This is a genomic window from Pseudomonas sp. NFPP25, from assembly GCF_900116505.1.
GTDB lineage: Bacteria > Pseudomonadota > Gammaproteobacteria > Pseudomonadales > Pseudomonadaceae > Aquipseudomonas > Aquipseudomonas protegens.
In genome coordinates, this window is record NZ_FPBG01000009.1 from 157,234 (window position 1) to 212,835 (window position 55,602).

Annotated in this window: 53 protein-coding genes and 1 pseudogene (2 of these 54 cut by a window edge); 31 read left to right on the plus strand and 23 right to left on the minus strand. The window is 63.5% G+C overall.

Going from position 1 to position 55,602, the window contains the following annotated elements:
- The 4 genes from BM382_RS29710 to BM382_RS29725 all read left to right on the plus strand — a co-directional run.
- A protein-coding gene (locus BM382_RS29710) for a hybrid sensor histidine kinase/response regulator (protein WP_053160197.1) crosses the window boundary here: on the plus strand, positions 1-354 show its final stretch. 2,013 nt of this gene lie to the left of the window's left edge; 354 of the gene's 2,367 nt are visible here — the last part of the coding sequence; its start codon lies beyond the left edge, outside the window; its stop codon occupies positions 352-354.
- Between the two features lie 74 nt (positions 355-428).
- Complete coding sequence (locus BM382_RS29715; protein WP_072444935.1) at positions 429-2,081, plus strand: acyl-CoA dehydrogenase family protein; 1,653 nt, start codon at positions 429-431, stop codon at positions 2,079-2,081.
- Positions 2,082-2,180: 99 nt separating this feature from the next.
- Positions 2,181-3,653 (plus strand): AMP nucleosidase, encoded by a 1,473-nt coding sequence (gene amn, locus BM382_RS29720; RefSeq protein ID WP_015637154.1) that lies wholly within the window; start codon positions 2,181-2,183, stop codon positions 3,651-3,653.
- 146 nt (positions 3,654-3,799) lie between these two features.
- Positions 3,800-4,366 carry a pseudouridine synthase gene (locus BM382_RS29725; RefSeq protein WP_161466734.1) on the plus strand — a complete coding sequence of 189 codons (567 nt, stop codon included), beginning with the start codon at positions 3,800-3,802 and terminating at the stop codon, positions 4,364-4,366.
- Here BM382_RS29725 and BM382_RS29730 read toward each other — a convergent pair.
- The gene (locus BM382_RS29730) at positions 4,361-4,570 is read right to left on the minus strand and encodes a DUF2788 domain-containing protein (protein ID WP_003228500.1); all 210 of its coding nucleotides are present in this window, start codon (positions 4,568-4,570) and stop codon (positions 4,361-4,363) included. The two genes, BM382_RS29725 and BM382_RS29730, sit on opposite strands and share 6 nt — an antisense overlap.
- Positions 4,571-4,680: 110 nt before the next feature.
- Positions 4,681-5,160 (minus strand): Lrp/AsnC family transcriptional regulator, encoded by a 480-nt coding sequence (locus BM382_RS29735; RefSeq protein WP_011063640.1) that lies wholly within the window; start codon positions 5,158-5,160, stop codon positions 4,681-4,683.
- Between the two features lie 416 nt (positions 5,161-5,576).
- Here BM382_RS29735 and BM382_RS29740 point away from each other — a divergent pair, with 416 nt between their 5' ends.
- On the plus strand, positions 5,577-6,677 hold the full coding sequence (locus tag BM382_RS29740) for a DUF6515 family protein (RefSeq protein ID WP_011063639.1): 1,101 nt from the start codon (positions 5,577-5,579) through the stop codon (positions 6,675-6,677).
- Here BM382_RS29740 and BM382_RS29745 read toward each other — a convergent pair.
- Positions 6,671-7,567 carry a cation diffusion facilitator family transporter gene (locus BM382_RS29745; RefSeq protein ID WP_072444937.1) on the minus strand — a complete coding sequence of 299 codons (897 nt, stop codon included), beginning with the start codon at positions 7,565-7,567 and terminating at the stop codon, positions 6,671-6,673. The genes BM382_RS29740 and BM382_RS29745 overlap by 7 nt on opposite strands.
- Before the next feature lie 27 nt (positions 7,568-7,594).
- On the minus strand, positions 7,595-8,014 hold the full coding sequence (locus tag BM382_RS29750) for a hypothetical protein (RefSeq protein WP_011063637.1): 420 nt from the start codon (positions 8,012-8,014) through the stop codon (positions 7,595-7,597).
- Between the two features lie 130 nt (positions 8,015-8,144).
- Here BM382_RS29750 and hrpB point away from each other — a divergent pair, with 130 nt between their 5' ends.
- Positions 8,145-10,664, plus strand: coding sequence for an ATP-dependent helicase HrpB (gene hrpB / locus BM382_RS29755; RefSeq protein WP_019093825.1), 2,520 nt, complete (start codon positions 8,145-8,147; stop codon positions 10,662-10,664).
- 37 nt (positions 10,665-10,701) lie between these two features.
- On the opposite strand, the gene BM382_RS29760 is transcribed toward hrpB, so the two are convergent.
- On the minus strand, positions 10,702-11,778 hold the full coding sequence (locus tag BM382_RS29760) for an endonuclease/exonuclease/phosphatase family protein (RefSeq protein ID WP_072444939.1): 1,077 nt from the start codon (positions 11,776-11,778) through the stop codon (positions 10,702-10,704).
- An 88-nt stretch (positions 11,779-11,866) separates the two neighbouring features.
- Positions 11,867-12,529 (minus strand): YciC family protein, encoded by a 663-nt coding sequence (locus BM382_RS29765; protein WP_011063634.1) that lies wholly within the window; start codon positions 12,527-12,529, stop codon positions 11,867-11,869.
- Between the two features lie 181 nt (positions 12,530-12,710).
- On the opposite strand from BM382_RS29765, the gene BM382_RS29770 reads away from it, so the two are divergent.
- The 3 genes from BM382_RS29770 (at position 12,711) to BM382_RS29780 (ending at position 14,748) form a co-directional block, all read left to right on the plus strand.
- Positions 12,711-13,493: a DUF2076 domain-containing protein gene (locus BM382_RS29770; protein ID WP_053154073.1), complete on the plus strand. Its 783-nt coding sequence runs from the start codon at positions 12,711-12,713 to the stop codon at positions 13,491-13,493.
- A 136-nt stretch (positions 13,494-13,629) separates the two neighbouring features.
- On the plus strand, positions 13,630-14,109 hold the full coding sequence (locus tag BM382_RS29775) for an NYN domain-containing protein (protein WP_011063632.1): 480 nt from the start codon (positions 13,630-13,632) through the stop codon (positions 14,107-14,109).
- 27 nt (positions 14,110-14,136) lie between these two features.
- Positions 14,137-14,748 carry a 3'-5' exonuclease gene (locus BM382_RS29780; RefSeq protein WP_011063631.1) on the plus strand — a complete coding sequence of 204 codons (612 nt, stop codon included), beginning with the start codon at positions 14,137-14,139 and terminating at the stop codon, positions 14,746-14,748.
- A gap of 10 nt (positions 14,749-14,758) precedes the next feature.
- Here the strand turns inward: BM382_RS29780 and BM382_RS29785 are convergent, their stop codons facing one another.
- A complete protein-coding gene (locus BM382_RS29785) occupies positions 14,759-15,205 on the minus strand; it encodes an Lrp/AsnC family transcriptional regulator (protein ID WP_011063630.1) in 447 nt (148 codons plus the stop codon).
- Positions 15,206-15,366: 161 nt separating this feature from the next.
- Between BM382_RS29785 and yedA the strand changes: the two genes are divergently transcribed.
- Positions 15,367-16,275 (plus strand): drug/metabolite exporter YedA, encoded by a 909-nt coding sequence (gene yedA / locus BM382_RS29790; protein WP_011063629.1) that lies wholly within the window; start codon positions 15,367-15,369, stop codon positions 16,273-16,275.
- On the opposite strand, the gene BM382_RS29795 is transcribed toward yedA, so the two are convergent.
- The gene (locus tag BM382_RS29795) at positions 16,276-17,325 is read right to left on the minus strand and encodes an alpha/beta hydrolase family protein (RefSeq protein WP_072444941.1); all 1,050 of its coding nucleotides are present in this window, start codon (positions 17,323-17,325) and stop codon (positions 16,276-16,278) included.
- A gap of 77 nt (positions 17,326-17,402) precedes the next feature.
- Entirely contained in the window at positions 17,403-17,861 is a 459-nt protein-coding gene (locus BM382_RS29800; protein WP_072444943.1) for a hypothetical protein, read from the minus strand.
- A 215-nt stretch (positions 17,862-18,076) separates the two neighbouring features.
- Between BM382_RS29800 and BM382_RS29805 the strand changes: the two genes are divergently transcribed.
- Positions 18,077-19,411 carry an RNA helicase RhlE1 gene (locus BM382_RS29805; protein WP_011063626.1) on the plus strand — a complete coding sequence of 445 codons (1,335 nt, stop codon included), beginning with the start codon at positions 18,077-18,079 and terminating at the stop codon, positions 19,409-19,411.
- 77 nt (positions 19,412-19,488) lie between these two features.
- Here the strand turns inward: BM382_RS29805 and BM382_RS29810 are convergent, their stop codons facing one another.
- The 5 genes and pseudogenes from BM382_RS29810 to BM382_RS29820 form a co-directional block, all read right to left on the minus strand.
- The gene (locus BM382_RS29810; RefSeq protein ID WP_170866363.1) at positions 19,489-20,721 is read right to left on the minus strand and encodes a TIGR03862 family flavoprotein; all 1,233 of its coding nucleotides are present in this window, start codon (positions 20,719-20,721) and stop codon (positions 19,489-19,491) included.
- A gap of 88 nt (positions 20,722-20,809) precedes the next feature.
- Positions 20,810-21,832, minus strand: a complete 1,023-nt coding sequence (galE, locus tag BM382_RS29815; RefSeq protein ID WP_072444947.1) for a UDP-glucose 4-epimerase GalE — start codon at positions 21,830-21,832, stop codon at positions 20,810-20,812.
- A gap of 15 nt (positions 21,833-21,847) precedes the next feature.
- Positions 21,848-21,982 carry a hypothetical protein gene (locus BM382_RS32220; protein WP_275656343.1) on the minus strand — a complete coding sequence of 45 codons (135 nt, stop codon included), beginning with the start codon at positions 21,980-21,982 and terminating at the stop codon, positions 21,848-21,850.
- A gap of 122 nt (positions 21,983-22,104) precedes the next feature.
- Positions 22,105-22,254, minus strand: a pseudogene (locus BM382_RS32140) (IS630 family transposase); the annotation flags it as partial.
- A gap of 297 nt (positions 22,255-22,551) precedes the next feature.
- Complete coding sequence (locus BM382_RS29820) at positions 22,552-23,472, minus strand: histone deacetylase family protein (RefSeq protein ID WP_011063623.1); 921 nt, start codon at positions 23,470-23,472, stop codon at positions 22,552-22,554.
- A 75-nt stretch (positions 23,473-23,547) separates the two neighbouring features.
- Here BM382_RS29820 and BM382_RS29825 point away from each other — a divergent pair, with 75 nt between their 5' ends.
- The 3 genes from BM382_RS29825 to BM382_RS29835 all read left to right on the plus strand — a co-directional run bounded on the left by BM382_RS29825 (position 23,548) and on the right by BM382_RS29835 (position 25,678).
- Positions 23,548-24,117, plus strand: a complete 570-nt coding sequence (locus BM382_RS29825) for a GNAT family N-acetyltransferase (RefSeq protein WP_011063622.1) — start codon at positions 23,548-23,550, stop codon at positions 24,115-24,117.
- A gap of 101 nt (positions 24,118-24,218) precedes the next feature.
- A complete protein-coding gene (gene tesB, locus BM382_RS29830; protein WP_011063621.1) occupies positions 24,219-25,088 on the plus strand; it encodes an acyl-CoA thioesterase II in 870 nt (289 codons plus the stop codon).
- The gene (locus tag BM382_RS29835) at positions 25,085-25,678 is read left to right on the plus strand and encodes an HAD family hydrolase (RefSeq protein WP_019093834.1); all 594 of its coding nucleotides are present in this window, start codon (positions 25,085-25,087) and stop codon (positions 25,676-25,678) included. The genes tesB and BM382_RS29835 overlap by 4 nt, the downstream gene beginning before the upstream one ends.
- A gap of 72 nt (positions 25,679-25,750) precedes the next feature.
- Here the strand turns inward: BM382_RS29835 and BM382_RS29840 are convergent, their stop codons facing one another.
- On the minus strand, positions 25,751-26,722 hold the full coding sequence (locus BM382_RS29840; protein ID WP_072444949.1) for a hypothetical protein: 972 nt from the start codon (positions 26,720-26,722) through the stop codon (positions 25,751-25,753).
- The gene (locus tag BM382_RS29845; protein ID WP_011063618.1) at positions 26,723-27,619 is read right to left on the minus strand and encodes a KPN_02809 family neutral zinc metallopeptidase; all 897 of its coding nucleotides are present in this window, start codon (positions 27,617-27,619) and stop codon (positions 26,723-26,725) included.
- A gap of 139 nt (positions 27,620-27,758) precedes the next feature.
- Between BM382_RS29845 and pcaQ the strand changes: the two genes are divergently transcribed.
- The 3 genes from pcaQ (at position 27,759) to pcaG (ending at position 30,127) form a co-directional block, all read left to right on the plus strand.
- Positions 27,759-28,688, plus strand: a complete 930-nt coding sequence (gene pcaQ, locus BM382_RS29850; RefSeq protein ID WP_019093836.1) for a pca operon transcription factor PcaQ — start codon at positions 27,759-27,761, stop codon at positions 28,686-28,688.
- A 103-nt stretch (positions 28,689-28,791) separates the two neighbouring features.
- Positions 28,792-29,511 carry a protocatechuate 3,4-dioxygenase subunit beta gene (gene pcaH, locus BM382_RS29855; protein ID WP_072444951.1) on the plus strand — a complete coding sequence of 240 codons (720 nt, stop codon included), beginning with the start codon at positions 28,792-28,794 and terminating at the stop codon, positions 29,509-29,511.
- A 10-nt stretch (positions 29,512-29,521) separates the two neighbouring features.
- On the plus strand, positions 29,522-30,127 hold the full coding sequence (gene pcaG, locus BM382_RS29860; protein ID WP_072444953.1) for a protocatechuate 3,4-dioxygenase subunit alpha: 606 nt from the start codon (positions 29,522-29,524) through the stop codon (positions 30,125-30,127).
- An 80-nt stretch (positions 30,128-30,207) separates the two neighbouring features.
- Here the strand turns inward: pcaG and BM382_RS29865 are convergent, their stop codons facing one another.
- Complete coding sequence (locus BM382_RS29865; RefSeq protein ID WP_072444955.1) at positions 30,208-31,056, minus strand: aldo/keto reductase; 849 nt, start codon at positions 31,054-31,056, stop codon at positions 30,208-30,210.
- A 320-nt stretch (positions 31,057-31,376) separates the two neighbouring features.
- Between BM382_RS29865 and BM382_RS29870 the strand changes: the two genes are divergently transcribed.
- The 4 genes from BM382_RS29870 to BM382_RS29885 all read left to right on the plus strand — a co-directional run bounded on the left by BM382_RS29870 (position 31,377) and on the right by BM382_RS29885 (position 35,236).
- Positions 31,377-32,153 (plus strand): IclR family transcriptional regulator, encoded by a 777-nt coding sequence (locus BM382_RS29870; protein ID WP_011063613.1) that lies wholly within the window; start codon positions 31,377-31,379, stop codon positions 32,151-32,153.
- A gap of 228 nt (positions 32,154-32,381) precedes the next feature.
- On the plus strand, positions 32,382-33,434 hold the full coding sequence (locus BM382_RS29875; protein ID WP_072444957.1) for a Gfo/Idh/MocA family protein: 1,053 nt from the start codon (positions 32,382-32,384) through the stop codon (positions 33,432-33,434).
- Between the two features lie 7 nt (positions 33,435-33,441).
- Complete coding sequence (locus BM382_RS29880; RefSeq protein ID WP_072444959.1) at positions 33,442-34,257, plus strand: sugar phosphate isomerase/epimerase family protein; 816 nt, start codon at positions 33,442-33,444, stop codon at positions 34,255-34,257.
- Positions 34,258-34,357: 100 nt separating this feature from the next.
- Entirely contained in the window at positions 34,358-35,236 is an 879-nt protein-coding gene (locus BM382_RS29885; RefSeq protein WP_072444961.1) for a DMT family transporter, read from the plus strand.
- Positions 35,237-35,242: 6 nt separating this feature from the next.
- On the opposite strand, the gene BM382_RS29890 is transcribed toward BM382_RS29885, so the two are convergent.
- Both BM382_RS29890 and BM382_RS29895 read right to left on the minus strand, forming a co-directional pair.
- Positions 35,243-36,865 (minus strand): methyl-accepting chemotaxis protein, encoded by a 1,623-nt coding sequence (locus BM382_RS29890; protein ID WP_072444963.1) that lies wholly within the window; start codon positions 36,863-36,865, stop codon positions 35,243-35,245.
- Positions 36,866-36,956: 91 nt separating this feature from the next.
- Entirely contained in the window at positions 36,957-38,291 is a 1,335-nt protein-coding gene (locus BM382_RS29895; protein ID WP_011063608.1) for an MFS transporter, read from the minus strand.
- 537 nt (positions 38,292-38,828) lie between these two features.
- On the opposite strand from BM382_RS29895, the gene quiC reads away from it, so the two are divergent.
- The 3 genes from quiC (at position 38,829) to BM382_RS29910 (ending at position 41,858) form a co-directional block, all read left to right on the plus strand.
- A complete protein-coding gene (quiC, locus tag BM382_RS29900) occupies positions 38,829-40,739 on the plus strand; it encodes a 3-dehydroshikimate dehydratase QuiC (protein WP_011063607.1) in 1,911 nt (636 codons plus the stop codon).
- 102 nt (positions 40,740-40,841) lie between these two features.
- Positions 40,842-41,519: a TetR/AcrR family transcriptional regulator gene (locus BM382_RS29905; RefSeq protein ID WP_011063606.1), complete on the plus strand. Its 678-nt coding sequence runs from the start codon at positions 40,842-40,844 to the stop codon at positions 41,517-41,519.
- A 114-nt stretch (positions 41,520-41,633) separates the two neighbouring features.
- Positions 41,634-41,858 carry a hypothetical protein gene (locus BM382_RS29910; protein WP_015637127.1) on the plus strand — a complete coding sequence of 75 codons (225 nt, stop codon included), beginning with the start codon at positions 41,634-41,636 and terminating at the stop codon, positions 41,856-41,858.
- Between the two features lie 67 nt (positions 41,859-41,925).
- Here the strand turns inward: BM382_RS29910 and BM382_RS29915 are convergent, their stop codons facing one another.
- Both BM382_RS29915 and aroQ read right to left on the minus strand, forming a co-directional pair.
- Positions 41,926-42,780: a shikimate dehydrogenase gene (locus BM382_RS29915; RefSeq protein WP_011063605.1), complete on the minus strand. Its 855-nt coding sequence runs from the start codon at positions 42,778-42,780 to the stop codon at positions 41,926-41,928.
- A complete protein-coding gene (aroQ, locus tag BM382_RS29920; RefSeq protein ID WP_011063604.1) occupies positions 42,777-43,226 on the minus strand; it encodes a type II 3-dehydroquinate dehydratase in 450 nt (149 codons plus the stop codon). Before aroQ ends, BM382_RS29915 begins: the two co-directional genes overlap by 4 nt.
- 259 nt (positions 43,227-43,485) lie before the next feature.
- On the opposite strand from aroQ, the gene BM382_RS29925 reads away from it, so the two are divergent.
- The 7 genes from BM382_RS29925 (at position 43,486) to BM382_RS29955 (ending at position 53,320) form a co-directional block, all read left to right on the plus strand.
- The gene (locus tag BM382_RS29925; RefSeq protein WP_011063603.1) at positions 43,486-44,007 is read left to right on the plus strand and encodes an RNA polymerase sigma factor; all 522 of its coding nucleotides are present in this window, start codon (positions 43,486-43,488) and stop codon (positions 44,005-44,007) included.
- Between the two features lie 63 nt (positions 44,008-44,070).
- The gene (locus tag BM382_RS29930; protein ID WP_072444965.1) at positions 44,071-45,084 is read left to right on the plus strand and encodes a FecR family protein; all 1,014 of its coding nucleotides are present in this window, start codon (positions 44,071-44,073) and stop codon (positions 45,082-45,084) included.
- A 131-nt stretch (positions 45,085-45,215) separates the two neighbouring features.
- A complete protein-coding gene (locus tag BM382_RS29935) occupies positions 45,216-47,921 on the plus strand; it encodes a TonB-dependent receptor (RefSeq protein WP_072444967.1) in 2,706 nt (901 codons plus the stop codon).
- Between the two features lie 83 nt (positions 47,922-48,004).
- Positions 48,005-48,622 carry a heme acquisition protein HasA gene (locus BM382_RS29940; RefSeq protein WP_011063600.1) on the plus strand — a complete coding sequence of 206 codons (618 nt, stop codon included), beginning with the start codon at positions 48,005-48,007 and terminating at the stop codon, positions 48,620-48,622.
- 218 nt (positions 48,623-48,840) lie between these two features.
- On the plus strand, positions 48,841-50,637 hold the full coding sequence (locus BM382_RS29945; RefSeq protein WP_072444969.1) for a type I secretion system permease/ATPase: 1,797 nt from the start codon (positions 48,841-48,843) through the stop codon (positions 50,635-50,637).
- Positions 50,634-51,983, plus strand: coding sequence for an HlyD family type I secretion periplasmic adaptor subunit (locus BM382_RS29950; RefSeq protein WP_072444971.1), 1,350 nt, complete (start codon positions 50,634-50,636; stop codon positions 51,981-51,983). Before BM382_RS29945 ends, BM382_RS29950 begins: the two co-directional genes overlap by 4 nt.
- Positions 51,980-53,320, plus strand: coding sequence for a TolC family outer membrane protein (locus BM382_RS29955; RefSeq protein WP_072444973.1), 1,341 nt, complete (start codon positions 51,980-51,982; stop codon positions 53,318-53,320). The genes BM382_RS29950 and BM382_RS29955 overlap by 4 nt, the downstream gene beginning before the upstream one ends.
- A gap of 197 nt (positions 53,321-53,517) precedes the next feature.
- Here BM382_RS29955 and BM382_RS29960 read toward each other — a convergent pair whose 3' ends face one another.
- Together BM382_RS29960 and BM382_RS29965 are read right to left on the minus strand one after the other, a co-directional pair.
- Positions 53,518-55,497: a hypothetical protein gene (locus BM382_RS29960; protein WP_072444975.1), complete on the minus strand. Its 1,980-nt coding sequence runs from the start codon at positions 55,495-55,497 to the stop codon at positions 53,518-53,520.
- Position 55,498: 1 nt separating this feature from the next.
- Positions 55,499-55,602, minus strand: partial view of a glycosyltransferase family 2 protein gene (locus BM382_RS29965; RefSeq protein ID WP_072444977.1) — the 3' end only. The gene runs 721 nt beyond the window's last position; 104 of the gene's 825 nt are visible here — the last part of the coding sequence; its start codon lies off the right edge, out of view — the gene reads right to left on this strand; the stop codon is at positions 55,499-55,501.

A 55,602-nucleotide genomic window follows, 5' to 3' on the forward strand; every position in this document is an offset into this window, starting at 1 on the left:
AACGACGTCAATCAGTTGGTGGTCAGGGGCATGCTGCTCAAGCTGGGCTACCAGGTGCGCACCGCCGGTAGCCCTACTGATGCCCTGCAATTGCTCGGGCGTGAGCTGGTCAGTGCGGTGTTGATCGATGGCGAGATGTCCACGGCGCAACTGGGGGCGTTTCGCTTGCAGGCCCAGGCGCTGCCCGGCTATTCCCAATTGCCCATCCTGCTGGCCTGCGTGCCCGGCAAAGAGGGCTGCCCGGCGGGGGCTGGCTCCGACTATCTGGCTAAACCGGTGAAGTTCGAGGCCTTGCAAACGGCATTGTCGAGATATGTGCTCTCTGTGGAACAGGGCGAAAGCGCCGACATTTAGGCAGGTATGCCACTTTGTTCGGGGTGGGGGCGGTGCTTAACTGGGGTCTTGGCACACCCTGAAGGAGCCCCGCGATGAACCTCCACCAGTTCGCTGAAACCCACGAAGTCACCAACCAGCCGCCAGCTTTGGACGGCGCCAATCTCTATCGGATCGACCTGCCGCTGCAGCAATGGATGCGCCGTTTCGATGCCGGTTGGGCCGAGTCGCGGGTCGACGCCTATGGCGCCCTGGCCGGTGGTCCGTTGATGGAGGCGGGGTTCCTGGCCAATCAGAACAAACCGGTATTTTCCAGCCACGACCGCTTTGGCCACCGGATCGATCTGGTGGAGTTTCATCCCGCCTACCACCAATTGATGCAGGCGGCGATCGAAGCCGGCCTGACCTCACTGCCCTGGACCGATCCGCAAGCGGGGGCCCACGTTGCCCGCGCCTCCATGACCTATCTGCACAGCCAGGCCGAGGCCGGCAGCGGCTGTCCGCTGACCATGACCTTCGCCTGTGTACCGGCCTTGAAGCTGCAACCGGATATCGCCGACCAGTGGCTGCCCAAGATCCTTGCCACCCGGTACGACCCGCGCAATGTCGGCATGCAACACAAGGCCGGGCTGACCATCGGCATGGCCATGACCGAGAAACAGGGCGGCACCGATGTGCGTGCCAACACCACCCGGGCCTACCCGGTGGGGGCTGGCGGCCCCGGGCAGGTGTACGAGCTGGTGGGCCACAAATGGTTCTGTTCGGCGCCGATGTGCGATGCCTTCCTGACCCTGGCCCAAACCGACAAGGGCCTGACCTGCTTCCTCCTGCCCCGGCACCGTCCCGATGACACGCGCAACCAGTTCTATATCCAGCGCCTGAAGAACAAGCTCGGCAACCTTTCCAACGCTTCCAGCGAAGTGGAGTTCCGCGGTGCCCTGGCCTGGATGATCGGCGAGGAAGGCCGCGGCGTGCCGACCATTATCGAGATGGTGGCCATGACCCGTTTCGATTGCATGGTCGGCTCCAGCTCCCTGATGCGCCAGGCTCTGACCCAGGCCAGCCATCACTGTGCCCATCGCACCGTGGGCGGGCGGGTGCTCAGCGAGCAGCCCCTGATGCAGAACGTGCTGGCCGACCTGGCCCTGGAAAGCGAAGCGGCCCTGGCCCTGAGCATGCGCATGGGGCGGGCCCTGGATCATCTGGACGATGCCCAGGAGGCGAAGTTTTCCCGGCTGGTGACGGCGGTGGGCAAGTACTGGATCTGCAAGCGGGCCCCGGCGATGATCAACGAGGCGGCGGAGTGCATGGGCGGTGCCGGTTACGTCGAGGACAGCATCCTGCCACGGCTGTACCGCGAGGCGCCGGTGAACTCCACCTGGGAAGGCTCCGGCAACGTGCAATGCCTGGATGTGCTGCGAGCCTTGTCGAAGGAGCCGGGCGTGCTGGACGCCTTGTTCGCCGAATTGGGCGATGGCCATGGCGACAAGCGCCTGGCCGCCCATATCAACGGGCTGAAGGAGAGCTTCAAGGACACCGGCGACATTCAATACCGTGCTCGTCAACTCACCGAGGACATTGCCCTGGGCCTGCAGGCCAAGCTCTTGCTGGAAGCCGGCAACCAGGTGGTCAGCGACGCCTTTATCGCCAGCCGCCTGGGCGGCCAGGGCGGGCGGGTCTACGGCACCTTGCCGCGTGGCCTGGACGTGGCAGCCATTGTCGCCCGCTCCTCCCCTCAGGGCTTCTGACCCTCCCTGGCGCCGGCTTCCCGGCGCCTGCGGTGATTACGCTGTTCCCGTGGGACGGTCTTGCAGGCAAGATGAATGCCTGCAAGTTCAGAACACAGGATGCTTATCGTGACCGAAGCTTTTATTGTCGTTCAAACCGCCGAGCAAGCCGTGGACCGGCTTGCCGCCCTGCATGAGCGGGCCACCACGGCGCTGAGCCAGGCGCTCAAGCGTTATCTCAAGGACCGGGTCGAGCCGGATGCCGAGCAAAGAGCACTGTTTCGCTACCCTGAGTTGCGCCTGACCTACCACTGCCATGGCGAAGTCCCACAGACCACAAGGGCCTATGCCAAGGTCCAGTTGCCGGGCACCTACAGTGTCACCGTGACCCATCCTGCAGCCTTCCGTAATTACCTGCTCGAACAATTGGTGCCGTTGATGCACGACTTCACCGTGACGGTGGAAGTGGGCGTCAGTGAGCAGAACATTCCTTATCCCTATGTCGTGGAGCAGGGCGACGAGCTGGCAGGTTCCGGCGTGACCGCTGCGGCGCTGGCGCGGGTGTTCCCGAGTACCGACCTGTCGGCCGCCACCGACGGCATCGCCGATGGCCTCTACGATTGGGAAAATACCCATCCGCTGCCCCTGGCGCTGTTCGATGCCGCGCGAGTGGATTTCTCCCTGCGGCGCCTGGTGCACTACACCGGTAGCGACTGGCGTCATGTGCAGCCGTGGATCCTGCTGACCAACTATCACCGCTATGTGGACCAGTTCATCGTTCATGGCCTGGAGCAGTTGCGCAGCGATCCGCGCTTTGTGCGCATGGTCCTGCCGGGCAACGTGATCATCGAGAAAAGCATGGATCACGGCGAGGCCTCGGCCATCGCCGCCGGTGTGGTCTGGCACCGCTACCAGATGCCGGCCTACCACTTGCAGGCCAGCGATGGCCACGGTGTGACCCTGGTGAATATCGGTGTCGGTCCGTCCAACGCCAAGAACATCACCGACCACCTGGCGGTGCTGCGTCCGCATTGCTGGCTGATGATCGGCCACTGCGGCGGCCTGCGGCAGTCCCAGACCATTGGCGACTACGTGCTGGCCCACGCTTATATGCGGCGCGACGGCATTCTCGACCGCGTGGTGCCGCCGAACATTCCGATTCCGGCCCTGGCCGAAGTCCAGTTGGCGTTGCAGCAGGCGGCGGCCAATGTCACCGGGGAAAAGGGCGAACAACTGAAGAAACGCCTGCGCACCGGCACCGTGCTGACTTACGACGACCGCAACTGGGAGTTGCGTTGGGCCGAGGAACGCCCGCTGATCAACCTGTCCCGGGCCGTGGCGGTGGACATGGAAAGCGGCACCATCGCCGCCCAGGGGTATCGCCTGCGGGTGCCCTACGGCACCTTGTTGTGTGTCTCGGACAAGCCATTGCACAGTGAAATCAAGTTGCCGGGCGCGGCCAACGCCTTTTATGAGCGTGCGGTCAGCCAGCATCTGAAGATCGGTATCGAAGCGGTGGACCTGATGCGCAGCGAGCTCAACTCCCTGCACTCGCGCAAACTGCGCAGCTTCGACGAGCCGCCTTTCCGCTAAGCGTTTAAGCCATGGTCATTTGGCGGTCAGGCCACTAGCATTGTCGGTCCTGATCGCTGAATGTTCCTGCTCCCATGTCCCGTCCGCCCCGTCCCGCTTCCCGCCGCCCTGGCGCCAAACCGTTTTCGTCCTCTCCCGCCAAGCGTGTGGCCAAGGCCGCGCCGGTCGAGCCGAAGCTGATCCTGTTCAACAAGCCTTTCGATGTGCTGACCCAGTTCAGCGATGGCGAGGGGCGGGCCACGCTCAAGGACTTCATTGCGGTCCCCGGGGTCTACCCGGCCGGGCGCCTGGATCGCGACAGTGAAGGGTTGCTGCTGTTGACCAATGACGGGCAGTTGCAGGCGCGCATCGCCGATCCCAAGCACAAGCTGGCCAAGACCTATTGGGTGCAGGTCGAGGGCGAGCCCAGTGCCGAGCAGTTGCAGCGCTTGCGCGAAGGTGTGCAGTTGAATGACGGCATGACCCTGCCGGCCGAGGCGCGCCAGCTCGAAGAACCGACGCTATGGCCGCGCAACCCGCCGGTGCGCTTTCGCAAGAGCGTGCCCACCAGTTGGCTGGAGCTGGTGATACGCGAGGGGCGCAACCGCCAGGTAAGGCGCATGACCGCTGCGGTGGGGCTACCGACCTTGCGCCTGGTGCGGGTCAGGATCGGCGACTGGACCCTGGACGGCCTGGAGCAGGGCCAGTGGAAAGAGGTGGCTGCGCGCTTATAAGGCGCCGGACTCGATCAGGCCGATCACCACGCTCTTGATGATGAAGGCTGCAACGCCCAGGCCCAGCACGAAGAACAGGATGAACGAGCCGAAGCGTCCGGCCTTGGACTTCTTGGCCAGGTCCCAGACGATGAAACCCATGAAAATGATCAGGATACTGACCAGGCCGGTCATCATCCACTCTTCGAATACTGCTGGGTCCATCACTCATCTCCAGTGCAGGCAGGGCAAAAAATGCCGGGCGAGTATACGCCAACGCCCGCGGCCCAAGCATTGATCTGCATGCGTTATGTCGCCACAGCGGGGGCCGGGATTCAGTTGCGCAGGTGGGTCAGCGGCAGTTCGGTGCTGTTGAGCACCTGATTGAGCACGAAGCTCGAACGCACGCTGGTCACGCCCTCGATACGGGTCAGATGGCCGAGCAGCAGCTTCTGGTAATGGTCCATGTCCGGTACCACCACCTTGAGCTGATAGTCGGCATCGACCCCGGTCACCAGGCTGCACTCCAGCACCTGGGGCAGGCTGCGGATCGCGGCTTCGAAATTCTCGAAGCGTTCCGGCGTGTGCCGGTCCATGCCGATCAGGACATAGGCGGTCAGGCTCAGACCGAGCATCTTGCGGTCCAGCAGGGCGACCTGGCGGGAAATGTAGCCATCGTCCTCCAGCTGCTTGACCCGGCGCGAGCAAGGGGAGGGCGACAGGCCGATGCGCTCGGCCAGTTCCTGGTTGGAGATACGGGCGTCGCGTTGCAACTCCGCCAAAATGCTCAGGTCGTAGCGGTCGAGTTTGCTCATCAATCAGGCCTTTGTCGTAACTATTGCGTTGAATTATCTATCTTGAGTTAAAAATTGCGCAAGTGGTGTTTTTACAAGCAATCTTCGCAATCCTCTGTCTTCGCTGCGCGCCTATTCTTATCACCAGAATCACTGCCCGGACATAGAGTCCACTGCGGCCCGCCGAATCAGGCCTGCCGCGGCCGCCAATCCCACAGGGTTGAGCCGGCCCCCGGGCTACACACTGTCCAGAAGACGGAGTGAGGTGAGCCGGCGTCAAAAGCGCCGAGCACGGACAAAATCTCAAAGGGCGGCCGACGGGCCGCCCTTTTTTATTGCCTGCGAAATAAGTCTCGTGACTGATAACCTGATGCAGAACCGCCCAGGGCTTTTTCAGTCTTATGTACAGGCCCCCCCTATCCGCAGTGAGGAATAGCATGAAGTCGCGCATCTGGCGTATGGCAGGTGTTGGTGTGTTGTGCCTGAGCGTCAACGCTCAGTTGCTCGCCGATGAGCGAGACGAGAATCGGCCGCCTGCGCAGCATGGCGCTCCCGGGGGCGAGCAGCGAGAGCATCAAGGCCAGGGCCGCCCGGAAAATGCCCCGCCGCGGCCCGCCAATGTTCCCAACCGTCCACCACCCAGTGCGCAGCCACAGCGGCCGCAGAATGAAATCATTCGCGGCGATAACAGCCGTCAGTTCGAGCACAACGGCCAGAACCCGGGAGGGCAGTGGCAGAACCGGCCTCAGCACGATCCCAATCAGCAGGTTCGCCCGGCCCCTGTGCCACAACCCCAGGTGCAGCAGCCGAACAACCTGCCGATCCAGGGCCGCCCCGACACCGTGCGCCAGACCCAGGAGCCACAGCGTGGCTACTATCAGGACATTCCCCGGCGCAACGACTACAACCAGCATTGGCAGGCTGGCGGCCCGGGCTCTCGGCCAGGTGGCGGCCATCCCAACGACTACCGCTGGCCGGGCCGCCCTGATGGCCATGGCAATGGCTGGGGCCCCGGGCCGCAGTACCGCCCCGGGTATGTGATCGACCGCTTCCCCGGGCGCAATGACCGGGTCGCCTATCGCGGCCAGGATTACTTTTTTTCCGGTGGTTACTGGTACCGCCCGCAAGGCCCGCGCTATGTGGTGGTGCGCCCGCCCTATGGCATTCGCGTGACGTACCTGCCCGACTATGCGCGGGAAGTCTGGATCGGCAGCGCGCTGTTCTTTCTGGCGGCAGGGGCTTACTACACCTACGAAGCCAACACCCAGCAGTACGTGGTGGTCGAGCCACCTGCCGGCGTGCCGGTTGCGGACCCGCAGCAGAGCGGCAATGGCTATGACGTGCTGGCCTACCCGGTCAACGGCCAGTCGCCGCAGCAGATCGACCAGGACCGTTACGACTGCTATCGCTGGGCGGTGCAGCAGAGCGGCTTCGATCCTGCGAGCGTGACCTATCAGCCGGCCCCGCAAGTGGTCCAGGCCTACCGCCAGGCCCAGGGCAACTGCTTGAGCTCACGGGGCTATCAGGTGACCTACTGAGCCCTGGCTGCCTTCACCACTTCCTGCGGGTCGGCGTGCACCAGCACTTCGGCCCGTGGATAGGCCTTCTGGATGGCATCGGCGGCCTGGTCGCTGATGCCATGGGCCACCGAAAGGGTCAGTTCCCCGGGTAATTCCAGGTGCAGTTGGACAAACCAGTGGCTGCCGGAAATCCGTGTGCGCAGGTCATGGGCCCCCAGTACTCCCGGCACACTGCACGCCAGCTCCAGCATGTGCTGGCTGACGTCCGGTGGCAGCTCCTGGTCCATCAGCACCGAGAAGCTCTCCCGGGCGATCTGGATCGCGCTCCAGAGAATGTAGACGGCAATCCCCAGGCCGAACCAGGCGTCCACCTGATGCAGGCCGAACGCCGCCAGCACCAGGGCCAGCAGGATGCTGCCGTTGAGCATCAGGTCGGAGCGGTAGTGCAGGGAGTCGGCGCGTACTGCATTGGAGCCGGTCGCCCGGATCACCCGGTGCTGCAGGAGCAGCAGGGCAATGGTCAGCGCCAGCGACAGGACGATCACCCCGATGCTCAGCCAGGGCGCGCCTACCGGTTCCGGATGTTGCAGGCGTTGCGCCGCCTGGAAGGCAATCAGAACCGCGCTGCCGGCGATGAACAATGCCTGGGCCATGCCCGCCAGGGACTCGGCCTTGCCGTGGCCATAGCGGTGGTCGTCGTCTGCCGGGCGCAGGGCGTAATGCACTGCCAGCAGGTTGAGCAGTGAGGTGAAACCGTCCAGCACCGAGTCGGTGAGCCCGGCGAGCATGCTCACCGAGCTGCTGAGCCACCAGGCGACAGCCTTGGTCACGATCAGTATGCCCGCCACGGTGACCGAGGCGCGGGTGGCCAGGCGCAGGAGGCGGGCGTGTTCCGAGTTGGCGGTCATTGATGGCGGGTTCCTGGGTAAAAGTGATCAGGCAGCAGGTTGCAGGCCGTACAGCGCCAGTTGTTGCACGCTGCCCTTGTGCTGGATCAGGCGTGGGTCATCCAGGGGGAAACTGCCCCCCAGTTCGCTTTCCAGGATGGCCTGCAGCTTGCGGTTGTCGACTTTACCGTCGGCGCCGATGGCCTGTTGCAGTTTTTCCGGCGCGATCTGCGCGGTCTTGCCCGGCTCCAGGTAGATGGCCCCGGTGGCGAAGTCGACGCCGAAGGCGATCAGCCCTGGGATCACGTAGAACAGCAGGCCAACGGCATCCAGCACAGCCACCAGGGGATCGATCTTGCCGTCGATCTGGCCGCGCCGGTCGGGGAAGAAGATCGAGCCGCAGGCGGTGAGTTGGGTCAGCAGGGTGGCCACCAGAACGCCGCCGATGACACGGTGGGAAATACGCATGGAAATCTCCTAGCAAGCACGAAAGCAACGAGGGATGAAGCGGGGTGTTGAGTCTTGTCGATCAGCACTCAGACCATGATTAACCCCAGGCAGTTCGCCGTTATACTCGCGCCTCTGTTTTGGAGCCAGCATGAATTCTTTGCCAATTGATGAAGTTTTGCCTGCACTGCGTACCGCCCTGGCGACACGCCATGAAGCGGTGCTCGAAGCCCCGCCCGGTGCCGGCAAGACGACCCGCGTGCCCCTGGCGCTCCTGGACCAGGACTGGCTGGCCGGACAGACCATCCTCATGCTCGAACCCCGGCGCCTGGCCGCCCGGGCCGCCGCCGAGCGCCTGGCCAGCGAGCTGGGAGAGAAAGTCGGCGAGACCGTGGGTTATCGCATCCGCCTGGACAGCAAGGTCGGCCCGCGTACCCGCATCGAGGTGGTCACCGAAGGCATCCTCACCCGGCGCCTGCAGGATGACCCGGCCCTGGAAGGCGTCGGCCTGCTGATTTTCGATGAATTCCACGAACGCAGCCTGGACGCCGATCTGGCCCTGGCCCTGAGCCTCAATGGCCGCGAGCTGTTTCGTGACGAGCAGCCACTGAAGATCCTGCTGATGTCGGCGACGCTGGAAGGCGAGCGCCTGTCGACCCTGCTCGGCGATGCGCCGATCCTGCGCAGTGAAGGGCGCATGTACCCGGTGACCCAGCGCTGGGGCCGACCCTTCCAGCCCGGTGAATTCATCGAGCCAAGGGTGGTGCAGACCGTGCTCGAGGCCCTCAACGATGAAAGCGGCAGCCTGCTGGTGTTCCTCCCCGGCCAGGCGGAGATCCGCCGGGTGCACCAGCAGTTGGCCGAAGCCCTGGGTGAGCGCAGTGAGATCCTGCTCTGCCCGTTGCATGGCGAGCTGGACCTGGCAGCCCAGCGCGCAGCCATCGACCCGGCGCCGTCGGGCAAGCGCAAAGTGGTGCTGGCCACCAACATTGCCGAAACCAGCCTGACCATCAATGGCGTGCGGGTGGTGGTGGATGCCGGGCTGGCGCGGGTGCCGCGTTTCGATCCCGGCAGCGGCATGACCCGCCTCGATACCCAGCGTATCTCCCGGGCCAGCGCCACCCAGCGCGCCGGGCGTGCCGGGCGTCTGGAGCCCGGCGTGTGCTACCGCTTGTGGTCGGCCGATCAACAGGAGCAACTGGCCGCCTATGCCAGTGCGGAAATCCTCCAGGCGGACCTGGCCGGATTGGCCCTGCAACTGGCGCGCTGGGGCGTGACGCCAAATCAACTGGTATGGCTGGACGCTCCCCCCAGTGCCGCTTATGCCCAGGCCCAGGACTTGCTGGTGCGCCTGGGGGCGTTGAATGACGATGGCAGCCTGACCCGCCACGGCCAGGCCATGGCCGAGTTGCCGGCTCACCCGCGCATTGCCCATCTGCTGCTGCGCGGCCAGTCCCTGGGGTTGGCGCCGATGGCTTGCGATGTCGCGGCGCTGCTGGGGGAGCGGGATATCCTGCGCGGCGCCGGCGCCGACCTGCACAGCCGCCTGGTGCTGCTTGGCGGGGAAGAGCGTGCCGCTCGCGGAGCCCAGGGCGGGGTGCAGCGTGCCCGACAACTGGCGCGCCAGTACCGGGGCTATCTGCGCGGGCAGCCCGAGGCTGCGGTGGCCGACCCCGAGCACCCGCGCTGGCTCGGCGCCCTGTTGGCCCTGGCCTATCCCGATCGGGTGGCCCAGCAGCGGCGCCCCGGCGGTGCCGAATACCGCCTGGCCAACGGTCGCGCGGCGCTGTTCAGCGAAACTGACAGCCTGATGAAGCAACCCTGGCTGGTGATCGCCGACCTGGGCAGCCGCCAGGGGCAGCGCGAGGAGCGCATCTACCTGGCGGCGGATTTCGATCCGGTGTTGTTCGATTCGGTACTGGCGGAGCAGGTGCGGCAAGTCGATCAGCTGGATTGGGACGAGCGCGAAGGCGTGTTGCGGGCCGAACGCCAGCGCAAGGTCGGCGAACTGGTGCTCAGCCGCGAACCGCTAAGCGGGCTGGATGAGTCCGCCCGCACCCAGGCCCTGGTCAATCTGGTCCGGCGCAAAGGCCTGGAGCTGCTGCCCTGGACCCCGGAGCTGCGCCAGTGGCAGGCCCGGGTAGCGTTGCTGCGCCAGCTGGACCTGGAGGCCACGGGCACCAGCCAATGGCCGGATGTCAGTGACGGGGCCTTGCTCAAGGGGCTGGAGCAGTGGTTGCAGCCCTACCTGGGCAAGGTCTCGCGGCTCAGCCACTTCGCCAACCTGGAACTGGCCGGAATTATCCACAACCTGCTGCCCTGGCCACTGCCTCAGCGCCTGGATGAGCTGGCCCCCCATCACCTGACGGTGCCTTCCGGGTCGTCGATTCGCCTGGACTACAGCGAGCATCCACCCATCCTGGCGGTACGCCTGCAGGAGCTGTTCGGCCTGGCGCAAACACCGCGCATTGCCGGTGGCCGCCAGGTGGTCAAGTTGCACCTGCTGTCTCCGGCACGACGTCCGGTACAGGTCACCCAGGATCTGGCGAACTTCTGGCGCAGCACCTACGCCGAGGTGAAAAAGGACCTCAAGGGCCGTTACCCCAAGCACTACTGGCCGGATGACCCGCTGATCGCCGAAGCCACGGCGCGGGTCAAACCGCGCAAATAACCCGAACTCCCGTGCTGCCCTGTAGCCGCTCTGGGGTTTATTGCGCCGGCAAGAGGAAGCGGGCCAGCACCGGCAGGTGGTCGGAGATGCGCAAGGTGTCGTCCTGGCGCACCCGGGATTCGACTCGCTTGAGCCGCGGGCTGTAGAACAGGTAGTCCACCGTGCGATCCGGGCCGTCGAGGCTCGGATCGTTGGGGTAGTGGGTCAGCCAATGTGCGCGGTCGACGCCGCTGGCCTGGGTGTTGCTGGGGATCATCGGGTATTTGTCCCACAGCAGGTGCAGCGGGCTGTCGGCACTGTAGGGCGCCCGTTGCACGTCGCTCAGTCGCTGGTACTGGCCCAGGGGCAACAGGTTGAAATCCCCGCCAATCAGCCAGGGCGTGCCGCGGCCTTCGAGTTTATCCAGGACTTTGCCAATGGCTGCGACCTGCCTTGATTGCGTCTGGCCAGGCGTGCGAGTACGTTCCAGATGGGTATTGAGCACCGCCACCTGGCCGCCGTCGTTCAGGGGCAGGTAGCTCAGCAGCAGGGCCTCCCTGGGCTGGAACTGCCGGCTGATGAAGCCGTGTTCGGCTGTGGGCAGTTGCAGGCGTTCGGCGTGATCGATGCGATAGCGGCTGAGGGTGGCCAGTTGTCGGCCGACACTGCCGAAAATATGCGGCGATGGTACGAAATCGGCTTTCCAGTCGTAAGCCTGGGTTCTGCAGGGGTAGAGATCGGTAAGGCGTTCCTGCAGGAGTTTGAGCTGGTCCTGGTAGGCGCTGGCCTTGGCACCGTTGTCCACTTCCTGCAGCAGCACCAGGTCCGGTTGTTCGTCGCGGATCACGCGAGCCACTTCGTCGAGGCTGAAGGCCATGTCCTCCAGGGTCGGCTGCTCGTCCTCGCCTTGTGCCTGGTCGTTCCAGAACACATAGCGCTTGCCCGCCAGGTACTGCAGGTTCCAGGTCATCACTTTCAGGGCCTGGCCCGGCACCAGCGGCGCGGCCTGGGCGCTGCAACTGACAGCGAGGCTTTCCTTGGCTTCCGGGCGCCAGGTCAGGCTGTAGACCAGCCCGGCCAGCACCAGACCGATCAACAACAGGCTCAACAGGGTGATGCGAAGTAGACGGATCATCGGCTCGGCTTATGGCGTTGCAGGATGGCCCCGGAGCATAACCGAGAGCACGGCCGTCACCCAAGGGGCAGAGCGGCCGGGGGAGGTTTTAGCGCTTGTCCGGCTGCTCGCTGATCAGCATGAACAGGCGGAACAGCACCACGCTGGTGAACAGCTGCAGGAAGCTGTAGGCGCTGTCGATGGCCAGGGACAGCAGCGGGTTCAGCGGTTCGGAATAGGCCGCTTCACTGGCACCCTTGAGCAGCCACAGCGGGGTCATTACCGCCAGGATGCACACCAGGATCCGCAGGAAGTGCCCACGGCTGAGGCGGAAACTTTCACTGATGGCCGCCAGCGGCGCCATGCCCTTGAGCACCAGCAGGTACTCGGCGAAAGCCAGTACCACCATCAGCCACAGCCCCGGCAGGAAATACAGCGACAACCCCAGCAGGATCAGCAGGGTGCTGACCGCCGTCAGCAGGGCAAAACGCGGCCACAGGGCCAGGGCCATGGCCAGCAGGTCCCGGGTACGTGGCGACTCGCCCCGGGTGCGGGCGTCGAGAAACAGGATCAGCGCACCGGTGTACAACGGATACACCAGAAGGCCCACCACCACGCTGTAGCCCGGGAAGGTATCGGGCCCCAGGGCGCTGTTGACCCCTTGTTGCAGCAAGGCTTCGAGAATCACCAGCGGCAGGCACAGCTGGGCGATCTGCCCGAGGTTGCGCTGGAAGAAATACAGAGAGTCACGCAGTACATCTAACGGATTCATTCGATGAGATCGCAGTTGAAGAAGCGGTTGCACACTTTAACCGATGCAGGCCCCGCCCGAGCAAACGTAAACCTTGGGTAAAGACCATTGAAAGTCGTCGCACCAGCCCCATAACTGGTGCGTACCACCGCTCTGTCCGAGCGGCGGACCAGATTTCTACCGGCAATCTAAAGAGGTCGCCATGAACAACCAAGAGCAAACCCTGATCGATGGACTGTTTTCACGGTTGCAGCAAGCCGAAACGGATTCAGCCCCGCGCGACGCCCAGGCAGAGGCGCGGATCAAGGAGCATCTGACCCGCCAGCCTGCGGCCGGGTATTTCATGACCCAGGCGATCCTGGTGCAGGAGGCCGCACTCAAGAGCCTCAACGAGCAGAACCAGCAGCTGACCCAGCAAGTCCAGCAATTGCAGGCTGACCTACAACAGGCCCGGGCCCAGGCCAGTGCTCCGGCACCGGCGGCTGGTGGCGGTTTCCTGTCGAGCATCTTCGGCGGTTCCCGCGAGCCACAGCCGGCACCGAGCCAGAGCGCGCCGCCGCCGTCGTCCGGTGGTGGCTGGCGTGAACCGGCGCGTTCTTCCTTTGGCGCCCCCGCGCAACAGAACTTCGGCGCGCCGCAGCAGAATTACGCCGCACCGCCACAGAACTATGCACCGCAGCAGGCACCGGCGGCGGGTAGCAGTTTCCTGGGCGGCGCCTTGAAAACTGCCGCCGGCGTTGCGGGCGGGGTCATGCTGGCCCAGGGCATCAGCAGCCTGTTCCACAACAACCAGCAGCCCCAGGAAATCGTCGAAGTCATCAAGGAAGAACCGGCGCCGGCCAGCGACAACAGCGGCTGGGGCAATGACGACCAGCGCCTGGCCAACAACGACTCCTGGGGCAACAACGACCAGGGTGGCTTCAGCAACGCCGACTACGACAACGACGACAGCTCGTTCTTCTCCGACGACGACTCCTTCGTCTGACCTGCGTCGGTCCGGGGCAGACACCTGCCCCGGACCGATTATTCGCGGAACAATCCCTGCGACTGGCATACTGGGCGACTTTTCGGGGCCCGAGGCCCGATCCAGCCCTTGCGCTGCTGCGCCATGAGGATTAGCGGTGAAGAAAATCGCTGTGTTCGCCGATGTCCAGAACCTCTACTACACCGTTCGTCAGGCCTATGGTTGCCACTTCAACTATGCGGCGCTGTGGGCGGATATCAGCAAGCAAGGGCAGATAGTCGAAGCCTATGCCTATGCCATCGACCGTGGTGACAGCAAGCAACAGCAGTTCCAGCAGATCCTGCGCAACCTGGGCTTCACGGTAAAACTCAAGCCCTACATCCAGCGCAGCGACGGCTCGGCCAAGGGCGACTGGGACGTGGGCATCACCATCGACATCATGGACGCTGCGGCCCATGTCGACGAAGTGGTGCTGGCTTCCGGCGACGGTGATTTCGACCTGCTGCTGGAGCGCATCATCCACAAGCACGGGGTCAGCGCGGTGGCCTATGGCGTGCCGGGGCTGACCGCCAATTCGCTGATTCGCGCGGCTACGCGCTATGTGCCGATCGAAGGCGCCTTGCTGCTTAAAAGCTGATCAATTTTCATACGGAGCAGGACAGGTTTGGAACGCATTGCCGTCATCGACTTTGAAACCACCGGGATCTCCCCGAGCAGCAGTTGCCGGGCCACGGAAATAGCCGTGGTGATCCTTGAGCAGGGGCGCATCGTCGAGCGTTACCAGAGCCTGATGAACGCCGGCGTGCGGGTGCCGGCCTTTATTGAGCAACTGACCGGCATCAGCAATGCCATGCTGCGCAGCGCGCCGCCGGCGGAGCAGGTGATGAACGAGGTCAACGAGTTCGTCGGCATCACGCCGTTGCTGGCGCACAACGCGGCCTTCGACCAGAAGTTCTGGGATTTCGAGCTGGGCCGGATCAAGCGCACCCGCCTGCAGAACTTCGCCTGTTCCCTGCTGCTGGCGCGGCGCCTGATGCCGGCGGCTCCTAATCACAAGCTGGGCACCCTGACTTCATTCGCCGGCCTGCCGCACACCGGCCAGGCTCACCGGGCCATGGCCGATGCGGAAATGGCAGCCAACCTGGTGGCCCACCTGGCCGGCGAACTGAGGCACAAGCATGGCCTGCGCGAGCTGTCCCATGACTTCCTGTGCAAACTGCAGAAGGTTCCCGCGGCCAAAGTCCCCGAACACCTCAAGCGCCACCGCGGGTTCTGAGCCCCGAGGTTCATTTGCTTTCCAGTTGCCCCAGGGGCACGCGCCGTTCAATGGCGCTGGAGAGCACGATGGAGGTCTTGCTGAAACCGAACTGGGCCACGCGGTTGATCAACTCCTCCAGCTCCGGCATCGATCCCACTGCGGCCTGCATGATCACGCAAGGGTCGCCGGTGACCCGGTGGCACTCGGTGAGCTGGGGAATCTTGATCAGTTCGTCATAGGCCTTCTGGTTGCCGTGCTGGGCCAGGCGCAGTTCGATCACGCACTGGATCGGCAAGCCGACCTTGGCCATGTCGACTTTGGCCTGGTAGCCGGTGATCACTCCGCTGGCCTCCAGCTTGGCCACGCGCTCGGCCACCGCCGGTGCCGAGAGATTCACCTTGCGTGCCAGCTCGGCGTAACTCGCCCGGCCATTTTCAAGCAGGCTGGCCAGGAGCATGCGGTCGTACTTGTCCATGGAAGGCTCTCGATCTATCCAGCTTTCGAAAGCACGGTATATAGCCCTTATCTCCATCTTTTGGAAAGTGTACGGGCGTTATAAACAGGTTTTGTAACTTAAGTTCCCTGGGCCGAGTTTCTAGAATAGACCTCCCCCTGCCTGCCTCAGAGCCGCCTCCCATGCCTGGCCAAAGCCGTTTTCCGCTGCCGTTGATCGCCGCCTTTTTTGCCCTCTATGTAATCTGGGGCTCGACGTACCTGGTGATTCGCATCGGTGTCGAATACTGGCCGCCACTGATGCTCGGCGGCATTCGCTTCATCATCGCCGGTAGCCTGATGTACGCCTTTCTGCGCTGGCGCGGAGTACCGGCGCCGACCTGGGCGCAATGGAAGGCCGCAGGGATCATCGGTGTGCTGCTGTTGAGCTGTGGCAATGGCGCGGTAACGCTGGCCGAACACTCCGGGGTGACCTCCGGCGTCGCGGCGCTGGCGGTGGCCACGGTGCCTTTGTTCACCTTGCTCTGCGGGTATTTCTGGGGCGCACGCAACACGCGCCTGGAGTGGGCCGGGATCGTCCTCGGGATGATTGGCATCGGCATGCTTAACCTGGGGTCCAACCTGCAGTCGAGCCCGATGGGCGCCGCCTTGCTGCTGTTCGCTGCGGCGGCCTGGGCTTTCGGCTCGGTGTGGAGCAAGCATCTGCCGCTGCCCCAGGGCGCCATGGCCAGTGCCGCGGAAATGCTTGTCGGTGGCGTGGTGCTGATGATCGGCAGTGCCCTGAGCGGTGAGCATCTGGACACCCTGCCTCCGATGGAAGGCTGGCTGGCCCTGGCCTACCTGGCCGGTTTCGGTTCGATCATCGCCTTCAACGCCTACATGTACCTGCTCAAGCACGTGCGCCCAGCCGCGGCCACCAGCTACGCCTATGTCAACCCGGCGGTGGCGGTGCTGCTGGGCATCGTCTTCGTCGGCGAAACCATTGGCATCGAGGAGGCCATGGCCATGCTGGTGATCATCAGTGCCGTAGTGCTGATCGGCCTGCCCCAATGGCGCAAGCCCAAGGCCGCGGCCCAGGAAGAGGCGGCCTGATCACTGTCCCGGTGGCAGGCCGGCCAGGCTCCGTTGGAGAAAGTCGCCGATGACCTGGCTCGCTTGCTGGTGAATCGCTTCGCGGCTGCGCTGGCCGCCGTCCCGGCAGATGATTTCATCCTCGGGGTTCTCTTCCCGGAGCAGGGCCGTGGCGCCTGGCTTGCAGATTTGCATGAAGCTGAAATGGCTGGCATCGGCGATCACCAGCAGGCTGGAGGTGGCCGACGGCAGGTGGGTTCCCAGGTAGCCCGACTCCTGCTCCACCGGCATGCTGGCAATATCGACTCCTGCTCCCAGGATCAGGGTCGGCGTCTGCACCGCTGACAAGCTTTGCGGGGTGAACCCACGGACCAGCCCCGGGTCCAGGGAGACGACCGCCTTGACTCGCGGATCCCGCAGGTCGGTGCCCAGAGAGTCCTGGTTTTGCGGCGCGATCCCCAGCTCCGGAGCCAGCCCGCACAGACGCGGGTTGGGATGCAGCCGACATTCCTCAAGGAAGCGTTGCGGGCTATAGCGGGCGCCGGCCAATGCGGTGACCGTCCAGCCGCCCAGCGAATGGCCGATGGCGGCGATGCGCTGCGGGTCGACCGCGCCTGCCAGGGACTGGTCAGCGCTGAGGGCGTCGATGACCCGGCTCAGGTCCCGCGGCCGATCCCAGAGCCTTGCGGCTTGCACCGGGCGCTTGTCGAAGGTGCTGGTGCCCGGATGATCAGGTGCCGCCACGATATAGCCCTGGCTGACCAATGACGGTACCAGCCAACTGAGGTTGCGCCAGTCGCCGCCATAGCCATGGGACAGCACCACCAATGGATGGGCGCGGGAGGTGGGGTGGGCATCCTTGATCGCCGGCACCCCCTGGAAAACCGGATTTTCCGAGGAGTTGGCAGGCGTTGCCCCGTCCTCGGTGGGGTACCAGAGGACGACATGCAGCTCACGGTTGTGGCTGGAATCCCCTAGCTGGATTTCACGAAAGCCGATGGATTCGGCTGCATAGGCGTGTGGCAGGCAAAGCCCCACTAGCATTGAGGTGTACAGGACAAGATTGCGCATCGCTCACTCCATTGAGCCAGGCCGCAAGAGGCTGCCCGGTGGGGGCTTGTGGCGGCCGAAAGGGCCGCCAGGGGGCCTTAATCGAACCCGCTCAGCAGGACGAGGGCGAATAACACTGCCGCCAGGGCCAGGGAAAACAGCAGGCTGATTCCCGCCACTCGCCATAGCGAGAAGAAGCGCCCGTTGCCGGCCTTGTGCTCTATCACCTGGGGGCCGAACAGTTGGCGTGCGTAAGCGTTCATCCCGTAGATCGGCGGCAGGATGAACACCACCGCAGGGATACTTTCCGGAAGAAAAAAGCCTGCCACGCTCATGGCAATGAAAAGGCCGATGCCCATGGCCCAGACTTTGTTCACTTCGCTCTCGCGGCCCATGGCCTTGAGGTTCTGGCTGATGAAATAGGCGCCGGCCACGGAGGTGCCGATGAAGGTGCTCAGGCCAATGGCCGCCACGCTGTAGAGGCACAGGCTCTGATCGGTTGGCTTGCTGGCCAGGAGTTCGGCGGCAGGGGCCTGGAAGGGGTTTTGGTTGTCCATGCGCGGTGAGGCTCCTTGGGAAGGGCAAAGGGGCGGTTGAGTGCCAGCTCGGGTGTTGCGCTGCCCTTGTGCGCGACCCGTGGCAAACAGTGGGGCGAGCATACACTCACCGGGGCGGGCTTGGCAGGCCTGGGGCGGCCCGGGAGCGAGCCCCTGAATTAGGGTAAACTGCCGCCCATTGCGTCCCTGTGCTGACTTTTTCCTACGGTACCCCCATGACATTCGCCACTCTTGGCCTGATCGAACCCCTGCTGCGCGCCCTCGAAACCCTCGGCTACCAGACCCCGACCCCGGTGCAGGCGCAAGCCATTCCGGCAGTGCTGGGCGGGCGTGACCTGATGGCCGCGGCCCAGACCGGCACCGGCAAGACCGCCGGTTTCGCTCTGCCGCTGTTGCAGTTGCTGACCCTGGAAGGGCCGAAAGTCGATAGTAACTCGGTACGCGCGCTGATCCTGGTGCCGACCCGGGAACTGGCCGAGCAGGTCCACGAAAGCGTGCGCCAGTATGCCGAACACCTGCCGCTGCGCACCTATGCGGTGTACGGCGGGGTCAGCATCAACCCGCAAATGATGAAGCTGCGCAAAGGCGTGGACCTGCTGGTGGCGACTCCGGGGCGTCTGCTGGACCTGTTCCGTCAGAATGCGGTGAAGTTCAGCCAGTTGCAGACCCTGGTGCTGGATGAGGCCGATCGCATGCTCGACCTGGGATTCTCCGAAGAGCTCAAGAGCATCTACGCGGCCCTGCCGAAGAAACGCCAGACCCTGTTGTTCTCCGCCACCTTCTCCGACGCCATCCGCCAGCTGGCCGGGCAGATGCTCAACGATCCGCTGAGCATCGAGGTCAGCCCGCGCAACGTGGCTGCCAACACGGTCAAGCAATGGGTGGTGCCGGTGGACAAGAAGCGCAAGCCGGAGCTGTTCAGCCACCTGCTGCGCAAGAACCGCTGGAAGCAGGTGCTGGTGTTCGCCAAGACCCGCAACGGTGTGGATGCGCTGGTGGAGAAACTCCAGGGCCAGGGCGTGAATGCCGACGGCATCCATGGCGACAAGCCACAGGCCACGCGTCAGCGCGCCCTGGACCGGTTCAAGGCCAGTGAGATCCAGATCCTGGTGGCCACCGATGTGGCGGCCCGCGGCCTGGACATCGAAGACCTGCCCCTGGTGGTCAACTTCGACCTGCCGATCGTGGCCGAAGACTACATCCACCGCATCGGGCGTACCGGCCGTGCCGGTTCCACCGGCGAGGCGATTTCCCTGGTATGCGCCGACGAGGTGAACCTGCTCTCGGCGATCGAGATGCTCACCCGCCAGACCCTCAAGCGCCATGAGGAACAGGATTTCGAACCCGAGCACCGGGTGCCGGAAACCGACGCCAGTGGCCAGGTGGTGAAAAAGCCGAAGAAACCCAAGAAGCCGAAAACCTCCGGCGGTGGCGGCAAGCGCAACCTGGGCAAGTGGGTGGACAGTGGCGAAGTGGCTGAAGCTCCGGCGGTGAAACCGGTGCGCAAGGTGCCGGCTTTCAACACCGGGCCGCGCAAGCGCAAGCCTTGATCTGACATCGCGCCGGGCCCTTCGCCGGCAAGCCGGCTCCTACCCTTGCGTAGGCGCCGACTTGCCGGCGAAGCTGTTTATGGCTGGCGCCGCAACCACTTCAGCATCCCCAGCCCCGCCTGGCGCCCGCTGGCAAAGCAGGCGGTCAGCAGGTAGCCGCCGGTCGGCGCTTCCCAGTCGAGCATTTCCCCTGCGCAAAACACTCCAGGCAACTGCCGAAGCATCAGGTCGTCGTCCAGGGCTTCAAACATTACGCCGCCGGCGCTGCTGATGGCTTCGTCCAGTGGGCGAGGCTTGATCAGCGTCAGGGGCAGGGCCTTGATGGCTGCCGCCAGGAGCGCCGGATCGTTGAAGCTCTCTGCCGGGGTCAGCTCCCGCAGCAACGCCGCCTTTACCCCCTCGATTCCCAACTGGCCCTGCAAGTGCTTGGCCATGGACCGCGAGCCGCGTGGCTTGGAAAGGGCGACCTGGACCTTGTCTAGGGGCTTGTTCGGTAGCAGGTCGATATGGATCGTCGCCTGCCCGTGCCGGTTGATGGATTCGCGAATCGGCGCCGACAAGGCATAGATCAGGCTGCCCTCGATGCCGCTGGCGGTGATCACGCATTCACCCAGCCGTGGTGCGTCGTCATCAAGGCCGATGGCCACGTTCTTCAGCGGCGCGCCGGCGAATTTGCTGCGCAGCAGCTCGCTCCAGGCGCTGACCTCAAAACCGCAATTGCTCGGTTGCAAGGGGGCGAGCTGCACACCGCGCTGTTCCAGCAGGGGCAGCCAAGCCCCGTCGGAACCCAGGCGTGCCCAACTGCCGCCGCCCAATGCCAGCAGGACCCCTTCCGCCCGTACCGCACTTTCACCCTCGGCATGCCGGATGCGCAGGCTGCCGTCGGCATTCCAGCCCAGCCAGCGGTGCCGAGTGTGGATAACGACTCCGGCATCGCGCAGGCGCTTGAGCCAGGCGCGCAGCAGCGGCGCAGCCTTCATGTCGGTAGGAAACACCCGGCCGGAGCTGCCGACAAACGTCTGGATACCCAGCTCATGAATCCACTGGCACAGCGCCTCGGCGCCAAATTCCCGCAGCAACGGGGCGATGTGCGGCGCACGCTCGGCGTAGCGCGAGAGGAAGGCCGGATAGGCTTCGGAGTGGGTGATATTCATGCCACCCACCCCGGCCAGGAGGAATTTTCGGCCCACCGATGGCATGCCGTCGTACAGGTCGACCTGAATCCCGGCCTGGCTCAGTACCTCGGCGGCCATCAGGCCGGCGGGGCCGCCGCCGATAATCGCGACGCGGGAAGTAAGGGTGGGGGACATCAAAAAGCCTAGAAAATGGAAGGGGCGGTTATTGTAAGCAATGCTCGGGAACAGCGCCTGCTGGATGAGTTGCCGGCCAGTGCCGTCTTCATTCAAACGACCTGTACCCATCCGGGTTATTCGACTGCCAACGCCACGTATCCTCCATCATCTCCTTCAAACCGCGTTCTGCCTTCCAGCCCAGGTCGTGCAGTGCCTTGGACGGATCCGACCAGCATTGCGCAATGTCGCCCTGACGGCGTGGGGAGAGGGTGTAGGGAATGGTGCAGCCAGAGGCATCCTCGAATGCCCGGATCATTTCCAGTACTGAGTAACCCACCCCAGTCCCGAGGTTCCAGGCATTTATACCGGTGTGCTGGGAAATGTAGTTCACGGCTGCTATGTGCCCTTTGGCAAGATCAACTACATGAATGTAGTCACGAACACCGGTGCCGTCGGGGGTGGGATAGTCGTTGCCATAGATGGAAAGTCTTTCGAGCTTTCCCACAGCGACACGGCTTATGTAGGGCAATAGGTTTTCCGGCAGGCCGTTTGGATCTTCGCCCATCAGTCCACTCTGATGGGCGCCCACCGGATTGAAGTAGCGCAACAGGGCGACTGACCAGCGTGGATCGGCGGCTGCCATATCCTGCAGTATCTTCTCTACCATCAACTTGGAGGTGCCATAGGCGTTGGTAGGTGTTCCCAGCGGGCTGCTTTCGACCAGCGGTATCTGCACCGGGTCGCCGTACACTGTGGCAGAGGAACTGAACACCAGGCGGTAGACGCCTGCGCTGGCCATGGCCTGGCACAAGGTGATGCTGCCACTGACGTTATTCTGATAGTAGGGCAAAGGCTGTTTTACGCTCTCTCCGACGGCTTTCAGGCCCGCGAAGTGCAATACCCCATCGATCTCGTGCTGGCTGAAAATACGGTCAAGGATGGCGCGGTCGCAAACATCACCTTGAACAAATACAGGGGCGACACCGGTTATTTGTTGCACGCGCTGTAGCGAGAGCATGGAACTATTGCACAGGTTATCCAGAACCACCGCCTCATGGCCGGCCTGAAGCAATTCGAGCACCGTGTGTGAGCCGATATACCCTGCACCGCCAGTTATTAAGAACCGCATAGTTATGAGCCTGTTTCAAGTGAGTGCTGACAGTCCGGTCGCAATGTTATCTGGAACTGATGGTGGAAATTGAAAAAATGATACAGCACCACCAACAGTTTTCTGTGTGAGTTCGTTGCGGGCTCTTTGCTTGAGCAGCACTTCATCCATGTTTTCCAGCTAATAACCAACTACTTGAGCTCTACCCGAAGATAGTAATCTCAGGGTTTAAGGCGAGGTTGTATTCGTCGGTTTTGATCATCACTGTTTTCAATAAACTGTGGTGTTATGGAAAGGTAGTTTTTATATCTGGGTAACTTTTCTGTGGGGGCGTGCTTGTCGGCGATCAGGTGCAGTTTGAGATGCTTGGGCGTTTCTCGATTGATCTTCTTGAGAAACTCCAGCCACTGCTGATGTTGTCATTCAATACTCCCCATCCCCCTTGAAGCCAGTCCAGGTTTGCGAAAAACGCCAGGGAGGCGGGTCTGCGCCCTGATCAAAAAACAGGCACCGCTCTGCAGGCCTTGCAGAGCAAGGGGCCTAGCGTGTTTCACGCAGGTTATCCACAGGCGGCTCCACAGGGATTGGGGGTAAGACGCTCACAACTGTATGACCGTCTGATGTCACTGATCAAAAAACAGGCGATGGCCTTGAGGCCCCGTGGAACAAGGGCTGCAGAGGCTTTCTCCCAGCTTATCCACAAGCGGTTCCACAGTGGATGTGGGTAAGGCCTGCGGATGTCAGTAGCACCCTGACGATTCCCAGACCTTTTGGGCACTGTGGTGAAGAATGCCGTGGCGCCGGGCCAGGGCCTGGCGGTCCTTGCTGTAGCCGCCGCCGATCACGCCGACCACCGGGATGTCGCGGCCCAGGCAATGGCGCATGACCCGTTCGTCGCGTTCGGCCACGCCGGCATCGGTGAGTTTGAGGTAGCCCAGGGCGTCGTCCTGATGCACGTCGACCCCAGCGTCGTACAACACCAGGTCCGGCTGGTACAGGGGCAGCAGGTAGTTGAGGGTGTCGTCCACTACGTTCAGGTAGTCGGCGTCGCCCATGCCCATGGGCAGCGGGATATCCCAGTCGCTCTGGGCCTTGCGCGCGGGGAAGTTCTTTTCACAGTGCAACGAGACGGTCACCGCGTCGGCGGTATGTTGCAGGATCCGCGCGGTGCCATCGCCCTGGTGCACATCGCAGTCGAATATCAGCACCCGGCCCACGCGCCCGCTTTCCAGCAGGTAATGGCTGATCACCGCCAGGTCGTTGAAGATGCAGAACCCCGCCGGGTAGTCATAGTGGGCGTGGTGGGTGCCGCCGGCCAGGTGGCAGGCCAGGCCATGTTCCAGTGCCTGTTCGGCGGCCAGCAAGGAGCCGCCGACCGCACGCACCGTGCGCCGGGCCAAGGCTTCGCTCCAGGGCAGGCCAAGGCGCCGCTGGTCCTCCCGGGACAACTCGCCGCTCATGTAGCGTTCGATATAGGCCGGGTCGTGGGCCAGGGCGAGGATTTCTGCCGGGCACAGCTCGGGGCGCAGCAGGTCGGCGTCGCGGGTCAGGCCACTGTCCACCAGGTGATCGCGCAGCAGGCGGAACTTGTCCATGGGGAAGCGGTGCTCCGCCGGGAACTCGGGGCTGTAGTCGTCGTGATAGATCAATGGCAATGGCATGGCATTTTCTTAGAGTAACCCGTGAAGGATCCTACCAGCGATGTAGACTTGCACCCACGGAAACGGAGGGCACTGATGGAGCCGATACTGCAACTCGAAAGCGCGCGCCTGCTGCTGCGTCAATGGCGCGACGATGATTTGCCGGCATTTGCGGCGATGTGTGCCGATCCGCAGGTCATGCGCTACTTTCCGGCGCCCTTGAGCCGTCTGGAAAGCGCGGCGCTGATCGGCCGGGTGCGTGGGCATTTCGCCGAACATGGCTTCGGACTCTGGGCCCTGGAGCGTAAGGATAGCGGTGAGTTCATCGGTTTTACCGGTCTGGGCGTCGTGGGTTTCGAAGCGCCCTTCACGCCGGCGGTGGAAATCGGCTGGCGCCTGGCCCGCGAGCACTGGGGCCTGGGTTACGCCAGTGAGGCCGCCTGGACCGCCCTGCGCTGCGCTTTCGATCGTCTGGCGCTGGAGGAGGTGGTGGCGTTCACGACCCGGACCAATCTGCCGTCGCAGAAGGTCATGCAGGCCATTGGTATGCATCACGCCGTCGAGGATGACTTCGAACACCCGAACCTCGCTGGCGATCACCCGCTGCGCGAGCATGTGCTGTACCGCATTACCCGCGAACAATGGTTGGAAACCTTGCATGGATAGCAAGCGCGCACGTTTAGAATGTGCCGATGAGGTGCGACCCCAATTGATTTGACCGCCGCAGCCGAGATTGCGCGGTTTTGCTCTGTGTGAGGAGAGTCTGAATGAGTCATGTGCTGGATGATCTGGTCGATCTGTTGACCCTGGAAGCCATCGAGGAAAACCTGTTTCGCGGTCGCAGCCAGGACCTCGGTTTTCGCCAGCTGTTTGGCGGCCAGGTGCTCGGCCAGTCGTTGTCCGCGGCCAGTCAGACGGTGGAGGAGGCGCGCCATGTGCACTCCATGCACGGCTATTTCCTGCGCCCCGGGGATGCCGCGCTGCCGGTGGTCTACCAGGTGGACCGGGTGCGCGACGGCGGCAGCTTCAGCACCCGGCGAGTGACGGCGATCCAGAAAGGCAACCCGATCTTCACCTGCAGCGCCTCGTTCCAGTACGACGAGCAGGGTTTCGAGCACCAGAACAGCATGCCCCAGGTGGTCGGGCCGGAAAACCTGCCATCGGAGCTGGAGATCACCACCCAGCGCGCCCACCTGATTCCCGAGCACATGCGCGAGAAGCTGCTGTGCCCCAAGCCCATCGAAGTGCGCCCGGTGACCGAGAAGGACCCCTATAACCCGCAGCCCATGGATCCGGTGAAGTACGTCTGGTTCCGCGCCGACGGCGCCCTGGCCGACAGCCCGGCGCTGCACAAGTACCTGCTGGCCTACGCTTCGGATTTCGGCCTGCTGACCACCTCGATGCTGCCCCACGGCAAGTCGGTGTGGCAGAAGGACATGCAGGTCGCCAGCCTCGACCACGCTCTGTGGTTTCACGCCGACCTGCGTGCTGACGACTGGCTGCTGTATGCCATGGACAGCCCCTGGGCCGGAAACTCCCGGGGCTTCTCCCGGGGCAGCGTGTTCAACCGTGCCGGGCAGTTGGTGGCCTCGGTGACTCAGGAAGGGTTGATCCGCCATCGCAAGGATTGGGCATGAGTCTTTCAGAGATAAAACATTGGGTGTTCGACATGGACGGCACCCTGACCATCGCTGTGCATGATTTCGCGGCGATCCGCGAGGCGCTGTCGATTCCTGCCGAGGATGACATCCTCACACACCTGGCGGCCTTGCCGGCGGACGAATCCGCGGCCAAGCATGCCTGGCTGCTGGAACACGAGCGCGACCTGGCCCAGGGTTCGCGCCCGGCGCCGGGTGCGGTGGAACTGGTGCGGGAACTGGCCGGGCGCGGTTATCGCCTGGGCATCCTCACCCGCAATGCGCGGGAGCTGGCCCATGTGACCCTGGAGGCCATCGGCCTGGCGGACTGCTTTGCCGAGGCCGACGTGCTGGGCCGCGACGAAGCACCGCCCAAGCCCCATCCGGGCGGTTTGCTGAAGCTGGCCGAAGCCTGGGATATCTCGCCGTCACGGATGGTCATGGTGGGGGACTACCGCTTCGACCTGGACTGCGGGCGGGCCGCCGGGACCCATACGGTGCTGGTCAACCTGCCGGACAACCCCTGGCCGGAGCTGACCGACTGGCATGCCCGGGATTGTGCGCAGTTGCGCGACCTGCTGTCGGCCTGAGGGCTCTGTTCGCCGGCAAGGCTCCCGTCGGAGCCTTGCCGGCGAAAGCGTCATTCCAGGCAGCGCCTTTCTTTACTTGAACACTGCCGCCTGCCCCTCGGGCGAGGTGAACATCCGGTCACCGTCATGCCCGACCCCGGGCACCTCCACCAGCCGTTGCAGCAAGCCTTGCGGATGACGCCGCACCAGGTAGTCGAAGTAGTTGTGTCCGCGAATCAACCGGTACGCGCCCTGGGTCTCGGCGGCGCAGCTCTTGTCCAGGGCGGGATGGTTGGGATCGGTGTCCTGCTGGCCCAGCAGGTAGGTGATGTCGCGCGTCACGTAGCCCTGTTCGAGTTGCGCCGGGGAATGGCCACCGGCATAGGCCGGCAGCCGGTTCAGGCCGTACTTCCAGTCGTTGAAGCCCGGGCAACTGGCCGGTTCGAATGCCACCGGGCGCCATGCGTCGAAGTAGGCGTAGGACGACGGATTGGCGATCACGTAGCGCAGGCCGATCCCGGCCTTTTCCAGCTCGGGGTGGCTGCCGGTGCTCAGCGCATAGCGCTGCACCACCTGGGCGCCGCCGGAGTGACCGGCGATCACCACTTCCTTGAGTGCCGGAAAACGTTTGCGGTCTTCCAGGCGCTGGAGGATGGCATCGAGCACCGCATAGGAGCTGATGGCCTGCGGGCTAACTGAAGGCTCGCCGGCCATCCAGCCATTGCCCTTCCAGCGCAGTAGCGCGTCTGGCAATTGATGGCGGGCGATGTCGCTCTGGTTGAGAAACTGCGGGGCGATCACCAGGGTTGTTGTGCTTTGCCCGGCCTGCCCGGCAGCGCTTTGCCCACTGTGCAGATACGTCTGGGCGTTGCGCAGCCGGCCGTGAACGATGATCAGGGCCCGCTCTACGCCCGGCAGTGGCTGGCGCCAATCCTGGCTCAGGCCCAGCGCCAGTTGCCCGCCCTCCAGGGGCAGGCGTTGCGGGCTGATGACCTTGACCCCCTGTTCCGCCGCCTGGGCGCCGCAGCCACCCAGGCACAGCAGCAGGGCCAGCAAGCGGCGCATCTACAGGCTCCTGGCGCTGAAGGTATCGCACTGGCTGACCTGGCCCTGGCTGAAGCCGGTCTTGAACCAGCGCACTCGCTGCGCCGAGGTGCCGTGGGTGAAGGAGTCCGGCACCACTCGGCCCTGGCCTTGCTGCTGCAGGCGGTCGTCACCGATGGCATTGGCGGCGTTCAGGGCTTCTTCCACATCCCCGGGTTCCAGCCAGTTCAGGCGCTTCTGTGCGTGATAGGCCCAGACCCCGGCAAAGCAGTCGGCCTGCAGCTCCTGGCGTACCAGCAGGCCGCCATCGCCTTGCATCTGCTGGCCTTGCTGGCGCGCGGCCTGGATTTTTGCCGAGACCCCGAGCAGGGTCTGCACGTGGTGCCCGACCTCATGGGCAATCACGTAGGCCTGGGCGAAGTCGCCGGCGGCGGAAAAGCGCTGGGCCATCTCCCGGAAGAAGTCCATGTCCAGGTACACCTGGCGGTCGGCGGGGCAGTAGAAGGGCCCGCTGGCGGAAGTGGCCGCGCCACAGGCGGAATTGACCCGGCCCCGGAACAGGATCAGCTTGGGCGGCTGATACTGGCGGCCGGCTTGCTGGAAGATCTGGCCCCAGGTGTCTTCGGTGTCACCGAGGATGGCGCGGACAAACTCTGCCTGTTCGTCATTGGCCGGTGGTGCCTTGCGTGCCTGGGTGGTGGCCGGCGCTGAAGTCTGCCCGCTCTGCTGGCCCAGCAGTTGCCCGAGGATCTGCAGCGGATCCTGGCCGGTGGCCCAGCCGATGCCGACGATCAGTACGATCGCCGTCAGGCTCAAGCCCTTGCCTCCACCGAACCGCATGCCACCGCCACCGCCGGCGCTGCTGTCATCTCGCGCGTCCACGACATTGTCGCTGCGCCGGCCTTTTTTCCAAAGCATGGGGGTGTCCTCGTTTTTTCTGCTGGTCAGTGTTGCTGGTGGCTCGAACCGGCGCCAGTCCGGTCGTCAGGGATTTTTCTGCACGCTACCATGGCCCGGTTACGGATCGATCCGATCCAGGTGCATTCGGGGCTCCCTATTGAACATCGATACCCGCATCAAATTCCGTCACTTGGTGTGTTTTCTTGAAATGGCCCGCCAGGGCAGCCTGGCCCGGGCGGCCGATGTCCTGGCGGTGAGCCAGCCGGCGATGTCGAAAACCCTCAAGGAACTGGAAGCGTTGCTGGAGACCCGGCTGTTTGCCAGGAGCAAGGCCGGCCTCAGCCTGACCGAGGCCGGGCGGGCCTTCCTGCGTTATGCCGGGCCTTCGGTGCAGGCCCTGCGGGAAGGTGTCAGCAGCCTGCGCGGCGGTGAGTACGCCGCCGGGCTGGTGCGCATCGGTGTGCTTTCCACGGTGGAAAGCCTGCTGCTGCCGGAGGTGATGCGGCGCCTGCATCAGCGCCATTCGGCGCTGACCGTGAGTGTGCTGACCGGCCCCAGTGCTTACCTGCTGTCGCAATTGCGGGTCGGCGACCTGGACCTGGTGGTGGGGCGCATGACCGAGAGCCCGGAGATCCACGGCCTGAGCTTCGAGCACCTATACAGCGAATCCATGACCCTGGTGGCCCGCCCGCAGCATCCACTGGCAACCGGCCCTCTGGACCGCGACGCGGTGAGCGCCTATCCCCTGGTGCTGCCCCTGGCCGGCACCAGCATTCGCAAGCACGCCGACAGCCTGTTCATCCAGTGCGGCATTGCCCCGTCGCAGCAGCGTCTGGAAACCCTCTCGGTGGCCCTGAGCCGACGCTACACCTTGTCCAGCGACGCGCTGTGGATCGCGCCGCTGGATGCCGTGCGCCTGGACCTGGCCAATGGCGAATTGCAGGAGCTGGACCTGGGCCTGCGCGAACCCGGTGGCTCGGTGGGGATTTCCAGCAATGCCAGCCTGCCCTTGTCCCTGGCGGCGCAATGGGCGGTGGAGGTGCTCCGGGAAGTGGGGCTGGCCTATCGCGAGGGCAGTTATCCATAACCATTTGGTTATTGATTGAGGGCGGCATTTCAATTTTCCCCGCTCCTGGTTTGTTTGAAACTGCGCCGGCTGCGCTCCATAAATCAAACAACAGGAGATCGACATGTCTGATGCAGACAGCAGTCGCTTCGTGATTCGCGACCGTAATTGGCACCCCAAGGCCCTGACCCCCGACTACAAGACCTCCGTCACTCGCTCCCCGCGCCAGGCGCTGGTGAGCATTCCACAATCGGTCAGTGAAACCACAGGCCCGGACTTTTCCCACCTGCGCACCGGGCGTTTCGACAACGACCTGCTGCTCAACTTCAACAACGGTGGCTTGCCCGTGGGCGAGCGGATCATCGTTTCCGGGCGGGTCTGCGATCAGTACGGCAAACCCATTCCCCATACCCTGGTGGAAATGTGGCAAGCCAACGCCGGCGGCCGCTACCGGCACAAGAACGACCGCTACCTGGCGCCCCTGGACCCGAACTTCGGTGGCGTCGGCCGGGCCCTCACCGACCGTGATGGCTACTACAGTTTCCGCACCATCAAGCCCGGCCCCTACCCATGGCGCAACGGCCCCAATGACTGGCGTCCGGCGCATATCCATTTCTCCATCAGTGGCCCGTCGATCGCCACGCGCCTGATCACCCAGCTGTATTTCGAAGGCGACCCGCTGATCCCGCTGTGCGCGATCGTCAAGTCCATCGCCAACCCGGACGCGGTACAGAGCCTGATCGCGCGCCTGGACATGGGCGGCGCCAACCCCATGGATTGCCTGGCCTACCGCTTCGACATCGTGCTGCGCGGCCAGCGCAAGACCCACTTCGAGAACTGCTGAGGAGCCTGACATGCCTGTTCAACTGCTGCCTGAAACCCCCTCGCAAACGGCCGGCCCCTATGTGCATATCGGCCTGGCCCTGGCGGCCGCGGGAAACCCGCCGCGCCCCGAGGAAATCTGGAACCAGATGGCCAAGGCCGATGCGCCGGGTGAGCGGATCCTGCTGATCGGCCACGTCTACGATGGCAATGGCCACCTGGTGCGCGATTCATTCCTGGAGTTCTGGCAGGCCGACCACGCCGGGGTCTACGACCCGGTGTTCGATACGGAGAAACCGTTCAACTGCTTCGGTCGCACCGCCACCACCTTCGATGCCGGGGAATGGACACTCAACACGGTCAAGCCCGGGGTGGTGAACAACGCCGCCGGCGTGCCCATGGCGCCGCACATCAACCTGTCGCTGTTTGCCCGGGGGATCAATATCCACCTGCACACCCGGCTGTACTTTGCCGATGAGCCGGAAGCCAACGCCCAGTGCCCGGTGCTGAACCTGATCGAACAGCCCCAGCGCCGGGAAACCCTGCTGGCCCATTCCTGTGAGGTCAATGGCCAGCGTGCCTACCGTTTCGATATCCGCATTCAGGGTGAAGGCGAGACAGTGTTCTTCGATTTCTGAAGCATCGCCAAGCCAGGGATGGCCAGCGCTCGAGAATCCGCCCCCTGACGCCACGCTGCGGTGTCAGGGGGCGTTTCGTTTCAGTGGTCGAAGTGGTCCCACACCGGGGCGAAATCCGGGTTGACCTGACGCTGGTCCTTGGGCAGGGCGGCGATCAGCGCCCGGTCTGCATCGTCCAGGTGGATCTTCAGGGACTCCAGGTTGGCCAGCTGGTTGGCCCGGCTGCTGGCCTTGGGGATGGCTGCCACATTGTCCTGGTCGAGCAGCCACTTGAGGGCCACCTGGGTCGGCAGCACGCCGTGCTTGGCGGCGATCTGCTGGATTTGGGCCACCTCTGAGACCTTGTTGCGCGCCAGCGGGGTATAGGCGGTCAACACCATGTCGCGCTCGCGGGCGTAGTCCAGAAGGCCGCTCTGGCCCAGCAGCACGTGGTACTCCACCTGGATCGCCGACAGCGGCGCGCCCAGCCCTTCGATCACTCGGCGCAGCAGGGCCAGGGGAAAGTTGGCCACGCCAATGTGTTTCACCAGCCCCTGCTCCTTGAACGACACCAGGGCCTCGATGCTGCGTTCCAGTTCCCGGTCGCTGGTGGGCCAGTGAATGTGGAACAGGTCGATGTAGTCGGTTTGCAGGGCTTTCAGGCTGCGCTCCAGTGAGTGGCGCATGGCGGTGGGGTGCAACTGGTCCCACCAGACCTTGGTGGTGACGTGGATCTGCTCCCGGGGCACAGGAGTGTTGGCCAGGGCCTGGCCCACCGCTTCTTCGTTGTTGTAGGCCTGGGCGGTGTCGATATGCCGGTAACCCAGTTCCAGTGCCTGTTCCACGGCGCGGGTGCATTCCTGGTCGAGCATTGGCCAGGTGCCCAGGCCGAGCTTGGGCATGTGCAGGCCGCTGTGGGTGAGGACGGGGCAGTCAAGGGTATGAGGCATGGGCAATCTCCCTGTGGATAAAAGAGCACAGCCGGTTGAGGGGCGAGTGACGATCCGGGCTGCGGGGGTGTTGCTGAAGGTTGGACAGCATTGGCGGGCGGAAAATGCCCGGAAAATCGATGCGGCGGGCAAGCCGTTATTTTGCGTTTTATGGAAGCGGGTTCCAAAAAATATACGAGCTCGGCTACCCTGCCACAAGGCGCCGTGCCGGGTACAAGACTCGATCGGCGCCGATTCCGGGCGGTAATCGAACACCGCCGCCCGGTTCCCCAACCGGCCGCTTGTCTCTAGAATCGGCCAAATTTTGTCGGGACCCGACCATGGCTGGCAGTCAAATCGAACGCGTCTTCAGTGTTCTCGAACGTCTTACCGCTGATCCCCGTGGGCTGCCGTTGCAGACCCTGGCCGAGCAGCTGGAGATTCCCAAAAGCGCCACCCACCGCTTGCTGGCGGAGCTGATCCGCCTGGGTTATGTGCGGCAGAACCCGGACAACCTGCGCTACCAGCTGTCCACGCGGCTGGTAGCCATGGGCTTTCGCTACCTGTCCGCCAGCGGCGCCGATATCGTTCAGCCAGTACTGGACCGCCTGGCGGTCGAATCCGGCGAGCTGGTGCGCCTGGGCGTGATCGAAGGCGAGCGCCAGACCTGGATCGCCAAGTCCCAGGGCGCCCGTTCCGGCTTGCGCTACGACCCGGACATGGGTCGTGAGGCACCGTTGTTCTATACCGCCTCCGGGCATGCCTGGCTGGCCACCCTGAGTGATGCCGAGGCCCTGTCCCTGGTGGAGCGCCAGGCGGCCGAGCCCCCGACGGACCTGGGGCCCAACGCTCCGCGCTCGAACATCGAACTGCTGGAGCGCCTGCGCCTGGCCCGGGAGCAGGGCTATGCCTGGGTCGAAGAAAGCTCCGCCGTGGGCACCTCGGCGATCGCCGCGGTGGTGCGCCATCCCATTGATGGCCGGGTCGTGGGCGTGCTCAGCGTTGCCGGGCCCAGCGCACGCCTGCCTCTGGCGCGGCTGCACGAGCTGGCGCCACTGCTGTTGCAGTTTGCCGAGGAACTGTCGGCCGCCAGCCAGGCGTCCGAGTTGTTCAATTGAGGTAACGCCGCAGGGCCTTGCTTGGCGATCTGCCGCTGGGCCGCTTGATACCGCCGCGTCTGTTGCACAGCCGTTCGCAGCCTGCGGCAGCGGCTACGCAGACCTCGACTCGGCACAAAGCTGTTCGATAATCGGACGGTATTTTTTATCCCTCTTGTGTGAAAGTGGAACTGAGTTCTAAATATTTGAAATTCAGTGTCCCTATAACAATCACAAGAGGATCTTCCATTGAGCACGCCACTGCGCATCGCCCTGATCGGCGTCGGCAATATGGGGCAGCAGCACTATCAGCACCTCAAGACTCTGGCCGAGGCCTGCCTCTGCGCGGTGGCCGATCCCGGACCCCAGGCGGCGGCTGTCGCCGCACAATGGCAGGTGCCGCACTTTGCCGATCACCAGACCCTGCTCCGGGAAGTCCGCCCGGATGCGGTGATCGTTGCCAATCCGAACAACCTCCATGTCAGCACCGCCCAGGATTGCCTCGCCGCAGGCGTGCCGGTGCTGCTGGAAAAACCGGTGGGCGTGCATCTGGATGAAGTGCGCGAATTGGTAGCGGCCACGCGGACCACTGGGGTCCCGGTGCTGGTGGGTCATCATCGACGGCACAACCCATTGATCGCCCGCGCCCATGAACTGCTGCGCAGCGGCGCCCTGGGGCGCCTGACCAACGTCACCGCACTCTGGCAATTGCAGAAGCCCGAGCACTATTTCGACATTCCCTGGCGCCGCGAGGCCGGGGCCGGCATGTTGCTGACCAATCTGATCCACGACCTGGACCTGTTGCGCCACCTGTGCGGCGAGGTGCGCCAGGTCCAGGCCATCACCAGCAACAGCGTGCGCGGCTACGCCAACGAGGATTGCGCAGCGGTGCTGCTGCAATTCGACAACGGCGCCCTGGGCAGCCTGACCGGTTCCGACGCCGCGGCCGCGCCCTGGAGCTGGGAGCTGGATTCCGGGGAAAACCCGGTGTACCCCCGCCAGCCCGATCAGCCTTGCTACCTGCTGGCCGGTACTCAGGGGGCCTTGAGCATTCCTCAGCTCAAGCGCTGGCACTACGCCGAGGCGGGCGCCGGTTGGCACCAGCCCTTGTTGATGCAGCAGGAAAGCTTCGTGCCGGATGAGGCGTTGCGCTTGCAACTGCAGCATTTCGTCAAGGTCGCCCGGGGCGAAGTCACGCCCCTGGTCAGCGCCGCCGATGCCGCTCGTACCCTGGCCCTGATCGAAGCCATTCGTCAGGCCGCCGCCACGGGGCGCGCCTGTACCCCGACCCCCATTGAGTGAACAACTGATGAGTGAGCGGATTTTTTCCCTGGCCAGCCTGACCGTGCTGGAGCTGTCTCCGCCCGAGATGGTGGAAGTGGCGGCCCGTGCCGGCTACAGCCATGTGGGCCTGCGGCTGGTGCCGGCGACCCCGGAGGAACATCACTTCCCGCTGGTGGCGGATGCCGGCTTGCGTCGGCAAACCCAGGATCGCCTGCGCGATACCGGAGTGCGGGTGCTGGATGTGGAAATCCTGCGGCTCAAGCCGCAGACCCGGATCAAGGACTTCGAGGGCGTGCTGGCAGTGGGCGCCGAGTTTGCCGCCAGCGAGTTGCTGGTGGCGGGCAATGACCCGGATGAAGCCCGCATGACCGACAACTTTGCCGCCTTGTGTGATCTGGCGGCGCAGTATGGCTTGCACCCCCATCTGGAGTTCATGCCCTGGACCGATGCGCGCAACCTGGAGCAAGCCGTGCGCGTGGTGGAGAACGCCGCTCGCAGCAACGGCTGCGTGCTGGTGGACGCCTTTCACTTCGACCGCTCGGGATCGCGCCTGGAGGACCTGGCCAAGGTGACTCCGGCGCGGTTGCGGTATGCCCAGTTGTGCGACGTGGCCGGGCCGCGGCCGGATGATATGCAGGAAATCTTGCGCCAGGCCCGTAACGAGCGGCGTTTCCCGGGGGAGGGCGATTGCGATCTGGCGGGGCTGCTCAAGTGCCTGCCGGAAAACCTGCCCCTGAGCCTGGAGATTCCTACGGTGCAATTGCTGGAGCAGGGCGTGAGTGCCTTGCAGCGAGCACAGATGGCCCTGGACAGAACCCGGGAGTTGCTGGCTCGGATTTGAAGCCGCGCAGGCCTTTCGCCGGCCAGCCGGCTCCTGCCAACATCCGGTAGGGGCCGGCTGGCCGGCGAAGCCCTTTCTACACTTGCCCCAAGGAAAGCCCATGACCCGCAGCACGCCCCTTTCCGGGATCAACCACCCTTTCAAGGGCATTGTGCTGATCGTTCTGGCGACCTTTCTGTTCGCCAGCCACGATGCCCTGTCCAAATACCTCTCGGGATTCTTTCCGGTGATCATGGTGGTCTGGGCCCGTTACCTGATCCACACCCTGCTGATGGCCGGGATCTTCCTGCCGCAATCCGGCCTGCGGGTACTACGTAGCAAGCGACCGCTGCTGCAACTGCTGCGGGCCTTGTGCCTGTTGAGCACCAGTTTGCTGTTCACTTCGGCGCTGCTGTTCATTCCCCTGGCCGAGGCCACGGCGGTCAACTTTCTCGCCCCGGTGCTGGTCACCGCGTTGTCGGTGCCTTTGCTTGGCGAGCAGGTGACCCGGGGCCAGTGGCTGGCGGTGATCTGCGGTTTCGTGGGGGTGCTGATCATCGTTCATCCGGGGGGCGAGCTGTTCACGCCGGCGGTGTTGCTGCCGTTCTGTTCGGCGCTGTTCTTCTGTTTCTATCAACTGCTCACGCGCAAGCTGGCCGAGCATGACAGCCCCACCACCAGCAACTTCTTTGCCGGGTTGTGCAACACCCTGGTAATGACGGCACTGGTGCCGTTCTTCTGGCAGACCCCCGGGTTCCTCCATGGCTTGCTGATGCTGGCGCTGGGGGCTTGCGGCATGAGTGCTCACCTGTTCCTGACCCAGGCTTTTCGCCATGCGGCGCCGGCCCTGTTGGCGCCCTTTGGTTACTGCCAGATTGTCTTTGCCGGGCTGCTGGGCTGGCTGCTGTTCGGCCATACGCCGCCGCTGATCACCCAGTTGGGCATCGCCGTGATCTGCTTCAGCGGGTTGGCGGCGGCCTGGCAGCAACGCCACCGCTGAGACGGCTCAAAAGCGCAAGCGCACCACCAGGTTCTGTAGGCCGGCCGCCAGGTGCGACAGCTCCTGGCTGGTGGCGTTGGTGCGCGTGGCGGCGTCGGCGCTTTCCAGGGACAGGTCACGGATGTTCAGCAGGTTGCGGTCCACTTCACGGGCCACCTGGGCCTGTTCTTCCGAGGCACTGGCGATCACCAGGTTGCGCTCGTGGATCTGTTCCATGGCCCGGGTGATTTCCCCCAGGGCCAGCCCGGCCTGCTCGGCGATGGACAGGGTCTGGGCCACCCGCTGACTGTTGCCGTGCATGGACTGCACCACGCTGTCGGTGTCGCCCTGGACCCGGCCGATCATCTGTTCGATTTCCTGGGTCGACTGCTGGGTGCGATGGGCCAGGGCCCGCACTTCGTCTGCCACTACGGCAAAACCACGGCCGGCTTCCCCAGCCCGCGCGGCCTCGATGGCGGCGTTCAGGGCCAGCAGGTTGGTCTGTTCGGCAATGGCGCGGATCACGTCCAGCACCTTGCCGATTTCCCGTGACTGCTCGGCCAGGGTCTGCACTTGCTGCAGGGCGATGCCGACATCGCTGCTCATGGCCTGGATCGCGTCCAGGGTCTGGGTCACCCGGGCTTGCCCCTGGGTGGCCTGGGCGGTGGACTGGCGGGTGGTGTCGGAGGTGGACACTGCGTTGCGTGCCACTTCCTCGACGGCCGCGGTCATCTCGTTGACGGCCGTGGCTGCTTGCTCGATTTCGTTGTGTTGCTGCTGCAGCCGGCTGGAGTCCTGATGGGTGCTCTGGCTCATCTGTTGCGCGGCGGCGGCCAGTTGGGTCGAGGTGCTGCTGATCAGTTGCAGGGTTTCACGCAGGCTGGCCTGCATCCTGGCCAGGGCCTTGAGCAGGCGCGCGGTTTCATCGCTGCCCTCGCAGTGGATGGGGCGGCCGAGATCGCCGGCGGCCACTTGCTCGGCCACGCTCACAGCCTGGCGGATGGGCACGACGATGCTGCGAATCAACAGCCAGGCCAGGCACAGGGTCAGCAGGGCGACGGCGATCAGGGCGCCGATCACCGTGATTTTTACTTGGGTGTAAAGCGCGTCGGCATGCTGCGCCGACTGGCTGACCTCCTCGGCAGTCAGGTTCATCAGCTCGGCGAACTGATCGCCGGTCTGGGTCGAGTAATCCTGGATCTTGCCGTTGAGCAGCGCTGTCATCTCGCTGCTGCGGTTGTCCCGGGACAGGGCTTCGTACTGGGCCAGGGCCTGTTGGTAGCTCTTGACCGTGGCGAGGAATGCTTCGTATGGCACCCGATTGTGATCGCCCACCAGCGGCGCGAACCTGGCCAGGGCCTGGTCGAGCCAGGCTTGTACCTGATGCAGGCGGGCAATGGTGCTTTCCAGCACTTGCGGTTCACGGTTGAGGGCCATGCGCAGGCTCAGCACGCGGATGCTCAACACGTAGTCGCGCACTTCTCCCAGGTAGCGGGTGCTGGGCAGGGAAATGTTCTCGGTGTGTTGGCCGGTGGCGCGGACTTCGGCCACTTGCTTGAGGGCGAACAGCCCCTGCAGCAGGACCAGCAGGGCAATCACGCCGAAGCTGATCACGGCGCGTTGGGCGATGCTCAGGTTACCGAGCGTCATGGGACGATCTCCGAGTCTGGAAAAACAAAAGGGGGGGAGGGCGAGCCGATAAAAAAACGCAGGCCCGGAGTGGGCCTGCGTGAACGGAGCATCAGTCTTCTACGCGGGGAATCTTGCGCGGGGCCATGAAGTACATCCAGGTCAGGGCAATGAAGTACATCGCCGGGATCAGGGTGAACAGCAGGGTGTAGTTGTTGTTGGTCACGGTCAGGATGTGGCCGACGATCTGGGTCATGAACATGCCGCCGATGGCCGCGCACATGCCGCCGAAGCCGAACACCGTGCTCATCATGTGCTTGGGCGTGTAGTCCATCACCAGGCTCCAGATGTTGGCGGTCCAGGCCTGGTGCGCGCCGATCCCCAGGGAGATGGCGAACACGGCCAGCCACAGGTTGGCGGTGCCGGCGGCCATGATCACGCCGATGATGCAGCAGGCGAACAGGAACATCGACAGCAGCCGCGCCTTGATCGGGTTCATGCCGCGCCCGATCAGGAACGAAGAGAGGATGCCGCCGCCGACGCTGCCGAAGTCGGCGGTCAGGTAGATGATGATCAGCGGGATGCCCATCTGGGTCACGTTGATGCCCAGGTTGTACTGCTGGTTGAGGAACGGCGGCAGCCAGTACAGGTAGAACCAGAACACCGGCGCTGTCATCGCATAGGCCAGGGCGAAGGCCCAGGTGCCGCGCATGCGCAGGATGCGGCTGAAGGGCACGCGGGTTTCTTCCGGCTCCACCTGTTGCTGGATGTAGGCCAGCTCGGAGGCTTTGACGCTTGGATGATCTTCAGGGTTGAAGTACTTCAGGCCCCAGAACAGCAGCCAGATGCCACCCAGCGCGGCCATGCACAGGAACGCGGCCTGCCAGCCCCAGGCGTGGAGGATCAGCGGCAGCAGCATGGGCGTGAACATTGCGCCGACGTTGGTCCCGGCGTTGAAGATCCCGGTGGCCACGGCCCGTTCGCCGGCCGGGAACCACAGCCGCGTGGTCTTCACGCAGGCCGGGTAGTTGGCGGCTTCGGTGAGCCCGAGAATGAACCGGCAGACCATGAAGCCCGCCGCCGAGGTGGCCAGGCCGTGGGCGCCGGTGGCCAGGCTCCACAACAGCACGGCGAAGAAGAACACCCGCTTCACCCCAACCCGGTCGATCAGGCGGCCCTGGAGCACGAAGCCCACGGCGTAGCCGACCTGGAACCAGAAGTTGATGTTGGCGTAGTCCATCGCCGTCCAGTTCATTTCCTTGGCCAGGATCGGCTGCATCACGCCCAGTGCGGCGCGATCTATGTAGTTCAGGGTGGTGGCGAAGAACACCAGGGCGAGCATGCCCCAGCGGGTCTTGCCGACCGCCATGGCGCCGCGGATCTTGTCGCCGATGCCGCCGGCAACGCTGAGGCTCGGGGCGATGCGAGAGCTTTGGGAAGGAGTCATGTGGGCCATCCGTTCAGTGACTGGCGAGCCGGGGCTCGTCGGAACTCAAGGGCGCGTGATCAACCGTCGGCGGGGGCATGGCAGCCCGGGAACCTGCGGGTTGATCGGCTGGGGCGGCGCGTCGTTGCGGCAGATGCCGGGCAGGCGAACGCCATCGGGTCGGCTGCAGCTCAGGGCTGTAGCGCGGCGTATTCCAGGGTGCCGGTTGAGGCCGTTGGCGGTATCAGCCAAAGGGATGTGCAGCAGTGAAGGGCGTTGAGTGCAAGCATGAGGGTGTACCCGATTTTTGAAATTTTTATGGTGTGTTCTGGGTCTGGGTGATTGAAGCCGGGGGTTTGGGGCCGGCTCAACGTGCTATCGATGGTGCGCAGTGGCTGAAAAATCGTCAATTCGCCAATCTGTATTTTGTTCGATAATCGAACACAAAACTAACTGGTTCGTACACTTTAACAAGGCCTGTGGAATAATCCGCAACATCCAATAAAAAGCCGCGGTCCCCCTGTGCCCGACTGGCCGTCCTTACCCGGGAGTCGAATCATGCAGCGTTCCATTGCCACCGTGTCCCTGAGCGGTACCCTGCCGGAAAAACTCGAAGCCATCGCCGCCGCCGGGTTCGACGGCGTGGAGATCTTCGAGAACGACCTGCTCTACTACGACGGCAGCCCTCGGGAAATCAAGCAGATGTGCGCCGACCTGGGCATTGCCATCACCCTGTTCCAGCCATTCCGGGATTTCGAGGGCTGTCGTCGCGACCGTCTGCCGCGCAACCTGGAGCGCGCCGAGCGCAAGTTCGACCTGATGCAGGAATTGGGCACCGACCTGGTGCTGGTGTGCAGCAACGCCTCGGCGGACAGCCTGGGGGACCGGCAGATCCTCATTGACGACCTGCACCTGCTGGCCGAGCGGGCCGGTGCCCGGGGCCTGCGCATCGGCTACGAAGCCCTGGCCTGGGGCCGTCACGTGAATACTTATCAACAGGTCTGGGACATCGTGCGCAGCGCCGATCACCCAAGCCTCGGGGTGTTGCTGGACAGCTTCCACACCCTGTCGCTCAAGGGCGACCCGGCGGCGATTGCCGAGATTCCGGGGGACAAGATCTTCTTCGTGCAGATGGCCGATGCGCCGATCCTGGCCATGGATGTGCTGGAGTGGAGCCGGCATTTCCGCTGCTTCCCCGGCCAGGGCGAATTCGACCTGCCGGGCTTTCTGGCGCCGATCATCAAGAGCGGCTACACCGGGCCGCTGTCCCTGGAGATCTTCAACGACGGCTTTCGCGCCGCGCCGCCGCGGGCCAACGCCGCCGATGGCTTGCGCTCGCTGCTGTACCTGGAAGAGAAGACCCGCGAGCGCCTGCTGCAGGAAGGCCAGCCGGTGGCGAACATCGACACCCTGTTCGCGCCGCCTGCGGTGCAGGCCTATGGCGGCACCGAGTTTCTCGAGTTCGCCGTGGACGAGGCCTTGGGCGCCAAGCTCGGCGGCTGGCTGGAGCGCCTGGGTTTCGCCAGGGCCGGGCAGCATCGCTCCAAGAGCGTCAGCCTGATGCGCCAAGGGGATATCAACCTGATCCTCAACTCCGAGCCCTATTCCTTCGCCCACAGTTTTTTCGAGGCCCACGGCCCTTCGGTGTGTGCCACGGCAATCCGGGTCAAGGACAGCGCCAAGGCCCTGGAGCGGGCGGTGGCCTACAAGGGCCAGCCCTATCGCGGCCTGGTGGGCCCCAATGAGCTGGAGCTGGCGGCGGTGCGCGAGCCCGATGGCAGCCTGATCTACCTGGTGGATCAGCAGCAGGGCGGCCAGCACCTGTACGACACCGATTTCAATATGCACAGCGGCGTGGTGGCCAAGGGTGGCCTCAAGCGCATCGACCACATGGCCATGGCCCTGCCGGCGGACAGCCTGGACAGCTGGGTGCTGTTCTACAAGAGCCTGCTGGACTTCGAGGCCGACGACGAAGTGGTGCTGCCCGACCCCTACGGCCTGGTGAAAAGCCGCGCCCTGCGCAGCCGTTGCAGCTCGATCCGCCTGCCGCTGAACATCTCGGAAAACCGCAACACGGCGATCTCCCATGCTTTGTCCAGCTATCGCGGTTCCGGAGTGCACCACATCGCTTTCGATTGCGACGATATCTTTGCCGAAGTCAGCCGGGCCAAGGAGGCTGGAGTGCCGCTGCTGGACATCCCGCTCAACTACTACGACGACCTGGCGGCACGCTTTGATTTCGACGACGAATTTCTCAGCGAACTGGCCTACTACAACGTCCTCTACGACCGCGATGCCCAGGGCGGCGAGCTGTTTCACGTCTACACCGAGCCCTTCGAAGGGCGCTTCTTCTTCGAGATCATCCAGCGCAAGAACGGCTATGCCGGCTACGGTGCGGCCAACGTCGCGGTGCGCCTGGCGGCCATGGCCAAATCACGCAGCGGTGCCGTGCGCCAGGCCAAGTTGTAGAAGATTGTTAACGACGGCGGTAACGGCCGCCGTCGCGCTTTCTTTCGCAGGGTGACGCGGCCCATAATCGCCCGCGTGTGCAGTGATGGCCGTGAGCCCAGAATGACAATGACCAGTGAACGCTCGATTGCGCCCGATGAGCCTGCTCTCGAACCGCGCAAGAGTCGCAAGAACAACCCGGAAAAGACCCGCGAGAACATCCTTCAAGAAGCCATTGTCGAGTTCGTCCAGCAGGGCTTGTCCGGCGCGCGAGTGGATGCGATCGCCGAACGCATCCATACCTCCAAGCGTATGATCTATTACTACTTCGGCAGCAAGGAGCAGCTGTACGTCGAGGTGCTGGAGAAGCTCTACGGCGATATCCGCAGCACCGAGAGCCGCCTGCACCTGGCAGAGCTGGCGCCGCAGGAAGCGATTCGCCGGCTGGTGGAGTTCACCTTCGATCACCACGACCGCAACGTCGATTTCGTGCGTATCGTCAGCATCGAGAACATCCACAAGGCCGAGTACGTGAAGCAGTCCGGCGTGATCAAGGCCATGAACAACACCATTCTCCATGCCCTGGGCGAGATCCTCGAGCGCGGCGCGCGCGAAGGCGTGTTCCGCGGCGGCCTGGATCCGCTGGACGTGCATTTGCTGATCAGCTCGTTCTGTTTCTACCGGGTCTCGAACCGCCACACCTTTGGCGAGATCTTCCAGATCGACCTGCCGGATGAAGGCATCAAGCAACGCCACCGGGAGATGATCTGCGAGTCGGTGCTGCGCTACCTGCAGGCCTGATCCCACTCTTTGTAGGCGCTGGCTTGGCAGGCGCTGGCTTGCCAGCGAAAGCGCCCGTAAGATCGCCATCGCCACCAAGGCTTCTGCAACCTGCACCACGACAAGGAAGGCACCATGGGCAACCCCGTTCCAACCCTGAAAATAATCCTGATCCTGATGATCGTGGTCGACACGTTCTGGTTCGGCGAGCGCCTGCTGTCCCTCACCGGGTTCAGCATGTTCGACTGGTTGCCGTCGTCGGTGATCAGCCTGGTGGGCATCCTCGGCAGCCTGCTGATGATTCTCTTCAATGTGCTGCTGATCGGCCTGCTCTCGCGCCTGCAGCTCAAATCCGACTAAGCAGGCTGTAGCCGCTGCCGCAGGCTCGCCAGCGCCCTGAAGGCAGCAGCTGCTACCGAGCCCTGTCTCAGCCGTTCATGCTGTGAAAGTGCGCCAGCATGCGCTGCGGGTCCGCGCGTTGGCCGCTGAACAGCTCGAACGCCTTGACCGCCTGGAACACCGCCATGGTGCCGCCGTCCAGGGTCCTGCAACCCAGGGCCCGGGCGTTGCGCAGCAGTTCGGTTTCCAGGGGAAAGTAGACGATCTCGGCAACCCACAACTGCGCTCGCAGCAGTTCCACCGGCACCGGCATGCCCGGCAGCTTGGCCATGCCCATGGGCGTGGTGTTCACCAGCCCGTCGGCGCTGTGCAGGGCACTCGACAGATCACCGCCTGCCCGGGCCCGGGCGCTGCCGAAATGCTGGTTGAGGTTGTCCGCCAGGCTTTGCGCCCGCTGCGGCTCCACGTCAAAAATGTTCAGTTGCTCCACGCCTTCACTCAGCAGGGCGTGAGCCACTGCGGCCCCGGCACCGCCGGCGCCCATCTGCACCACCTGGCGCCTTGCCACGTCCGGCAGGCCGCGGCGAAAGCCCTCGGCAAAACCCAGGCAGTCGGTGTTGTGGCCGACTCGTTTGCCATCCTTGAGCACCACGGTGTTCACCGCACCGATGCCCCGGGCTTCCGGGGACAGTTCGTCGAGCAGCGGCAGGATGCTCTGCTTGCAGGGAAAGGTGATGTTCAGGCCGGTGAAGCTCATCTGCTCGGCGGCGCGCAACAGTTCAGGCAGGGCGCTGCTGTCCAGGCCCAGTTGATCCAGATCGATCAACCGGTACAGGTAGCGCAAATGCTGGGCATCGCCCTCTTGTTCGTGCAGGGCCGGGGTGCGGGAGGCCTGGATGCCGGCGCCAATCAGCCCGGCCAGAACACTGGCTTGCCGGCTCATGCGCCTTGCTCCTTGAACCGCTGGCTGAAGTGTTCCAGCGCCAGGCGATAGCCATGGCTGCCAAAGCCGCACATCACCGCCTGTGCGATGGCGGAAACGAAGGAGTGATGGCGAAACGGTTCGCGCGCGTGGACGTTGGACAGGTGCACTTCGATCACTGGCAGCTCGCTGGCCACCAGGGCGTCACGGATTGCCACCGAGGTGTGGGTCCAGGCGGCCGGGTTGATCAGGATGCCAGCGCAGCGACCACGCGCCCCGTGGATCCAGTCGAGCAACTCGCCTTCGTGGTTGGTCTGACGAAACTCCACGGCGAGGCCGAACTCCTCGGCGGCGCGGCCGCACAGGGCGGAAATGTCAGCCAGGGTTTCGTGGCCGTAAGTGGCCGGCTCGCGGGTGCCGAGCAGGTTCAGGTTCGGGCCGTTGAGCACCAGAACGATAGGACGCATGGGGTAAATCTCCGTTGTTATTGTCGGCCTCGGGAGAGCGTACGAGGCGTTGAAAGGTAAATTGTACTAACTGGTTAATTTGGTCAATTGGCGGTAGATGCGCAACGGGGGGCGGGCGGATTAAGTGTTCGGTAATCGAACGGCAGCGTAGGGCTCGCAGGTGCAAGGCTGCCGCCAATGAGTGCTTATATCAATTGAAAATCATTCTCGACTGACCGTAAGATGCCCGGCAATTTCCTTCATGTTCCAGGGAGTCGGTTTGTCGGACGTGGATCTCAAGGGACTGTTTCTCAAGCATGCCGCTGCCTTGCGTGGGTACCTGGCGCGCAAGATACGGGACCCGCAGTTGGCCGCTGATCTGGTGCAGGAGAGTTTCCTGCGGCTGGCCGAGCACACGCGCGGCGAGCGTATCGACAACTCCCAGGGCTATCTCTACCGCACGGCGAACAATCTGCTGATCGACCATGTACGTCAGGAGGCGCGGCGCAAGACCGAGACCGTGCCCCATGAAGTGCTGGCCGACATCGAGGATGAGGCGGCCGGGCTGGAGGCTCAGGCGATGGCGCAGCAACAGCGCAAGGCACTGAAACAGGCGATCATGGAACTGCCCCCGCGGACCCAGGAAATCTTTCGCCTCAACCGTATCGAAGGCATGACCCACGCCGAGGTGGCCCGGCACCTGAATATTTCCGACAGCTCGGTGCAAAAGCACTTGTCCCGGGCGCTGGCCTATGTGATGCAGCGTTTGCAGGCTACCGACGGTCGGCCGGTCGACGAGTGAGTTACGGTAAAAGTCGGGGTCAGACGTCACTGCTTATATATAACGAGAAATCGAGATTCACACGTGAATAGCCAGGGTCCGCAAGAGCGCAGTATCACCGAGGCCGCCGCCGACTGGGCGGTGCGTTTGCACGCGGGAGGCCTGAGCGCCACCGAGCAGGCGCAGCTTGCCCAATGGCAGGCCGCCGACCCGCGTCATCCCCAGGCTCTGGTGTTTGCCCGGCAGACCTGGGAGGCCCTGGGCGAGTTGCGCCTGGACCCCGAACTGGCGGCCACTGCCCCACCACGGCGCCAGGCGGCGCGGCCTGAGGCGACAATACCGCGCCCGCGCCGTCGACGCCGGCTGGTGCGGGCCGCCAGCGCGGCGATGCTGGTACTGGTGGTGGCCCTGGGCTGGCTGCAAGGGCCGCAGGCGCTGCTGTACCTGCAGGCTGACTACCTTACCGGCAAGGGCGAGGTGCGCACCGTACAACTGGCCGATGGCAGCCAGGTGGAGCTGGATTCGGGCAGCGCCATTCGCCTGGACTACAGCGGCGACAAGCGCCAGGTTCAATTGCTGGCCGGCTCCGCGGTGTTTGACGTGGCGCCCATGGCCGGCGAGGAAAAACGACCTTTTATCGTGCAGAGCGCCGGCGGCCAGACCCGCGCCCTGGGCACCCGTTTCGTGGTCGGGCGCGAGAGTGCTCAACAAGCCTGGGTCGGCGTGTTGCAGCACAGTGTCGCGGTGAGCCTGGATGCCCCGGCGCAACGCGGGGCCTCCGAGCGGGTGCTGCAAGAGGGGCAGAGCGTGCGCTATGACCCGCAGTCGGGGGTGGTGGCGCTTGATGGGCTCGACCTGCAGCGGGCTACCAGTTGGCGGCGCGGCGTCCTGGTGTTCGACCGCCAGCCCCTGGGCCTGGTGGTGGAGCGCCTCAATCGCTATCGGCCCGGGCGAGTGGTGCTGACCAACAGTGCCCTGGCCCAGCGTCAGGTCAGCGGTGTCTTCCGCCTGGACATGCTCGATGCAGCCCTGGTTACCCTGACCCAGGAACTGCAGGTGCAGCGTTTCGACCTGGCCGGCGTCAGCCTGATTTACTGAGGCCTGCGGGCCTTTTTCCACCCTTGTGCAAAATAATTCAAAAAAACCTTACTGAGTTTTCCTGCCTGGCACGTCTAGCTAATTGAGATGCATTCGCATAAACAAAAATAGCCAGCGCAGGAACAAGGGACATGAGGGTAGGCAGTCGCACTGGAATTCACGCAGCAAGTCGTTTGGCCCTGGCCATTCACTTGGGCGTCGCAGGGCTGTTGGCAGGAGGCGGTTTGCTGCTCGCGGCAGAGCCTGCGGGTGCAGCCCCACAGAGCGCCCAGCAGCAACGCGAGATGGATTTCGATATCCCCGCCCAGGCCCTCGGCAGTGCGGTGCTGGTGTTTGCCGAACAGGCCGGGGTGCAGGTGCTGTTCGACAGCCTGCGCCTGCATGGCTTGCACAGCTCGCCGCTCAAGGGCCGCTACAGCGCCGAGGAGGGCCTGGCGCGGTTGCTGGGCAATGCGCCGGTGCAGTACCGCTTCACCGGCGAGCGCCAAGTGACCCTGAACCGGGTGGAAACCGGCCGTGACGGCGCCCTGGCCCTGGCGCCCACCACCATCTCCGGCAACCTCGAAGGCCGCCAGAGCGACTGGGTGTATAACGCGCCGCGTTCGGTGAGCGTGGTCGGCCGCGAGCAGCTCGATCGCAACCCGCCCCGGCACGCGGCCGACATGCTGGAGGAAACCTCCGGTGTGTATTCGGCAGTCAGTCAGCAGGACCCGGGCCTGTCCGTGAATATCCGCGGCCTCCAGGACTATGGCCGGGTCAACATGTCGGTGGACGGCATGCGCCAGAACTACCAGCAGAGCGGCCACCAGCAGCGCAACGGCACCCTCTACGTCGACCCCGAGCTGCTCTCCGAGGTGGTGGTGGAGAAGGGCGCCACTTCGACCATGGGCGGCGCCGGGGTGATTGGCGGGGTCGCCAATTTTCGCACCGTCGAAGCCCGTGACCTGCTCAAGCCCGGCCAGGAAATCGGTGGCCGGATCCGCGTAACCAGCGGCCTGGGTGGCCGCAGCAACGGCACCCATTTCATCGGCAGCACCGCCTTCGCCATCGGCACCGAGGTCTGGGACATGCTGCTGGCCGCCAGTGAACGGCACCTGGGGGACTACAACCCGGGGACCAAGGGCGGCATTGGCGAGCTGCGTACCGGCAGTTGGATGGACCCGTCGATCAATGACCGGGTGAAGAATTCCAAGGTGGCCTATTCCGCTTCCGTGATGCGTTCGCGCCTGGCCAAGCTGGGGCTCAACCTGCCCCAGGACCAGCGCCTGCAACTGAGCTACCTGACCACCCAGGTGTCCTACGACGACGCCAACATGATGAACGTCGAGAACAAGCAACAGCTCTGGGAAAAGCTCGGCAGCAGCGATGTGCGCTCGCAAAACTTCGGCCTCGACTACAGCTACACCCCGGACAACCCGCTGATCGACTTCAAGGCCAAGCTCTACTACGTCGACAACAGCAACGACCAGAGCACCCTGACCCGGCGCAGCAGCCCCGGCTACTCGATCACCTACCAGACCGACACCTATGGCGCTCAGGCGCAGAACACCTCGACCTTCGCGCTCGGCGAACTGGCCACGCTGAAGGCCAACTACGGCCTGGAGTTCTTCTATGACAAGGTCCGCCCCGACTCCAGCCAGCCGGTGCCCAAAGGATCGGCGGTCAGCGCTTCGCCCGCGGCCAGCATGACCCCCGAGGGCGATCGTGCCCTGGGCAGCCTGTTCACCCGCCTGGATTTCGACTACGACGGCTGGCTGAACCTCAACGCCGGTTTGCGCTACGACCGCTACCGCCTGCGGGGCGAGACCGGAATCAACACCCGCACCTTCGTGATCGGCAAGACGCCCCAGCAGATTTCGGTGCCGATGGCCTATGACATCGACAACGAGGAAGGGCGCTTCTCGCCGACCTTCGGCCTGTCGGTCAAGCCGGGCGTCGAATGGCTGCAGTTGTTCGCCAGCTATGGCAAGGGCTGGCGGCCACCGGCGGTGACCGAAACCATGATCACCGGCCGGCCCCACGGCGGCGGCTCGGAGAGCACCTTCCCCAACCCCTTCCTCAAGCCGGAGCGTTCCAGCACCTGGGAAGCGGGGGTCAACGTCTTCAAGGAAAACCTCTGGTTCAACGATGACCGCCTGGGGATCAAGGTGGCGTACTTCGATACCCGGGTCGATGACTTCATCTACATGGCCATGGGTGTGCAGCCCCCTGGCTACGGCTCGCCCGGCATCGGCAACAGTGCCTATGTCAACGACCTCAGCAGCACCCGCTTCAAGGGCGTGGAGTACCAGCTGGACTATGACGCCGGTCGCGCCTACGGCCAGCTGAACTACACCCGCATGATCGGCGACAACGATTTCTGCACGAAAATCGCCTGGCTGGGGGGCGTGACCCAGCCGGTGAAGAATGGCAGTGGGCGTGGTGCGATCGTCACCGGCATGCGCCCCGATGATGCGGCCAACAACGCCAGCCGCTGCAATGCGGCGATCCTCGGTTCGGCCGAACACATGCCCATGGACCGCGGCACCCTGACCCTGGGCGCACGCTTTTTCGACCGCAAGCTGGATATCGGCGCCCGGGCCCGCTACAGCGCCGGCTATTCGATCGCCGGCTCCGCCACCGGCACCGTGAGCCAGACCGGCGTCTACCCGGCCGACTGGAAGCCCTACACCGTCTACGACCTGTATGGCAGCTACCGGGCCACTGAAGAACTGACCCTGCGCCTGGCCATGGAAAACGTCACCGACCGCGCCTACCTGGTGCCCCTCGGCGATGTGCTGGCCTTCACCCTCGGCCGTGGCCGGACCTTGCAGGGCACCGTGGAGTATCAGTTCTGACCGCTTTTGCCCATTGATGGGCAAAACCGCAGCAGGCAGTGGCGTGCTGCGGACATGACCCCCCTAATGTATTGGAGTTTTGCATGAGCATTTCGATCTCTTACAGCGCTACCTACGGCGGTAATACTGTTGCGCAATACCTGACTGACTGGTCGGCCTACTTCGGCGACGTCAACCACCGCCCAGGCGAAGTGGTCGACGGCACCAACACCGGTGGCTTCAACCCGGGCCCGTTCGACGGCACCCAGTACGCCATCAAGAGCACCGCCAGTGATGCGGCCTTCGTCGCCGACGGCAACCTGCACTACACCCTGTTCAGCAACCCAAGCCACACCCTCTGGGGCTCGGTGGACACTATCTCCCTGGGCGACACCCTCGCCGGTGGTTCGGGCAGCAACTACAACTTGGTCAGCCAGGAAGTCAGCTTCACCAACCTGGGCCTCAACAGCCTGAAGGAAGAAGGCCGTGCAGGCGAAGTGCACAAGGTGGTCTACGGCCTGATGAGTGGCGACAGCTCGGCGCTGGCCGGCGAGATCGATGCCCTGCTCAAGGCGATCGACCCAAGCCTGTCGGTGAACTCCACCTTCGACGACCTGGCCGCTGCTGGCGTTGCTCACGTCAACCCGGCTGCTGCAGCCGCTGCCGATGTTGGCCTGGTGGGTGTGCAGGACGTGGCCCAGGACTGGGCGCTGGCCGCCTGAGTGCAGGCCTGAGGCATAAAAAAGCGAATGCAGGATCGCTCCTCCATTCGCTGGCTTGACTCACCTCCGTCGCCCGAGTTTTCGAAGGCCAGGGCGGCGGCGGTGGCAAATTCTGGGGAGCGCCGTGGTGCCTGTCAACGCACCGGGCGCGCCTCTTGTCGTTCCGCTCTGCCCGAGCGGAAGGCCCTGTAACCCTAAACTCTCCACAGGACACCTTGATGAGCAGGCCGAATCCACTTGCCGCTTCCGAGACGCTGGCGGCCTTGACGGCCTACAAGGGCGGCTTTTTCAACATCGGCCTGTTCTCGGCGGTGATCAACCTGCTGATGCTGGCCCCGGCCCTTTACATGCTGCAGGTCTACGACCGGGTGCTGGCCTCGGGCAATCAGATGACCCTGCTGATGCTGACGCTGATGATCCTCGGCCTGTTCGGCCTGATGGGGGCGCTGGAGTGGGTGCGTAGCCAGGTGGTGATCCACCTCGGTACCCAGATGGACATGCGCCTGAACCAGCGGGTGTATGACGCCGCTTTCGAAGCCCAGCTCAAGGGCAGCCCCCAGGCCGCCGGCCAGGCTTTGAACGACCTGACCGCGCTGCGCCAGTTCGCCACCGGCAATGCCTTGTTCGCGTTCTTCGATGCGCCCTGGTTTCCGGTCTACCTGCTGGTGATCTTTCTCTTTCACCCCTGGCTCGGCCTGCTGGCCCTAGCCGGCGCGGTGCTGCTGGTGGCGCTGGCCTGGATCAACCAGCATATCTGCCAGGCACCCCTGGCCCAGGCCAGCCAGTTGTCGATCATCACCAGCCAGCAGGCCACCGCCAACCTGCGCAATGCCGACGCGATCGAAGCCATGGGCATGCTCGGCGCCCTGCGCGAGCGCTGGTTCATCGGCCACCAGGGCTTTCTGGCCCAGCAGAACCTGGCCAGCGAAAAGACCGCCACCATCAGCGCCTGGTCCAAGGGCGTGCGCATGGCCCTGCAGTCCCTGGTGCTGGGCCTGGGCGCCTGGCTGGCGGTGCAGGGCCAGATCACCCCGGGGATGATGATCGCCGGCTCGATCCTAATGGGCCGCGTGCTCAGCCCCATCGACCAGTTGATCGCGGTATGGAAGCAATGGAGCTCGGCGCGCCTGGCCTACGAGCGTTTGTCCGAGTTGTTGCAGGCCAACCCGCCGCGCCCGGCACGCATGAGCCTGCCGACGCCCAAGGGCAAGTTGAGCGTCGAACAGTTGAGCGCCTGTGCCCCGGGCAGCCGTCGCCCGGCCCTGAGCAACCTTGGCTTCACCCTGGAGGCTGGCCAGGTGCTGGGGGTGATCGGCCCTTCCGGCTGTGGCAAGTCGACCCTGGCCCGGCTGCTGGTCGGTGCCTGGACGCCCCTGACGGGAAAGGTACGCCTGGATGGCGCAGACCTGGCTCAGTGGGACAGGCAGCAACTGGGGCCGCATATCGGTTACCTGCCCCAGGACATCCAGCTGTTCGCCGGCAGCATCGCCGAGAACATCGCGCGTTTTGCCCAGCTGGACTCGGATCAGGTCCTGCAGGCCGCGCAAATGGCCGGGGTGCACGAACTGATCCTGCAATTGCCCCAGGGCTATGACACGCGCCTGGGCGAGGGCGGTGCCGGGTTGTCCGGCGGCCAGCGCCAGCGCATTGGCCTGGCCCGGGCCCTGTATGGCCTGCCGGCGCTGATCGTGCTCGACGAGCCCAATTCCAACCTCGATGAGGCCGGTGAGCAGGCGCTGCTGCAGGCCATCAGCCAACTCAAGCAACGGCAGCGGACCCTGGTGCTGATCACCCACAAGCCCAACGTGCTGACCCTGACCGACCAGTTGATGATCCTGCGCGAGGGCCAGCTGCAAGCCTTCGGCCCTACGGCGCGGGTGCTGGAGGCGAACCAGAAGGCCAAGGCCGCGCCGCCGCCGGCTGTACCGATGAGCAATCCGGCGAGCAGCCCGGTGACCAGCTTGAACATGAACTACCGCCTGGGCGTGGCCGGCGGCGAAGGGAAAAAGGCATGAAGGCGAGTTTATCCACAGGTCCTGCTGCGCCGGTCGCGGGGCCGGCCGCCAGCAATGTGTTGTCCCTGGACGACAGGAAGTATTCGCGGCTGGGCTGGCTCCTGGTGCTGGGAGGTTTTGCCGGGTTTATCGGCTGGGCCGCCTTGGCGCCGCTGGACAAGGGCGTGGCGGTGTCGGGCAAGGTCATGGTCTCGGGCCATCGCAAGACCGTGCAGCACCAGAGCGGCGGCATCGTCGAGCGGATCGAGGTCAAGGAGGGCGACCGGGTCAGCGCCGGGCAGGTGCTGCTGCGCCTCAACGAGACGCCGCTGCGCACCCAGATGCAGTCCCTGCGCAGCCAGTACCTGGGCTCGCTGGCCAGCGAAGCGCGGCTCAATGCCGAGCGCGACGGCGCCAGCGATATCGTCTTCGACCCGCAACTTCAGGCCCTGGCCAGCGAGCCGGACGTGGTCGCCAGCCTGGCGCTGCAACGGCAGCTGTTCAGCAGCCGGCGCCAGGCCCTGAGCATGGAGCAGCAGGGGATTGCCGAAACCATCGCCGGCTCCGAGGCGCAGTTGCGTGGCACCCGGGATTCCCAGGCCAGCAAGCTGGCGCAGCGCCGCGCCTTGAGTGAACAGTTGCAGGGCCTGCGGGAACTGGCCCGGGACGGCTATATCCCGCGCAACCGGCTGCTGGACAGCGAGCGCCTATACGCGCAGATCGATGGCTCGATCGCCGAGGACTTCGGCCGCATCGGCCAGTTGCAGCGGCAGATCCTCGAACTGCGCCTGCGCATCCGCCAGACCACCGAGGATTTCCAGAAAGACCTGCGCAGCCAGTTGGCCGATACCCGGGTGCGTACCGAGGACCTGCGCAATCGCCTGGCGTCCGCCGAGTTCGAACTGGCCAACAGCCAGGTGCGCGCCCCGGCCGCCGGGGTGGTGGTGGGGCTGGAGGTGTACACCGAGGGCGGGGTGATCAAGCCGGGCCAACCGCTGATGGACATCGTGCCCCAGGACGAGCCGTTGCTGGTGGAGGCGCGGGTGCCGGTGCAACTGGTGGACAAGGTGCACCCGGGGCTGCCAGTGGAGCTGATGTTCTCGGCCTTCAACCAGAGCACCACGCCCAGGGTGCCGGGGGAGGTGACCCTGGTGTCCGCCGACCGGCAGGTGGACGAGCGCACCGAGGAGCCTTACTACACCTTGCGGGCCACGGTCAGCGCCCAGGGCATGCAGCAGTTGCAGGGCTTGCAGATCCGCCCGGGCATGCCGGTGGAAGCCTTTGTCCGTACCGGCGAACGCTCGATGCTCAATTACCTGTTCAAGCCCCTGCTGGATCGGACTCACATGGCGTTGGTGGAAGAATGATTCGAGCCTGGTGCTACTACCTGCCCCTGCTGTGCCTGTTGGGCAGCCCGTCGGTCCAGGCCCTGGGGTTGCTGGACGCCTATGACCTGGCCTTGCGCAATGACCCGACCTTCCAGGCGGCGATCAAGGAGCGCGATGCCGGGGAAGAGAACCGGGCCATTGGCCGTGCCGTGCTGCTGCCGAACCTGTCCTGGAGCTACAACAATTCGCGCAACCAGTCCGAAGTGACCCAGGAGACCGTTCGCGGTGATGTCACCAATGACCGGGACTACCGCAGCTACGCCTCGACCCTGACCCTGCAGCAACCGCTGCTGGACTACGAAGCCTATGCGCGCTACCGCCAGGGCTCGGCCCAGGCGCTGTTTTCCGACGAACGCTTTCGTGGCAAGAGCCAGGAACTGGCGGTACGCCTGCTCAGTGCCTACAGCCAGGCGCTGCTGGCCCAGGAGCGTATCGAACTGAGCCGGGCGCAGAAGCGTGCCTACGCCGAACGCTTGCAGCTCAACGAACGCCTGCTCAAGGGCGGCGAGGGCACCCGCACCGATGTGCTGGAGACCCAGGCCCGGCTGAGCCTGGCCCTGGCGCAGGAGATCGAGGCCCAGGACCAGCAGGACGCGGCCCTGCGCGAGCTGCAAGCCATAGTCGGCGAACCGTTGCAGATCGACGAACTGGATCCGCTGACCCGGCAGTTCCAGATCCAGCCGCTGCTGCCCAACCGCTTCGACAGCTGGCGTGACCTGGCCATGGCCAACAACCCAAACCTGGCGTCCCAGCAGCAGGCGCTGCGAGTGGCGGAGTATGAAGTGGAGCGCAAGCGCGCCGGGCACCTGCCCAAGGTGAGTTTGTATGCCAGCAGCCGTCAGACCAGTTCCGATTCGGAAAGCTCCTACAACCAGAAGTACGACACCAATACCGTGGGCATCCAGGTCAGCCTGCCGCTGTTTGCCGGTGGCTCGGTATCGGCCTCGACCCGCCAGGCGGCCAGCCAGCTGTCCCAGGCCCAGTTCGAACTGGATGCCAAGACCGCCACCACCCTCAACGAACTGCGCAAGCAGTTCAACCTCAACACCAGCGCCGCGGCCAAGGTCCGCGCTTATGAAATGGCCGTCAGTTCCGCCGAGGCCCTGGTGACCGCGACCCAGAAGAGCGTGCACGGCGGCGAGCGGGTCAACCTGGACGTGCTGGACGCCGAGCAGCAACTGTTCACCGCCCGCCGCGACCTGGCGGATGCCCGTCATGCCTACCTCTTGGCGCGGATCCAGCTCAAGTACTACGCCGGCCTGCTCAACGAACAGGACCTGCAGCAACTGGCCGGTTACTTCCGCCCCACGGGCTGACACTGCGCTGTTGGCGGGGCAATGCCGCCCTTGGGATTTGTAGGCTTCAAATAGAGACAGCCGTCGAAAGGACGGCTGTCTCTTAATGGCAATTCAATTGGGTATTGAGTGAGCTGCAATGAACATAACCTTCGAATAGGACGTTCTATAAAGTTTCCGAAATTCTTTTTCGCTGGAAATTTTCTGCAGATCAATACTCATTGACAAGCGGGATTTATTATTCTGATCGGCTTTGGATAACCAATAGCCTCAGCATTCAGAACTGTGCCATTCGTGCGAACGTTGACAAAGCCGTTGGCAATAATCTGCTCTGTAAGCAGTCGGTAATCGCCATTTGAAAACTTCAATAGGCTACCTGGAACCAGTAGCTGTCTGTTTTCCTGCGTATCTTTTACAAAGAAACCAGGCCAGTTTCTGGCAAAACCCTTTAGCCACGTACTGTCTGTCAGGTTGTAGGAGGTGATCAGGTTTAGATCATTTTTCCCTATGTAAAAATTTCCAGGTGGTGCCAGAAAAATGGATGCAGGTGGTTGTGTATCATTGGTCACGATATAACCTTGGATATCTGCACCGTGAGTTTCGCTCTGCGAGCGGGTCTGAACAGCGAAACCGATGACTTTATTTTCAACGTCAATAATTGTGATTATTTTGCTTCTTAAGAACTGGCTGCGTGCCGGTGCCGGAAGCGTTCCAGAAAAATTGTAAATTTCACCATTACAAGACAGTGATGCTTTCGAAAAATTGGTTATCTCTATCTCTTTAGGCTTTTTCTTACCCATGTATATCTGATGCAGAGCAGGGATTTTTGACCAAGGGCCCAGCTTCTCTTCTTTGAGGTAGCTCACTGTTTGAGGGAGAGAGTTTACCCAGTACCAATCATCTTTGGCCAAAGGCCAAATAGCATCGGCCGGAGATACCAATGGTGATACTCCAATCGAAATAGCTGCGATAGCTTTGTTCAGCTCTATATCGAATGAGTAGCTGTTTTTGAAAGTTAATGTAGGGTAGAGGCCAATTATGCCGATGAATGCTACCCCGGATAGTCTTAAAATATTACCTGGATTTTTTCTGTTCAATGAGTACACGAGTACGCACACCATCATTGCATAGGAGAGCAATGAGTAGGCAATGTAACGAGAGCTGGATAGAGTTGCTTTATATGAATCAGGACCCACACGTACGGTCATTAGAATTGCTGCAGCAGCTCCTGAAAGCAAGATAAATGCGCTCAAAATACCGGCAAATAGCTTCTCGTCGTCAGTGGTGCGAGGCTCAGCTTTTTTCAAGCGCCTAACGATCAAATCGAGCAGGCAGTAGCAGGCGATGCAGGCGGTGAATAGAAAGACAATTGCACCGATAATCAAAACGGTGTTTTCGCCGAGAATACCCAGGAAAGGAAGAAGTATAGAGGCAAAGTAACCAAATAATGCTTTTGAAATGCTTACGAAGCCATCCAAGGAGATCAGCGAGCCAAGGTTGTCAAGTTCACCACCTAGCTTATAAAAGTAGGAGTGGGTCGCTGTCGCAGCAACAGGTGCGAAGCCTGTGAGGAATCGCCAGGGACCCTTGTACATCATGCAATGTATAGCGATGAACAAAAGGGAAAAAATTGGCCCGGATCCGTGAAAGGTTACCGCAAAGCAAGAAAGAATAGTTACGATTGATAGGTTGGCGGCGGAGTTTTCCCGCAGAGCCCTTATCAGGGCCCAGAGCAGCACTATATAACTCAATCTGGAAATCGACAATACGGCTTGAAATGGGATGGTCATGACCTGTTGGTCAGCAAGGGTCGTTGTCAGCAGAGCGATGACGGCTCCACCTAGAAAAATACCGTAACCCGGAGCATTGATCTTTTTTGTCCAAACCTGAAAGCGATGAGTACAAAACAGTGCGAATGCAGCAATTGCACTGAAAGATGCTATAGCAAGAATTATTTGGTTGGCATTGCCGGCATGATAGTCGATCCAGGCCAGTAGCATGACTACAGAGTGTGGGTGTGCACCAAAGAAATTAAGCAAATAATCAATAAACGACAGTTCATTGAAGTTGAGCAGCATCACGCGATTCCATACCGCCCAGCCATCAACTATAGGGGAAATTGATATGTATCTAGAGGCGATAAAAATATTAATGCTGATAATTAAAAAAACGATGAGGTAGTACTTTTTCTCCTTCATGTTAATTATTTCTCTTAGGGTTGTACTGCTTGAAGCAGGTAGCAAATAGTGTTTTCAATACGTCGAGGTTTCCTTTGAATGCTGTGATTTTTGTTGGAATCTCGT

What these genes read in the sequence shown, in the direction of transcription:
- hrpB (WP_019093825.1), top strand. Translation starts at nt 8,145, where the DNA reads ATGAATTCTTTGCCAATTGATGAAGTTTTGCCTGCACTGCGTACCGCC.
- BM382_RS29905 (WP_011063606.1), top strand. Translation starts at nt 40,842, where the DNA reads ATGACAATGACCAGTGAACGCTCGATTGCGCCCGATGAGCCTGCTCTC.
- BM382_RS29895 (WP_011063608.1), bottom strand. Translation starts at nt 38,291, where the DNA reads ATGACTCCTTCCCAAAGCTCTCGCATCGCCCCGAGCCTCAGCGTTGCC.
- yedA (WP_011063629.1), top strand. Translation starts at nt 15,367, where the DNA reads ATGCCTGGCCAAAGCCGTTTTCCGCTGCCGTTGATCGCCGCCTTTTTT.
- BM382_RS29820 (WP_011063623.1), bottom strand. Translation starts at nt 23,472, where the DNA reads ATGCCATTGCCATTGATCTATCACGACGACTACAGCCCCGAGTTCCCG.
- BM382_RS29940 (WP_011063600.1), top strand. Translation starts at nt 48,005, where the DNA reads ATGAGCATTTCGATCTCTTACAGCGCTACCTACGGCGGTAATACTGTT.
- BM382_RS29835 (WP_019093834.1), top strand. Translation starts at nt 25,085, where the DNA reads ATGAGTCTTTCAGAGATAAAACATTGGGTGTTCGACATGGACGGCACC.
- BM382_RS29730 (WP_003228500.1), bottom strand. Translation starts at nt 4,570, where the DNA reads ATGGACCCAGCAGTATTCGAAGAGTGGATGATGACCGGCCTGGTCAGT.
- BM382_RS29785 (WP_011063630.1), bottom strand. Translation starts at nt 15,205, where the DNA reads ATGGACAAGTACGACCGCATGCTCCTGGCCAGCCTGCTTGAAAATGGC.
- BM382_RS29795 (WP_072444941.1), bottom strand. Translation starts at nt 17,325, where the DNA reads ATGCGCAATCTTGTCCTGTACACCTCAATGCTAGTGGGGCTTTGCCTG.
- BM382_RS29825 (WP_011063622.1), top strand. Translation starts at nt 23,548, where the DNA reads ATGGAGCCGATACTGCAACTCGAAAGCGCGCGCCTGCTGCTGCGTCAA.
- BM382_RS29765 (WP_011063634.1), bottom strand. Translation starts at nt 12,529, where the DNA reads ATGAATCCGTTAGATGTACTGCGTGACTCTCTGTATTTCTTCCAGCGC.
- BM382_RS29745 (WP_072444937.1), bottom strand. Translation starts at nt 7,567, where the DNA reads ATGACCGCCAACTCGGAACACGCCCGCCTCCTGCGCCTGGCCACCCGC.
- BM382_RS29880 (WP_072444959.1), top strand. Translation starts at nt 33,442, where the DNA reads ATGAGTGAGCGGATTTTTTCCCTGGCCAGCCTGACCGTGCTGGAGCTG.
- BM382_RS29800 (WP_072444943.1), bottom strand. Translation starts at nt 17,861, where the DNA reads ATGGACAACCAAAACCCCTTCCAGGCCCCTGCCGCCGAACTCCTGGCC.
- BM382_RS29950 (WP_072444971.1), top strand. Translation starts at nt 50,634, where the DNA reads ATGAAGGCGAGTTTATCCACAGGTCCTGCTGCGCCGGTCGCGGGGCCG.
- BM382_RS29960 (WP_072444975.1), bottom strand. Translation starts at nt 55,497, where the DNA reads ATGAAGGAGAAAAAGTACTACCTCATCGTTTTTTTAATTATCAGCATT.
- pcaG (WP_072444953.1), top strand. Translation starts at nt 29,522, where the DNA reads ATGCCTGTTCAACTGCTGCCTGAAACCCCCTCGCAAACGGCCGGCCCC.
- BM382_RS29870 (WP_011063613.1), top strand. Translation starts at nt 31,377, where the DNA reads ATGGCTGGCAGTCAAATCGAACGCGTCTTCAGTGTTCTCGAACGTCTT.
- amn (WP_015637154.1), top strand. Translation starts at nt 2,181, where the DNA reads ATGCTTATCGTGACCGAAGCTTTTATTGTCGTTCAAACCGCCGAGCAA.
- BM382_RS29715 (WP_072444935.1), top strand. Translation starts at nt 429, where the DNA reads ATGAACCTCCACCAGTTCGCTGAAACCCACGAAGTCACCAACCAGCCG.
- BM382_RS29750 (WP_011063637.1), bottom strand. Translation starts at nt 8,014, where the DNA reads ATGCGTATTTCCCACCGTGTCATCGGCGGCGTTCTGGTGGCCACCCTG.
- BM382_RS29845 (WP_011063618.1), bottom strand. Translation starts at nt 27,619, where the DNA reads ATGCTTTGGAAAAAAGGCCGGCGCAGCGACAATGTCGTGGACGCGCGA.
- BM382_RS29735 (WP_011063640.1), bottom strand. Translation starts at nt 5,160, where the DNA reads ATGAGCAAACTCGACCGCTACGACCTGAGCATTTTGGCGGAGTTGCAA.
- galE (WP_072444947.1), bottom strand. Translation starts at nt 21,832, where the DNA reads ATGCGGTTCTTAATAACTGGCGGTGCAGGGTATATCGGCTCACACACG.
- BM382_RS29740 (WP_011063639.1), top strand. Translation starts at nt 5,577, where the DNA reads ATGAAGTCGCGCATCTGGCGTATGGCAGGTGTTGGTGTGTTGTGCCTG.
- BM382_RS29840 (WP_072444949.1), bottom strand. Translation starts at nt 26,722, where the DNA reads ATGCGCCGCTTGCTGGCCCTGCTGCTGTGCCTGGGTGGCTGCGGCGCC.
- BM382_RS29955 (WP_072444973.1), top strand. Translation starts at nt 51,980, where the DNA reads ATGATTCGAGCCTGGTGCTACTACCTGCCCCTGCTGTGCCTGTTGGGC.
- aroQ (WP_011063604.1), bottom strand. Translation starts at nt 43,226, where the DNA reads ATGCGTCCTATCGTTCTGGTGCTCAACGGCCCGAACCTGAACCTGCTC.
- quiC (WP_011063607.1), top strand. Translation starts at nt 38,829, where the DNA reads ATGCAGCGTTCCATTGCCACCGTGTCCCTGAGCGGTACCCTGCCGGAA.
- BM382_RS29805 (WP_011063626.1), top strand. Translation starts at nt 18,077, where the DNA reads ATGACATTCGCCACTCTTGGCCTGATCGAACCCCTGCTGCGCGCCCTC.
- BM382_RS29935 (WP_072444967.1), top strand. Translation starts at nt 45,216, where the DNA reads ATGAGGGTAGGCAGTCGCACTGGAATTCACGCAGCAAGTCGTTTGGCC.
- pcaH (WP_072444951.1), top strand. Translation starts at nt 28,792, where the DNA reads ATGTCTGATGCAGACAGCAGTCGCTTCGTGATTCGCGACCGTAATTGG.
- BM382_RS29915 (WP_011063605.1), bottom strand. Translation starts at nt 42,780, where the DNA reads ATGAGCCGGCAAGCCAGTGTTCTGGCCGGGCTGATTGGCGCCGGCATC.
- BM382_RS29945 (WP_072444969.1), top strand. Translation starts at nt 48,841, where the DNA reads ATGAGCAGGCCGAATCCACTTGCCGCTTCCGAGACGCTGGCGGCCTTG.
- BM382_RS29810 (WP_170866363.1), bottom strand. Translation starts at nt 20,721, where the DNA reads ATGTCCCCCACCCTTACTTCCCGCGTCGCGATTATCGGCGGCGGCCCC.
- BM382_RS29890 (WP_072444963.1), bottom strand. Translation starts at nt 36,865, where the DNA reads ATGACGCTCGGTAACCTGAGCATCGCCCAACGCGCCGTGATCAGCTTC.
- BM382_RS29910 (WP_015637127.1), top strand. Translation starts at nt 41,634, where the DNA reads ATGGGCAACCCCGTTCCAACCCTGAAAATAATCCTGATCCTGATGATC.
- BM382_RS29885 (WP_072444961.1), top strand. Translation starts at nt 34,358, where the DNA reads ATGACCCGCAGCACGCCCCTTTCCGGGATCAACCACCCTTTCAAGGGC.
- tesB (WP_011063621.1), top strand. Translation starts at nt 24,219, where the DNA reads ATGAGTCATGTGCTGGATGATCTGGTCGATCTGTTGACCCTGGAAGCC.
- BM382_RS29760 (WP_072444939.1), bottom strand. Translation starts at nt 11,778, where the DNA reads ATGATCCGTCTACTTCGCATCACCCTGTTGAGCCTGTTGTTGATCGGT.
- BM382_RS32220 (WP_275656343.1), bottom strand. Translation starts at nt 21,982, where the DNA reads ATGGATGAAGTGCTGCTCAAGCAAAGAGCCCGCAACGAACTCACACAG.
- BM382_RS29865 (WP_072444955.1), bottom strand. Translation starts at nt 31,056, where the DNA reads ATGCCTCATACCCTTGACTGCCCCGTCCTCACCCACAGCGGCCTGCAC.
- BM382_RS29770 (WP_053154073.1), top strand. Translation starts at nt 12,711, where the DNA reads ATGAACAACCAAGAGCAAACCCTGATCGATGGACTGTTTTCACGGTTG.